39 protein-coding genes and 4 pseudogenes are annotated in these 50430 nt (G+C 47.2%); 15 read left to right on the top strand and 28 right to left on the bottom strand.

The annotated features are described in order from the left end of the window. Nucleotides 1-208 precede the first annotated feature (208 nt). The 5 genes from H6B30_RS13110 (at nucleotide 209) to H6B30_RS13090 (ending at nucleotide 3688) form a co-directional block, all read left to right on the top strand. On the top strand, nucleotides 209-754 hold the full coding sequence (locus tag H6B30_RS13110) for a topoisomerase C-terminal repeat-containing protein (RefSeq protein ID WP_205111317.1): 546 nt from the start codon (nucleotides 209-211) through the stop codon (nucleotides 752-754). After that, nucleotides 751-1293, top strand: coding sequence for a hypothetical protein (locus H6B30_RS13105; RefSeq protein ID WP_205111315.1), 543 nt, complete (start codon nucleotides 751-753; stop codon nucleotides 1291-1293). Before H6B30_RS13110 ends, H6B30_RS13105 begins: the two co-directional genes overlap by 4 nt. A 348-nt stretch (nucleotides 1294-1641) precedes the next feature. After that, complete coding sequence (locus H6B30_RS13100; protein ID WP_205111313.1) at nucleotides 1642-1947, top strand: hypothetical protein; 306 nt, start codon at nucleotides 1642-1644, stop codon at nucleotides 1945-1947. A gap of 35 nt (nucleotides 1948-1982) precedes the next feature. Further along, nucleotides 1983-2408: a PcfK-like family protein gene (locus H6B30_RS13095; RefSeq protein WP_205111311.1), complete on the top strand. Its 426-nt coding sequence runs from the start codon at nucleotides 1983-1985 to the stop codon at nucleotides 2406-2408. A 2-nt stretch (nucleotides 2409-2410) separates the two neighbouring features. Continuing rightward, nucleotides 2411-3688 (top strand): PcfJ domain-containing protein, encoded by a 1278-nt coding sequence (locus H6B30_RS13090; RefSeq protein WP_205111309.1) that lies wholly within the window; start codon nucleotides 2411-2413, stop codon nucleotides 3686-3688. Between the two features lie 84 nt (nucleotides 3689-3772). Here H6B30_RS13090 and H6B30_RS13085 read toward each other — a convergent pair whose 3' ends face one another. From H6B30_RS13085 to H6B30_RS12980, 23 genes and pseudogenes are all read right to left on the bottom strand, one after another. Next, nucleotides 3773-4576, bottom strand: coding sequence for a hypothetical protein (locus tag H6B30_RS13085; RefSeq protein ID WP_205111307.1), 804 nt, complete (start codon nucleotides 4574-4576; stop codon nucleotides 3773-3775). Between the two features lie 96 nt (nucleotides 4577-4672). After that, nucleotides 4673-5047: a hypothetical protein gene (locus tag H6B30_RS13080; protein ID WP_022384485.1), complete on the bottom strand. Its 375-nt coding sequence runs from the start codon at nucleotides 5045-5047 to the stop codon at nucleotides 4673-4675. Between the two features lie 94 nt (nucleotides 5048-5141). Continuing rightward, nucleotides 5142-5567: a YolD-like family protein gene (locus H6B30_RS13075; RefSeq protein WP_205111305.1), complete on the bottom strand. Its 426-nt coding sequence runs from the start codon at nucleotides 5565-5567 to the stop codon at nucleotides 5142-5144. Beyond that, nucleotides 5560-7048: pseudogene (locus tag H6B30_RS13070) on the bottom strand (Y-family DNA polymerase). The gene H6B30_RS13075 and the pseudogene H6B30_RS13070 overlap by 8 nt, the downstream one beginning before the upstream one ends. A gap of 2 nt (nucleotides 7049-7050) precedes the next feature. After that, entirely contained in the window at nucleotides 7051-9288 is a 2238-nt protein-coding gene (recD2, locus tag H6B30_RS13065; protein ID WP_172774771.1) for an SF1B family DNA helicase RecD2, read from the bottom strand. 5 nt (nucleotides 9289-9293) lie between these two features. Further along, complete coding sequence (locus H6B30_RS13060; RefSeq protein ID WP_239484041.1) at nucleotides 9294-10535, bottom strand: HIRAN domain-containing protein; 1242 nt, start codon at nucleotides 10533-10535, stop codon at nucleotides 9294-9296. A 29-nt stretch (nucleotides 10536-10564) separates the two neighbouring features. Next, nucleotides 10565-11152, bottom strand: a complete 588-nt coding sequence (locus tag H6B30_RS13055) for a radical SAM protein (RefSeq protein ID WP_239484030.1) — start codon at nucleotides 11150-11152, stop codon at nucleotides 10565-10567. 12 nt (nucleotides 11153-11164) lie between these two features. Next, nucleotides 11165-12262, bottom strand: coding sequence for a riboflavin biosynthesis intermediates N-glycosidase (gene ybiA / locus H6B30_RS16830; protein ID WP_439116969.1), 1098 nt, complete (start codon nucleotides 12260-12262; stop codon nucleotides 11165-11167). Nucleotides 12263-12313: 51 nt separating this feature from the next. Next, nucleotides 12314-12703, bottom strand: a pseudogene (locus H6B30_RS16395) (A1S_2505 family phage non-structural protein); the annotation flags it as partial. Between the two features lie 6 nt (nucleotides 12704-12709). Beyond that, nucleotides 12710-14803: a BREX system Lon protease-like protein BrxL gene (brxL, locus tag H6B30_RS13045; protein ID WP_338088996.1), complete on the bottom strand. Its 2094-nt coding sequence runs from the start codon at nucleotides 14801-14803 to the stop codon at nucleotides 12710-12712. Continuing rightward, the gene (pglZ, locus tag H6B30_RS13040; RefSeq protein ID WP_205111299.1) at nucleotides 14800-17364 is read right to left on the bottom strand and encodes a BREX-1 system phosphatase PglZ type A; all 2565 of its coding nucleotides are present in this window, start codon (nucleotides 17362-17364) and stop codon (nucleotides 14800-14802) included. The genes brxL and pglZ overlap by 4 nt, the downstream gene beginning before the upstream one ends. Next, entirely contained in the window at nucleotides 17361-18962 is a 1602-nt protein-coding gene (locus tag H6B30_RS13035) for an RNA/DNA-binding domain-containing protein (protein WP_205111297.1), read from the bottom strand. Before H6B30_RS13035 ends, pglZ begins: the two co-directional genes overlap by 4 nt. Nucleotides 18963-18974: 12 nt before the next feature. Further along, on the bottom strand, nucleotides 18975-21785 hold the full coding sequence (locus tag H6B30_RS13030) for an SIR2 family protein (RefSeq protein WP_205111295.1): 2811 nt from the start codon (nucleotides 21783-21785) through the stop codon (nucleotides 18975-18977). A 16-nt stretch (nucleotides 21786-21801) separates the two neighbouring features. After that, a complete protein-coding gene (locus H6B30_RS13025; protein WP_205111293.1) occupies nucleotides 21802-22542 on the bottom strand; it encodes a hypothetical protein in 741 nt (246 codons plus the stop codon). A 211-nt stretch (nucleotides 22543-22753) separates the two neighbouring features. Then, nucleotides 22754-23230, bottom strand: coding sequence for a DUF6078 family protein (locus H6B30_RS13020; RefSeq protein WP_239484029.1), 477 nt, complete (start codon nucleotides 23228-23230; stop codon nucleotides 22754-22756). A gap of 11 nt (nucleotides 23231-23241) precedes the next feature. Further along, complete coding sequence (locus tag H6B30_RS13015; protein WP_205111291.1) at nucleotides 23242-23448, bottom strand: DUF3791 domain-containing protein; 207 nt, start codon at nucleotides 23446-23448, stop codon at nucleotides 23242-23244. A gap of 2 nt (nucleotides 23449-23450) precedes the next feature. Then, nucleotides 23451-23957, bottom strand: coding sequence for a DUF3990 domain-containing protein (locus H6B30_RS13010; RefSeq protein WP_205111289.1), 507 nt, complete (start codon nucleotides 23955-23957; stop codon nucleotides 23451-23453). Then, nucleotides 23954-24193, bottom strand: a complete 240-nt coding sequence (locus H6B30_RS13005; protein ID WP_205111287.1) for a DUF3791 domain-containing protein — start codon at nucleotides 24191-24193, stop codon at nucleotides 23954-23956. Before H6B30_RS13005 ends, H6B30_RS13010 begins: the two co-directional genes overlap by 4 nt. Nucleotides 24194-24213: 20 nt before the next feature. Then, nucleotides 24214-27000, bottom strand: a complete 2787-nt coding sequence (gene pglX, locus H6B30_RS13000; protein ID WP_205111285.1) for a BREX-1 system adenine-specific DNA-methyltransferase PglX — start codon at nucleotides 26998-27000, stop codon at nucleotides 24214-24216. A gap of 2 nt (nucleotides 27001-27002) precedes the next feature. Next, nucleotides 27003-30656, bottom strand: a complete 3654-nt coding sequence (gene brxC, locus H6B30_RS12995) for a BREX system P-loop protein BrxC (protein WP_205111283.1) — start codon at nucleotides 30654-30656, stop codon at nucleotides 27003-27005. A gap of 10 nt (nucleotides 30657-30666) precedes the next feature. Next, nucleotides 30667-31275: a DUF1788 domain-containing protein gene (locus H6B30_RS12990; RefSeq protein ID WP_022384499.1), complete on the bottom strand. Its 609-nt coding sequence runs from the start codon at nucleotides 31273-31275 to the stop codon at nucleotides 30667-30669. Beyond that, a complete protein-coding gene (locus H6B30_RS12985; protein ID WP_205111281.1) occupies nucleotides 31272-31904 on the bottom strand; it encodes a BrxA family protein in 633 nt (210 codons plus the stop codon). Before H6B30_RS12985 ends, H6B30_RS12990 begins: the two co-directional genes overlap by 4 nt. A gap of 5 nt (nucleotides 31905-31909) precedes the next feature. Beyond that, nucleotides 31910-32113, bottom strand: coding sequence for a helix-turn-helix transcriptional regulator (locus H6B30_RS12980; RefSeq protein ID WP_022384501.1), 204 nt, complete (start codon nucleotides 32111-32113; stop codon nucleotides 31910-31912). A gap of 725 nt (nucleotides 32114-32838) precedes the next feature. On the opposite strand from H6B30_RS12980, the gene H6B30_RS12975 reads away from it, so the two are divergent. The 4 genes from H6B30_RS12975 (at nucleotide 32839) to H6B30_RS12960 (ending at nucleotide 33993) form a co-directional block, all read left to right on the top strand. Further along, nucleotides 32839-33018, top strand: coding sequence for a hypothetical protein (locus H6B30_RS12975; RefSeq protein ID WP_205111279.1), 180 nt, complete (start codon nucleotides 32839-32841; stop codon nucleotides 33016-33018). A gap of 12 nt (nucleotides 33019-33030) precedes the next feature. Further along, nucleotides 33031-33198 (top strand): hypothetical protein, encoded by a 168-nt coding sequence (locus H6B30_RS12970; RefSeq protein WP_022384503.1) that lies wholly within the window; start codon nucleotides 33031-33033, stop codon nucleotides 33196-33198. Between the two features lies 1 nt (nucleotide 33199). After that, nucleotides 33200-33562, top strand: coding sequence for a DUF2958 domain-containing protein (locus H6B30_RS12965; protein WP_205111277.1), 363 nt, complete (start codon nucleotides 33200-33202; stop codon nucleotides 33560-33562). Nucleotides 33563-33624: 62 nt separating this feature from the next. Then, entirely contained in the window at nucleotides 33625-33993 is a 369-nt protein-coding gene (locus H6B30_RS12960) for a hypothetical protein (protein ID WP_205111275.1), read from the top strand. 62 nt (nucleotides 33994-34055) lie between these two features. On the opposite strand, the gene H6B30_RS12955 is transcribed toward H6B30_RS12960, so the two are convergent. The 4 genes and pseudogenes from H6B30_RS12955 to H6B30_RS12940 form a co-directional block, all read right to left on the bottom strand. Further along, nucleotides 34056-34289, bottom strand: a complete 234-nt coding sequence (locus tag H6B30_RS12955) for a helix-turn-helix domain-containing protein (protein ID WP_205111273.1) — start codon at nucleotides 34287-34289, stop codon at nucleotides 34056-34058. A gap of 520 nt (nucleotides 34290-34809) precedes the next feature. Next, a pseudogene (locus tag H6B30_RS12950) lies at nucleotides 34810-35300 on the bottom strand (RloB family protein). Nucleotides 35301-35437: 137 nt separating this feature from the next. Then, nucleotides 35438-36652, bottom strand: a complete 1215-nt coding sequence (locus H6B30_RS12945) for an AAA family ATPase (protein ID WP_205111319.1) — start codon at nucleotides 36650-36652, stop codon at nucleotides 35438-35440. Nucleotides 36653-37061: 409 nt separating this feature from the next. After that, a pseudogene (locus H6B30_RS12940) lies at nucleotides 37062-38066 on the bottom strand (DNA primase); the annotation flags it as partial. Nucleotides 38067-38070: 4 nt separating this feature from the next. On the opposite strand from H6B30_RS12940, the gene H6B30_RS12935 reads away from it, so the two are divergent. The 3 genes from H6B30_RS12935 (at nucleotide 38071) to H6B30_RS12925 (ending at nucleotide 45531) form a co-directional block, all read left to right on the top strand. Continuing rightward, nucleotides 38071-40482: a PD-(D/E)XK nuclease family protein gene (locus H6B30_RS12935; RefSeq protein ID WP_205111271.1), complete on the top strand. Its 2412-nt coding sequence runs from the start codon at nucleotides 38071-38073 to the stop codon at nucleotides 40480-40482. A 163-nt stretch (nucleotides 40483-40645) separates the two neighbouring features. Next, nucleotides 40646-45079, top strand: a complete 4434-nt coding sequence (locus H6B30_RS12930; protein ID WP_205111269.1) for a UvrD-helicase domain-containing protein — start codon at nucleotides 40646-40648, stop codon at nucleotides 45077-45079. Beyond that, nucleotides 45052-45531 carry a hypothetical protein gene (locus H6B30_RS12925; protein ID WP_205111267.1) on the top strand — a complete coding sequence of 160 codons (480 nt, stop codon included), beginning with the start codon at nucleotides 45052-45054 and terminating at the stop codon, nucleotides 45529-45531. Before H6B30_RS12930 ends, H6B30_RS12925 begins: the two co-directional genes overlap by 28 nt. On the opposite strand, the gene H6B30_RS12920 is transcribed toward H6B30_RS12925, so the two are convergent. Then, nucleotides 45461-47047, bottom strand: a complete 1587-nt coding sequence (locus H6B30_RS12920; protein ID WP_205111265.1) for a helix-turn-helix domain-containing protein — start codon at nucleotides 47045-47047, stop codon at nucleotides 45461-45463. The two genes, H6B30_RS12925 and H6B30_RS12920, sit on opposite strands and share 71 nt — an antisense overlap. Nucleotides 47048-47873: 826 nt before the next feature. On the opposite strand from H6B30_RS12920, the gene H6B30_RS12915 reads away from it, so the two are divergent. From H6B30_RS12915 to H6B30_RS12905, 3 genes are all read left to right on the top strand, one after another. Next, a complete protein-coding gene (locus H6B30_RS12915) occupies nucleotides 47874-48500 on the top strand; it encodes a type IV toxin-antitoxin system AbiEi family antitoxin domain-containing protein (protein ID WP_072545611.1) in 627 nt (208 codons plus the stop codon). Next, entirely contained in the window at nucleotides 48497-49324 is an 828-nt protein-coding gene (locus H6B30_RS12910) for a nucleotidyl transferase AbiEii/AbiGii toxin family protein (RefSeq protein WP_205111264.1), read from the top strand. The genes H6B30_RS12915 and H6B30_RS12910 overlap by 4 nt, the downstream gene beginning before the upstream one ends. Before the next feature lie 74 nt (nucleotides 49325-49398). Beyond that, nucleotides 49399-50298 (top strand): AbiH family protein, encoded by a 900-nt coding sequence (locus H6B30_RS12905; RefSeq protein WP_205111262.1) that lies wholly within the window; start codon nucleotides 49399-49401, stop codon nucleotides 50296-50298. The last annotated feature ends 132 nt before the right edge of the window (nucleotides 50299-50430 follow it).

The raw sequence follows: 50430 nt of genomic DNA, 5'->3' as shown, positions 1-50430 counted from the left end.
GAAGCCATCAACACCGACCTGTTCATCCTGGCATGGCAGGTGCGCACGCTCTCGTGGAACGACCTCTGGTTCTCGCTCGACCCGGAAGGATGGGCAAACGTGATGTCCGGAAAGAACATCATCGGCGGCATCGTGGCCGACTGGAAGCGTGGCTTCAATTAGAAAAACATAAATGATTCAATCGGTAATACAATCAATTCATACAGCAATGGAAACAGAAAAGAAAATCATCGGCCGCTGCCCCTTGTGCGGCGGCAACGTGGTCAAGACCTGCAAAGGGTACCGCTGTGAGCATAACATCGGCGACAGCCCCTCTTGCGTACTGAACATCAACGCCATCATCGGCAACCGCAAGATGGCGGACGCGGAGGTGGCGGAACTTTTGGAGAAACGCCGCATCCTGCTGGACGGTTTCGCCTCCAAGGAGGGAAAGGCATTTCCAACCGTGCTGGAGCTGGCCGACGACGGCAACATCCTGATGCAGCCGGTCATCGGCAGGTGTCCGCATTGCGGAGGGGAAATCCGTGTGGGAAGCCGGGCGTTCAACTGCTCCAACTATGCCAATCAGAATGCGCCCTGCTCCTTCGCCATCTGGCGCAACATCGGTGGGCACCAGCTCACCCTGGAGGAAGCCAAGGAAATCTGCGAGAAGGGCATCACTTCTTCGGAACTGGAGATGTACCGTGAGGACGGCAGCATCTACCGCAAACGGCTCGGCGTGTCGCCGGACAAACTTCAAATTGTGAAGATATGAGACCGGGGATGAAGATTGGGATAATACTCGCCTCCATCGTGCTGTTCTGGAGCGGCGTGTTTTGTCTTGTCTGCTGTTCGGACAATCTGAATGACCGTGCGGCGGACATGGCCGAAAAGGCATTGAGGGCATCGGTGGACAATCCCGAATCCATACGGATATTGGCTGTCAGCAAGCCGGATTCCGTGTTCGGGCATACCTACATCACGCAGGAGGAGAAGATGGCCCTTTCCATGGCCATGGTGGAAATCAACAGGAAGGTGATGGAGGCTACGGACGGGCTTGAGGACTTCGACCCGGACGACAAGGAAACGGCCGCCCTGATGGAGCGGCAGATGTCGGCCATGTCGAGCCTGAGGCGGCTGATGGACTTCGGCGGCCCGCTTGACGGGAGTCCGCAACCGTTCAGCGGCTGGAAGGTCAAGGTTGACTTCGAGGGCGTGGACGCGGACGGACAGGGCTATCATTCTGAATACTGGTTCATTCTGGACAAGGAGGCGCAATGCGTGGTGAAGTCGTTTGAGATACCCTTGCCGTAGAAGGCTAAGAATTTTATTCCTGGATATATTGAAATCTCGGTGTCATCGGTTATGGCATCGAGATTTCCTGTTCTTGAACCTATGGGCGTTCTGCTCCGGCAGATTTTCCGCTACAAAGCAACGGAAGGCCGTGGCGGCGGCGAACGACGCTCCTCTTGCCTGCGTGGAAAGCGTCCGGCAGCCTTCCGCGATTTGTGCCAAATCGGGTATTCCGGCCTCTTTCCACTGGTCACGTCCGCCTTTTGCCCCTTGCGCCTTCCGTCATGCCGTACCGTAAAATCCCGGAGCGGAAGCCGCAAGGCTTCAAACAAAAGGGAAAAAGATTAGAACTTCAAAAAATCAGACGTTATGGCAATAAAACTCATAGACAGAAAGGAAAATATCAGCTACAAGGGCAGTATCTACGAGCTTACCCTGTTGTGGGACAGGGAGAGCGTCCGCAAGTGCTTCTGCGGTATGCCGCCCTTCTTTGCTCACATCCGTAAGGACGGGGCAAACTTCGCCACTATCGACTGCTATTCAAACGACAATGAACGGTTTGTCGTAAAGAAGTTCATGCCGTCCCTACTGGCAAGGCCGGACTGGCAGGTGCGCTTCGACAGAGACATCAACACCATACCGCTTTTGGAACTGCTGGCAGGACTGCCGATTTAACCTGTATGGATTTTATAACGTAAAAACAAGGACATATGAAAGGAACAGAACATTTCAAGGAGATTATCAAGGGTTATCTTGACCAAAGGGCAAAGGAAGATGAGCTTTTCCGTGCCAAGTATGAAACCACGACACGCACTATGGACGATGTGATAACATTCATTCTTAATGAAGTGCAGAAGTCAGGCTGTTGCGGATTTGCCGACGATGAAATCTATTTACTGGCTGTCCATTGCATAGACGAGCCGGAACTTGAAATAGGCAAGCCATTGCAGTGCAACGTGGTGGTCAACCATCATATTGAACTGACGGAGGAGGAAAAGGCAGAACAGAGGGCACTCGCGCTCAAACGCTATCAGGACGAGGAGCTGCGCAAGATACAGGCACGCAATGCAAGGCCGAAAGCCCACAAGCCGCAACCGGAGAGCCAACCGACATTATCACTCTTTGACAACTTTTGAGCATGAAACCGAGGAACAGATTTGAAAAGGCGGTGGCGGCTTCCAATGGGAAGCTGACCGCCCTCAGCCCCAAAGCTGTTGAATGGGCTGTAAGTAATGTTATTGTACATATCGCATTCCGCACGTCCGGCCATAACTGCACGTGCGGTGACTGCGGAGCGAAGTTTGACCATAAAGGGAAAGGCAAGACGGTATGTTGCCCTCATTGCGGACACCGCTTGCAGGTAAGGGACACGTTGAAGCGCAAGGAAGTGCAGTCCGCCTATTTCTCTTCCCTTGAAGTGGTGGACGGCTTGCAAGTTCAGCGTGTGTTCCTGCTGAGAGCCGTATGCCGGAAAGGAATGATGTTGAAAACGTCCTGCATGGAGGTGTGCCGCCTGTGGCTCAATGCCGAGGGCAAAATGGCGGTGACATCAAGGGCGAGGACTTTGGGCTGGTATGTGGACAGCTTTAATTGGTGTACAGGGATTGACTTGAAGATTTTGTCCGAAGTGCATTGGGTGATTTCCGATACATACGTTTACCCACGTTATAAGGTGCTTCCTGAATTGAGGCGCAACGGCATGAGAGGCAGGCTTCCCGATGATTGCCATCCGGCAAGGCTGATGAAGGCGTTGCTGACGGACAGCCGGATAGAGACGATGATGAAGTCCAAGGACTTGCAGGCCGTGGCTTACTTTGTGAGCCGTCCGCTGGATTTGGACACGTGCTGGCAGTCGTACAAGGTGGCCGCACGACATCATTACCGCCCGTCCGACTACGGCCTGTGGTGCGATACCGTCCGCTTGTTGGAGCAATGCGAAAAGGACATCCATAATGCTAAGTATGTCTGCCCTATAGACCTCAAAGCCGCCCATGACAATTGGCTGGACAAAAGGAACAAGGCGGCGGAGAAGCGCAGGAGTCAGGAGCAGATGTTGAGAGCCAAGGCGAAAGAGACGGACTTCTATAGGGAAAAGTCCCGCTACTTCGGGATTGTCATCAGCGACGACGACATTGAAATATCTGTGCTTGATTCCATAGAGGCTTTCCAAGCAGAGGGAAGCAGCCTTCACCATTGCGTGTTCCAATGCGAGTATTACGCCAAGGTGGACAGCGTTATCCTGTCGGCACACGACCGCCAGGGCAACCGCATCGAGACCGTGGAATTCTCGTTGAGCCAGGGCAAGGTCATACAGAGCCGGGGGCTGTGCAACTCCAACACGGAATACCACGACCGAATTGTAGGACTTGTAAACGCCAACGCCTACCGCTTCCTGGAGGCGAGGACACCGGCATAATTCCTTGAAATGTTCAGACCCCGACCTGCGCCGTGAGGTGTGGGTCGGGGTAATGTATTCCTTTGAGGTAAGAATTGTGCCGTTCTACTCCTTACTATTGTTTTCCTCCTCTATCAGGGCATTGCGATGATAACCGTGCCGCACAAAAGAGTCCACAAAAATCAATTCCTTGTACCATTCCCCTTTTTCATCCTTTTTATTTTGGAAGCGGAAAAATCCTCTGACGAATATTTCATTGTCATTCACAATCTTGCGGAACCACCTCGAATCCATTACAATTACTTCCTGACCGCTCTCATTCCTGACCTTTTCTTTGCTTTTGTACCCCAAAATCTTATCATCCAATTTAGCGGTTGTTCCAACGGGTACGATGATTGTTTCTACCTTTACATATTTTTTAACGGCAAGATATACCATCAATTTGTTAGCCAACCTCTCATAAATTTGTTCCCGTTCCTCCTTATTCCCGGCAAAAAGCTGGTCATCTGCCGTCAATGTCGGCCACGTGTATATATGCCGTACATTGTCCTTGGTTGATTCTATGTAAAAATACATATACAGGTTGCTAATGCCGCCATCCTCCCTGAACAGCCACACATGCAATGTGTCTTCTCCAAATCCATAAACAATCGTCCCGCAGTCTCTGGAAAGGAGTATGCCACAGACATTATCCTTGTAGAACTCTTGGAAAAGCTGATGGTCAATGCCGTAAAATGATTTTGCGCTTTTCTTCATGACTACCTCAAAAGAGGGCATGAGAAGTTCGGGTATGCCCCAATCCGGTTGTGTCTGGCGGACATCAGACAGGAATTTCAGGCCATTGGCCAAATATCCAAAATGTTGCTTGTTGCTCAGCATGGGCACGCCGAATTTTCCTTCATCTTCCACGTTGTCAATATTGAGCAGCCAAGATATGATAGGTCGTTTGCGGATTATCATAAGCTATTTATATTATAGGTTCAACTTGCAATGGCAGGAATAGGTTTAATCTTTCCTGTAAGAGTTCGCCACGGTTTCTTCTAATTCTTCGTCAGGAACTTCCTTGCAAAAAATGTAATATACTGTTGTGCTGGTTGAGCTTGCTCCTCCATATGCGCCTACAAATCCGCCCCCAGTGGTAACAGATTTCGTATCGACTAATTCCCATCCTTGAAGAGACATATAATTCAATGCCCCTATCAGGGAGTTGAATTTCAAATCTTTGCCATCAGTTCCCTTGACAGTTTGCGGCTTTCTGTCTGTGCCATCATCAAGTTTTATGGAATTTTTCTTGTATTCCATCTCTACATACAGTTTTTTAGCACATGCAAGCTGTGCTGTCAAAAGTAACACTGCCAATAACACGAAAACCTTTCTCATAATGAATTTAATTTAATGGTACATTTATAATTGAATGTTGTTTTACTCATATATCTTTGATTTTCAATGGTAAGTATAATTTGTAGAGAACACGTTATTCTTGTTGTAGCTTTTCTATCATCCCTCCTGAGATTGATAAGATATTGTCAATCAATAGGATTTCATTTGTCTCTAAAATGACAGTTCTTTCCAACTCATCGTACCTCCGTATTACTCCGGTAATTGTGATATTTCTGCCGCCGTCTTTTAACGTGTCAGGAATAAAATAGATGAATGTAAGATTGGAACGCTCACCGATGTGGTCAATGGCATAGGTCAGACGCCTGGACAGTATCTCCTGTTCGTCCGATGACAGTATCTGCCTCGGTGTGGTCTGCCGTGCGGTCTCAGCTATCGCCTCGTCATGGCCGGTCAGAGCGGCGAAGGGCGCAAACTGGGCAGCACGGTTTATCATCGGCATCGGCTTCCGGATCTTGGAGACATGGTGCGGCAAGTGGATGATGTCGTCATATCTACTCATGGTGTCCTCCTATCTGCTGGTTGCGTTCCCGCTGGGTGGCTCCGTCCGCATAGTTCAACCCTTTGAGGATGGCGTTCTTGCCGAACTTCTTCTTTATCTGCAGCACGGCTTCCTGGCGGCGGTGTTCCCTAGCCAGCATCTCTTCTTCAGCTTTCTGTTCCTTTTCCTGCTTTTCGTAGTCGGTGAAAAGGTCGAGCTGCACCGCTTTATTGTCTGGCTGTATATCCGCCTCGTGCATAAGATGGTTTGCCGACAGGGTGATGCGGCGTACCAGCAGGTCGGGGTTTACGATGCGGTCGAACAGTCCGCCGGACTTCTCCATGAGGATTGTTTCGGAAGAGGTCGGACGCTCCATGTTTACTGTTCCGTGTGCATGAACCGGGACTTGTCTGCCATAGCGGTCGGTCGCCACTTTGCCCTGATACTTTTCCCTGATATTCCTGTCCGTCAGCGGATTCAGTGTCGTAACCGATAGTCAGCACAAGCTGGTCGGTCACCAGTCTCTTGTCAACCAGGTCCAGAGAGAGACTGTCCGCCATTTCCAGTACCACATTCCGTGCCTTGACTGCCGTATAGGGCGACTGGAGCACCTGTCCGCTGCTGACTGAGTTTGTTTCCGGACGGTATGCCTTTATCAAGTCCATAGTCACAGGTTCCCATCCCCAGGCATGGTCTATCAGCAGTTCCGCATTGACCCCGAACAGCTTATACAGCAAGTCCTCACGCTCAATGGAACAGCGGGCGATGTCGCCCATTGTCAGGATGCCGTAGGCCGCCAGCCGTGCGGCAATTCCACGGCCCACGCGCCAGAAGTCCGTAAGCGGTGTATGTTCCCACAACAGACGGCGGTAAGTCATCTCGTCCAGTTCCGCGATGCGCACGCCGTCCTTATCGGCAGGCATTTTCTTGGCCACAATGTCCATCGCTACCTTGCAGAGATAAAGGTTCGTGCCAATGCCAGCGGTGGCGGTGATGCCTGTCTCGGCCAGCACCTCCCGGATGATTTTCATGGCCAGCTCGTGAGCCGTCATCCGGTAATTCTTCAGGTAGGATGTCACGTCCATAAAAACCTCGTCGATGGAATAGACATGGATGTCCTCCGGGGCGATGTGGCGGAGATATATTTCATAAATGCGTGTGCTGTATTGGATGTAATGCGCCATGCGTGGCTGTGCCACCAGATAGTCCACGGCCAGCTCCCTGTGTGCGTCCAGTTCCTTTTTCGAGTGCGATTTCCCGGAGCGTCCCCGCTGCCGGTTCACCTCACGCACCCTCTGCACCACCTCGAACAGCCGTGGCCTGCCGCCGATTCCATAGCTTTTCAGCGCAGGCGATACGGCCAGACAGATGGTCTTTTCCGTCCGCGACGGGTCGGCCACGACCAGGCACGTGTTGAGCGGGTCAAGTCCCCGTTCCACACATTCTACCGAGGCGTAGAATGACTTCAGGTCAATGGCTATGTATTGGCATTCGGTATTCATGTTTATTTGTCTCCTTTGTCATAACCTACCGTAGGTTCGGCGGCAATGGCTGTTTCATCCTCCGGATTTCCCAAGATGTAGGGGCGTATCTGTTTGGGTGATACGGATTGCCCCAATGCCGGGTTCAACCGTTCTTTCAGCCTCGTGTTGCGTTTCAGCACCGTCATGTTGCGGATGGCAAATGCGAGTGCTTTCTTCGTGCCGATGAGCACGCATATCTTCTTGGCACGGGTGATGCCCGTGTAAATCAGGTTGCGTTGCAGCATCACATAGTGGGTCATCAGGACGGGCATCACCACGATGGGATATTCCGAACCTTGCGACTTGTGGATGGTGGTGGCATAGGCCAGTGTCAGCTCGTCCAGTTCGGAAACATCGTATTCCACGATGCGCCCTTCAAAGTTGATGTATAAGGTGCGCTCTTCTAGATCGACTGATTCTACGAAGCCCAAGTCCCCGTTGAAGACGTCCTTGTCATAATTGTTCCGCAGCTGCATCACCCTGTCGCCCTGACGGAACGAATAGCCGCTGCGGTTTAGCGACACGCCCGAAGGGTTCAACGCCTGCTGCAAGGCCATGTTCAGATTGGCCGCGCCTACTATTCCCCGTTGCATGGGTGTCAGCACCTGGATGTCGGCTGTTTTCCGGTGATAGGCTTTGGGCAGGCGGTTCTTCACGAGGTTCACGATTTCCTCGGCTACCTTCTCCGGGGCTTCCTGTTGCATGAAGAAGAAGTCGGTGTCCTTGCCGTTGCTGGTATCGGGGAAACGGCCCTGGTTGATGGCGTGGGCACTCATCACAATGCGGCTGGACTGTGCCTGCCGGAAGATGCGCGTCAGGCGGATGACGGGTATCTTTTTACTGTCGATAATATCGCGGAGTACGTTGCCGGCTCCTACGCTGGGTAATTGGTCGATGTCGCCCACCATGACGAGGCGCATGGAAGTGGAGACCGCCTTCATCAGATTGTTCATCAGAATGATGTCTATCATGGAACATTCGTCCACGATGAGCGCGTCGCCTTCCAGCGGATTCTCTTCGTTGCGTTTGTAGCCGTCCTTCGGATTGTACTCCAGCAGGCGGTGGATGGTTTTAGCCTCCATGCCCGTAGCCTCGCTCATCCGCTTGGCAGCCCGTCCGGTGGGAGCGGCCAGCAGGATGCGTAGCCCCAGATGTTTCAGTGCGGCGATGATACCTTGGGTCGTAGTGGTCTTGCCTGTGCCGGGCCCGCCAGTCAGCACCATAACCTTGGAGCGAAGGGCTTCCCCGATGGCCTGCAACTGCACCTCGTCATACGTGATGCCAGTTTCCTTGGACAGTTCCGCAGCATTGAACCGGGTCGCAAAGAGATTGCTTTCCGACTCACGGAGCAGGGCAAGCAGACGGTTGGCCGTGCCCACCTCGGCAAAGTAGAACGGAGGCAGGTAGATGGCTTCATCCTCTGTCTTCAGGTCTTCCGTCCGTGCCATGTCGGTCAGGGTTTTGCGGATGGAGTCCTCATCCGCTTCCAGCAGACAGATGGCGGCTTTCACCAGCTGCTCCTCCTCGGCATACACGTGTCCCTCATTGGCCAGTTGGTTCAAGGTATAGATGATGCCGCTCTTGCAGCGACGCAGGTCGTTCTTCTCATATCCCATCTTCCCTGCGATTCCGTCAGCTGTCTTGAAGCCGATGCCCCAGATATCATCCGCCAGGCGGTAAGGGTTCTCTTTCACTTTGTCGATGCTCTCCTTGCCGTATTGGCGGTATATCTTGGCTGCATAGGCCGTGCTTACCCCATAGCCTTGCAGGAAAAGCATCACGTTCTTGATGTCCTTCTGCTTCTCCCAGCTCTCGCGGATTTTCTCCACACGCTTCCTGCCGATGCCCGGCACTTCATACAGCCGTTCGATGTCGGTCTCTATCACCTCGATGGTATCCAGCCCGAACTGCTTCACAATGAGTTGGGCGAACTTCGGCCCGATTCCTTTCACCAGACCGCTTCCCAGATATTTCTCAATGCCATAGACAGTGGCAGGCATCACTTCCTCCCAAGTCTGACAGACGAACTGGCTGCCATAACGCTTGTCCACCTTCCAGTCACCTTCGCACAGCAGCACGCTTCCGGCAGGCACCTCCAACAGGTTGCCCACCAAGGTCACAAGGTCGTCATAACCTTTCACCTTGACTTTCATGACAGAATATCCGTTCTCCGGATTCTGATAGGTGATGCGTTCCACTACACAGCGAAGTTTGGGCATAGGCGTTATTTTTTGAAGAATAAATCTTTTAATTTGGCAATACAATCTTCAGACAGTTTTTCTTCCGGTTGGCAAGAACCGATTTTACAGTTGCTCAAGAAGTTTAGTTCCTGCAAGTCAACTATAATCGGCCCTTTGACCAACGTCAGTACATACGGGGCGCAATCATCAACCATGTTCAGTTCCTCCTCCGGATTCTCCAAGAAAAGCATGGCATCCTCGCCTATGGCAATTGTGTGCATCAGGTAGAGTTCAGCATCCGCTCCACATTGGTGAATGAATACCACCTTGTCACCTTTTCGGGGTAAATCTCTTTCCCAAGGAGGGAAACCACCCCAACGGAAATGTGTGATACCATCTTGATAAAGAAATTCCAAAAGGTTTTGGCAGGAACTGTTATCCATCTTTTGTACATACCAACTTTCCGTACTTTCTATCTTGCTTTTAATATAGATGGTCATACGTAAGCGTTCATCGTAAGTTCCATTATCCTTGACAGTGGTAAGTTCCGCAGTAAAGGCGTCACCCCATCCCATATCCATCATTTTCGCCACCATTTCGTTTTCCTTTCGTGGTACATAGCCGATGATGCAATCAAAGTCAAAATTTTCCGTATCACCTTCCATATCATCGGCTAATGCCACGGCCACCGCATTGCGGTCATGCTTATTGGCGCGCTCGCGAATCAAGACTAGCTCCGCACCTTCATACAGCTCATCCCAAAAGTCTTCCGGATGATGGAAGTTCCAGCCGGCAACAGCACATTCCTTGAAAAACGCCCTTTTCTTTTTGGGTTCGGGAAAATTGGACATTCCTTCAGGAAGCGGTACAGGCATACCTTCTGTAATTTCTATTTTGTCATTGTATTCGGGTGGGGCAACATCACCTTGTAGGGCAATGAGGTCATTGTCCGTATCACCGCCCGGATTGAAGGTGTCAACCATCTCCTTCATCTGTCGGTCAAGTTCAATATTTTCAATACCTTTCTCCTTTAATTGCCTTTGCAGGTCTTGCAGTTCAGTGTCACATTTGGGGCATGTGCCAGCGCAATCCCCTTCGTGGCGGCATTCTGCTGGCTGATAGGTCAATCCATACTGCGTGGCTATCCGCTTTCGGATTTCTCTGAGCAAATTGCATTTATCCTTTCCGTTCATGTTGCAGTCCTTTTGTTTGAGGGTGATATTTTGATTCTCTTTGAAGGTAGCGTACACATTCAAAATTCGTAAACCCCATTCTTTCCAGTTCATCAAGGCTGTAGTCCACATCCTTATCCGTATTATATATAACCAGGAATAAGGGGGACTTTCACGGTGATATCCTTCACCCGGCAGGTCTGGAGCAGTACGCTCAGTGAGTGGTCACGGATACAGCTCGGTTGCCCGGTATATCGTTCGTAGATGACATGGTTGATGTCCTTTATATCCACTATCCAATGGTCTACTATCGGTGCGAGTTGTCGGATGGTGTCTTCAGGACAGTAAAGTGAGGTTTCCAATGTGATTTTCCAGACATTACCGCATATCCGACGAAATTCCTCTATGAAACTGGCGTATCGGGTCGGCTCGCCGCCCCCAAAACAGATGCCACCTCCCGTTGCCTGAAAGTAAAGGTCGTCTACCTTCACACGGTCATAGAGTTCATTGACATCCAATTGTATGATTTCTTTTTTCAACGAAAGGCCATTGTTGCCATACGAATAGATTTCCTCATGACAGCGGTCGTTCAGACAGTAGGCACACCGAAGCGGACAACCCATGAAACAAACCAACGTAGTGATTCCATGGCCGTCCGTTCCCATCCGTAGACGGTCTATGGCAAAGATGTGAGCCAGACGAAACGCTTGATGCTTGTCCGATGATTTCATAGTGAATGCTACTTATTTTATCTTATTGAGTTTTTCTCTCACATCCATCAATGCGAACCCAAGCAGGTTTTCTCCTTTCCATAAACGGGGGTTCCTGCAGTCTGGGTCATCTTCTTTCATGCCAATCCCCCAAACTGTATCGTAGGGGCTGGCTTCCACCAATATCTTATCTCTTGTGCCAAGCAGAAAGACTTTCAGCTCTTCATTATCCATGAATTTGTGCAGATTGCCGGTAATGACAATTTCCATACGATGCTTTTGCCATTTGTATTCGTCAAAATTCCGCACTTCTCTACCTAATGCCTTAATCTCTTTCGGATCTGTAGATGCCAAGATTCTTTTTCTTGTATCTTCATCGCCCATGATTCGTGCCTTTTCTGCCATCATGAACTGTTCCGCACAGTTGTAATGGATACCATTTACGGTAAACCTGCAAGGGAACCATTGGCTGAGACAGGCTTTGGTCGTTTCACCCGGATTGCCGTGATGTCCCCAAAAGAACAAGAAATCCGGATTGGAAATATCATAGAGGTCTTCTTTCCTTAATCCTCCATTCACATTCGTATAGTCTAAAGTGCGGTACCATTCCCTGAAACTATCCAAATTCGCGAAATCACCTCCCCAATAAAGCCAGCGGTTAAGCAACAAGGCTTTCATCGACATGGGCACACCGTCATCCGGGCATAAGTCGGCAAGTCCGCAATGTTTGTAATAATCCAAATCCTCTTCTATGTGAGGATGGTCTTGTGGAAATAGATTGAACTTCACCCAGCATCTTTCATAATTAAACAACATGCCCTTCATCTGTGAACGAAAAGGACATAATCGCTCTCCTTTATAATAATGGCACTGTTCCAGCAGCATCAGCTTCTGTGGTGGAAACTCGGCCGACATATACATTCCGAACACCCATTCTTTATTGACCGGTTGGTGCATGAGGTCATCAGTAAGTACCACTCCTCTTTCAAAGTCTTCGCACAGACCATACTTTTCAAAGTGTTCGTGCCAATCATAATGGTCATAACTGCCCCACAACAGTTCAAAATAGTGCTGATGTTCCCAGATACCGTGAGAAAGCGTACCTGCGGAATAGGGATTCTTTGCTTGCATCCGCTTTGCCAACACGTCAATAGCGGCCTTGCTTAACGGACGGCTTTGCATGATTACCTCCTCAAACGATTCCGGCAACACAATGTTTTCTTCCACTATCGCTTCTTTGAACAAGGGAGCGATGTCCTCCGCCTTGAATCCGGCTATTCCGCAACCAATGGGAGTCACCAGAAAAGTCAGTTCCTTGCGTTCCTTGGCAAAAGCAATGAACTCATCCACATAGGGGCGAATGGTTTCCACGCCACCTTGCATGGTCGGTATGGCATAGCATTGACCTTGCAACCCTACACCATTGCCCCAGATGGCACCGAACTTTTCGTATGCCATACGTGCCGCTCCTCCACCGTGCATTCCTTGCAGATTGCTTCCGAATACAAAAATCTCATTCGCCCTTAGGTTCGTGATTCTTTCTGGTGTATATGTGGGTCTGAAGTATTCCATATTTGTTCAATTATTGGTTTCGTTTTGGGTATGGTTGATGGACACATTGAATGCCTTGCAACGGCGGTTCTGCTGGTTGGCCCGACTTAGGGAGAAACGGCCGAACTTTTCATAGATGTCCAGTCCGCGCCCCAAAGTGATGGTCCATCCCGTGTCGGTCTGTATCATGCGGTCGTGGTCGGCCTTGAAGTCGTAGGTGAACTCAATGCCCAGGGGCAGCAGTTCATCGGCCAGGTCGTTGAAGCTGTCTATTACTTCCGCCACCTTCTCATCGTCCTCGTTCTGTGTACTTAGGTGAATCTTGATGGTGTCCTGCACGGATGTCACGTCACGCACCATCTGGATAAAGTCTACCAAGTTGTCTATCTGGTAGGGTTGACGGATAAACGGGTCGGTCAGCCTGATTTCCTTGGCCGTGCGCAGATAGTCGCCAAAGAGCCCCTTATAGGTGATGCCGCCCTGGTTTTCGCGGATGGTGATGACCTTGGAAGTCAAAGCAGGAATACGGGGACGTTTTCCCTTGGTGGTAGAGGATGATGTTTCGGATGTGGTTCCCTCCATGCCTGCCTTTTGCTCTTGCTCCGAAGACGGATGGGCATTGTCTTGATTTTGGCTCGTGGCATTTTGAGAATCAAACTCCAAGCCTTCCAGCGTTTCCACTTTCACGCTTTCTCCCGTGGGCAACCAGGTGTAGACAAACTTTGCAGGCTCTGCATTGAAAGTCTCGTCAATGGCATACAGCTGGTCCTTCACACGCTTGCGCCCCTCGGTGGCAAAGTCGATGATTTCCCGTGCTTCCTCATCGGTCATCCGACCGTCTGGATAGAGCAACTTGCTGAATCCGGAGAAAGTCTTGCGGATGGCCAGATGGTCGCGTTCAGACAGCGAGCCGTCAAACCGCGCATATTCTTTCAACGCCGATGTACGGTCGTCATTCCGCAACTCGTGCAGCACGGCGGCTATGTAGTCCGTTATCAGCCCGTATCCGGTTGAGAAGCTGTTCTTCTTCAGAATCCTGATTTCCCATCCGGGATTATACAGGTGGATGCGGTCGAGGAAGGCTCCTTTGATGAAAGACGTGGGAATGGACTCAAACAGGTGTGAGTTTTTCAGCATATACGGCACGGTGTGCTTGGTGTTTCCCACGAACACCATCGATGCGCTGGCTTCATGCGTTCCCTTGCCACGGTTGAACGACTTGTTTGCCAGGTAGTTCTGCATGGTGTCTATCAGCACGGCATCCACGTTGCGGCCTTTCTGCTGCTCAAATTCGTCCCATGCTACCACGTCCCAGTAGCCCACCAGTCCCAATATCTCCTTGTTGCCCTGCATCTTGACAAACAGCCGGGCAGAGGTTACATCACCTCCGCTGACCAGCACACCGTAGGGCGACAGTTCCTGGAACACGTGGCTCTTACCCGTGCCTTTAGGCCCCAGCTCCACAAAATTGTAATTGTTTTCCACATGAGGCAACAGCCGTGCCAGCGTGATGAATTTCTCGCGGCGGTTCATCACCTCCGGGTTCAGGCCGACCGTGTGCATCAGGAAGTCCAGCCATTCCTCCGTGGTGAAGTTCCGGCGTTGCTCGATGTATTCTTCCAGGTCGATGTGGGAAATCTGTATGGGTTTCAGGTTCTGTATCTCCCAACGTACCTTGACCTCTTCGCCTGACACATAGCCGATGGTGACAATGCACCACACGCCGTTGCCCGACAGCAGTTTGGGATTCTTGCGGACATACTCCGTCCCGATGGGCACTCCCGACAGGCCGAGATTGGCAAAGGTAGCGTTGTACTCGTCGCTCCGCTCGTTGAGGGTGACGGTTACTTTGTCTATTACCCTGTGCTTGCCATGCTCGCGGATGACGCCTTTGATGCTTTCCGCCTCCGCCCGGTGTACATAATTGTTTCGTATCACCTGCTTGACTTTCTCCAGTCCGTCGTTGATGATTTCTTCATCATCGCTGGCGCAATACTGTCCCAGCAGATACTCCAACACGTAGGTGGGTACCGGTAGTCCGCCTTTCACGAGGAAAGCCAGGTCCTTCCGCACCACCTTGCCGATGAAGGCATCCAATATCTTTTGCTGTAGTTCCATCATTCAAAGTCAAAATCGTTTTCAATCAAGGTATTGTTCGTCACGTTCTCTTTGATGAGCGGATTCAGGTCGTCCGCTGCGTCAAACACTTTCAGTTGGAGTACCTTGGCGTCCACGTTCCGGTTCAAGGTCAGGTCCACCTGAATCTTCCGGTTGTCCAGCGACGGGTCGGTCTTGTCCAGCAGGATATCCTTGACAGGTGTGACCGGCTCGTCGTTGTGATACAAGGCCACGCGGATGTATCTTTCCTTCATGTCCATGGAAACAGCCTCCGTCTGCAACAGCTTGAAGCGCAGCCGGGATGCCTGGATGGACAGTTTGCGGTCGAGCACCATCACCCCCACAGGCTGTTTGTTGTCATCGCGCTCCTGATGACATATTATAATAGGTATGATTAGTTCCTGCATGGAAGCTCCGCCATGCGTGAACATATATCCCCCGGAAGGTGCCGCCAAGCGATTCGTTCCCTGCGGCACGGCCACATACACATCGCTTCCGTTCGAGATACCCGACACTTCACTGAGCGGAAACTTCACCATCCCCGTGGCTTCGGCATCCGAGCGGGTCAGATAGTAACGGGTGCTGCGCTCAATGGTTTCCTCTTCTATCTTGTGCTTGTCTTTTTCCGCAAAGTCGATGTCATTGAACAGGAAACCGTGGTCGCTGGTGACATACACTTCCGTGACGTTGTAGCTTGCGAGGATTTTGGGAATCATCGTGGCCAGTTCGTTGATGGCTTCCCGGCATGCCTGCGTCACTTGCTTGGCCGTACCGTCGTGTCCGGCCTTGTCTATCGTGTCGTGGAAGATATACACCAACGGATGTTTGAATATCTCGCGGTTCTTCTGTTGGTTGTATTCCGCTACGGTTTCAAACGGAACACAGATGGCTCCGTCCTTGTATCTTTGCAAGTGTTCCGAGCGTTTTTCGGTGGTGCTCAGTATATGGTCGTCTACTGACATATTCTGACTGTCCTCTTGTCCATAGAGTTTCAGCTCCCGGTGGGGTAAAAGCGCCGGTTTGCCGTATTTGGTCTCCGTGGGCAGCATGGCCAGCATGGCTTTCAGCGTGGCGACATGCTTGGACCGGGCCAGTTCGCCTATCAGTTCTTGCGCCACCTCGTAGCGCAGGGCGTCGCTCACGATGACGGCCACTTTCTTCTGCATGGGCCGGATGCGCTTCTCATAGAAATCTTGCTGACGAGACAGGTGTACTCCGCCCATGCCTCCGGTTTCCTGAATGCAGCGAGTCCATTCCTGATTCATGCGGTTGTTGAGCTTGCTGTAATGCAGGTCAAGACTGTGCTTGGCCTGCTGGATGTCGGGGAACAATCCGCACGAAGGGTCCACCTTGAAATACTGTTCGGTGGCCTGCCGGTAAAGCTGGTCCAACACGTAATAATCCTCCTGATAGCGCATCACGTATTCGTTGGGCGTGTTGAGCGTGAGCGAGCCGAGTGCCAATGCTTTCTGGTAGTATTGCGCCACGGTCAGGCAATAGTCCATGGCCGCTGCCGTCATGCCGCGTCCGTTCAGCTTCAGCATCAGGTCTTCTATCCGTCTGATGACCGCCTCCGGCTCGGTTTCCATCTTATCCTTGAGCAGTCCGGCCACGATGGGCTGGCAGAGGCGTGGCGGCACGAAATAGTAGTTGGCGTCCGTTCCGTACCAGCGTATCAGTTCATCATCGCGGACGGCATCGCCCAGTTCGTCCATCACCTCCAACAGCGCGTCCGCCGTCTTTTCCTGACTGAGTGCCAGTTCCAAGAGGCGGTTCATCTGTTGCAGGGCAAGGGTGTTGTCTATGCGCCATTGCTTATAGTTATCCGCTGCCACGGGGGCAAGATTCTGCACGATAGCGTTGTATTTCAACACCTTCACCACATCAGCCACTTTTTCTTCCGTATTGTCATCGATGGTTGTGCCGAAAATGTCTGTCAGCTTCCGTCCTAAGGCTTCGACTGTATCCTTGCATTTGCGCAGCTTCACGAAGAAGTCCGTCCGCTTCTGTTGCTCCGCGTCCCGTCCCAACAAGATGACGCGCAAAAGGATAGCATCCCATTCCAGGATGCGCTGCACGCCCATGTAGCTGCTGATGAATCCTCGGACCAGCTTGTCGGTCGTGATGCTCCGGTCCTGGTAATAGGGGGCGAACAGGCGCAGCATCCTTTCCGACTGCAACGCCATGATGTTCCTTTCCACAAAGCGCATCATCGGCTTGTCCGTGTCGGGTAATCCGTACTGTTGCATAAAGGCGGTATAATCTTGGCTTTTGTATTCCATATTGGCCGTCAGCACGTCGAGCAGCGGAAAATTCTCCCTCAACGATTTCTTTTGCAAAGGGGACTCCTGATGGAAGTATAACACCACCCGGTCATCGGCCCAGGCGTTGTCCAGATTGTACTTCACAGTGAACCAATCCCCCTGGAAGTCCACAAAGCGGTAGCCTTCCTTCCACTGCACCTCGCGAAGCTCGTCGGCCAGGAACTCGTCATTAAAGATAAAGAGGACTTTCAAGTCAGGCTCTCTATCGAAGTAATTGTATATTTTGTCTATCGCGCTCATTTCTTCCGGTATTTTTGGTTCATGTCGGAAGGTCTTTCTGGTATTGTTCTTTCCAAATACCCTGCTTCAACCAAGTCCGTAATATAAGTTTGGATATTCTTGCTATGATAACTTACCCCGGCTCTTTCAAGTATTTCACGACTACTACGAGGTACGTTGCAATAATTGACCACATCCTTTTGCTTGGGAGTGAGTTTCATCCGGCGAGTGTCAGGGGTCACACCAAAAGTGTCAGGGGTAGCCTCATTTTTGCCAGGGCGAGTGTCAGGGGTCACATCAAAAGTGTCAGGGGTAGTCTCGTTTTTGCCGGGAATAGTGTCAGGGGTAGCCTCGTTTCTGCTAAGGATAGTGTCAGAGTCCGCCTCTAAATTAGGATTCCTTTTTATCGTAATCAAAAACTCATGTGTCCTTTCGTCATTCTTGAACTCTACTTGCAGCCCATCTTCCAAGGCACGCTGGATACCCGTTCCTGCTCCCGTATAAGGCAGAAGATAGATGGCATTGCTGAAAAGGAAATTGTTACGGGGCATGGAGGTGCCATTGGTAATGTCTTCCACTTGCAAGCCGTTGGGCAGGATGCCGGGACTGTGTATTTCCACCCGGTTGTCAAAAATGAAGATACGGATAGGTGCATTCCAGTTCAGAGAGCGGTGAACAAGAGCATTGACCACAAACTCAACCAAACTGCTATAAGGGATTTCGAGCTTGCCCAACGAATTAAATTCTTTCTCTACCTGTACGTTTTTAAGATTCCGGGTAAAGAAAGCCATGATGGTTTCAAACTGATGCAGCAGGTTTCCTTCCATATCCGCATCGTTCACTTTGTCTCGGAATTGCTTGCCGCCTATATGGTTCCCGACAAAACTGATGCATTTGGCCGTCATGACTGGTAGCCAACGCTGGGTGTATTTGCCGAACAGCAGCATGGCGGCTACGGTCAGACCTCCGTCCGGTCGGATAAAGCGCAGATTGCGCATCAGCTTGTTCAAGTCATGTCCCTTGGCAATGGCATTGGCGATATCGTCAAGAGAAGCTTCACGGAGAGCGTCGCCGACCAGACCTTTCTTCTCCAATACGATGGAGAAGCGGTTTTGCAGGAAAACCTTGAGGGTGTCTTCATCCAGGTCATCCAGCGTAGCATCTTTCACCACTGCTTCGTCCGGGGCGAAACTGCCGCATTCGGACATCATCTCCGCCAACTCGGCATTGTCGAACACCTTGCGCTTGTCGGCACCGTTCTTTATCCAGACAATGCCTTTGTTGTCGTGGTAAGGCTTATTGTTTCCCTCTTTGATGGTTGCCACCACCACGCTGCCGCCTTCCACTTGGGCTGTATCAATGTCGAGCAAGATGCTTGGAACGACATTCTCCGAAGCGATATTGCCGAGCAAGTTGGTCGTTTCCTGCACCTCGGCATACGACAAGGGGTTAAATTCTCCTGTCTTGTCATGGATGCCAATCACAAGCTGACCTCCGCGATAGTTACTCATGGCAACCAGTTCGCAGCCTATGTCATATTTGTCCAAGATGCGTTCCTTGAACTGCACCTTGCTTACTTCGCCGAGGTCTCTGAGCCGTAGTATATCTTCTGTTGTCATAATATATCTAATTTATAAAAGACTTATAAGATATTTCATATCACTTTTACTTAGCCAATGAGAATTGATGTATTCTTTAAGCTTTGTTTTATAAACCTCATTCTTAAAAAATTCTTCTCTTTCTTCTTGACTAAATTTGAAAATCCATTCAACATTTACATTATCAAAATCCTTATATTCCTTCGGTGATAAGAAGAATTTTAAACATTCATTGGAAATAGCTATTTCATCAATAAAGCTATGGAGAGCTGCAAATGCTAAATCATTTTTTATTTTGGCAAGAATATAACAATCATGCTCATCTAAGTTCTTGTTATATTTATTGTATAATTCCTTAATTCTGGCATCTGATTGTTGAATAATATGATTATGAAAAATAAAACGAATATAACACCAAAAATCTTCAATATTATCCAAGCAATAAGTTAGAAGCATTGGTTTTTGTTCATCTGGACATGCAGGATATATAACCAGCAAATTTCTTATAGCTTCATGTTCCTTAAAAGAATCCATACGAATGTCTGTAAATTCAGTAGTACGAGATATAAGTTTTTCTATGCAACCTGTATAATTCAAAGAACTATGAGTTGCATACAGCATTTTACTGATTAACTCATTAACATAACTTTGAGGTAGCTCAAATCGACTAATGATATTCTCTATTACTCCGTGACCAATATGAAATTCATAATTCCAATATTTTAGTAATACCTTATATAATAATTCATTGTTAATCGCATCCGCTTGAGATTTGGAAATTAAAAGCAATATGTTACATAATGAAGGATGAAACGCATCATTACTTTTATATAAAAAACGATTGGAATCTGCGAGACCCTGTAGGCACAAATTTATATATTCAATTCCTGAATCATGAAATTTTAATGTTTCAATATCATATCCTTTCAAAATAGATTCTAGATTTTTCCTGTCTATATCGAAAATTAAAATTTTAAGCATAGACTGGTCTAATGATTCTATCCTTGTTGATACTAAAAGACCTCCAAACATACTATTTGCAGGAGTTGAGAAACTATTCAAAATACCAGATACCGTATTATAACAGAGAGATTTAAAATAACTGCTATTATTACATATAATATGATTGGCTACACAAAATAGATACTCACGCTGATATGCACCAAGCAATAAAAGAATGTTGCTGTTAATGGAGCAACCTCCTTTTTCTGTCATTTTTTTCTGTTTAAAAATCTCCTCCCTAAAGTGTTCTGTTTTTACTAAACGGCCTCCAATGGATCTATAAGAAATTAAATCCTGAAATATCTTTTTTATCTCCCAATCAAGAGGCAATTTATTCAAAATTTCTTCTAAGTTAGTGTCTAAAGCAAGTTGTAATTCCCGTTCGACATCAGTTGTTATGTCCCAATCTTTTTGCCATTTAACATTGTATCGTATTGACCACATGTTATATCTACAAATAAAATACAATATGTATTTTTGTCTATTCCAATACATTGGCAGTAACTTAGCATATTGCTTAATAGCTCCAGCATAGTCGCCCAAAAGATATAAAGTGAAAGGATATTCCAAGTCGTCAATACTATATTGTAACGCTGTTGAGCGCAGTTGTAATATTCGTTTTTCCATTGCTGAAAAATCGAACTGACGCAAATAATCTATTGTTGTTTTGGGAATATACTTGCTTATGTTGTTTTCAAATCTGTCATCAAGAATTTTTATTCCATCAATTTCATTCAAATAATTATAATAGGCAAGTTTAAGCAAAGTGCTTAAATCTATATCAGGATGCTTATGTAAAAATAGTCTTTTCCCTTGATCGTCTTTTGTAATTTTCTCTAATTCTGTGAAATCCGGTAAGAATGTTTGTACTCCTGATGAATGAGTATGCCATCTCATACTGGAATAATTTGGGAAAAAATATTTTAAGCCATCGCCAAATGATCGCATCTCCTTATAATAGGATTTAATGCGATTATATACATAACTTGCTATGTCTTTCTTAGATGTATTACTGTAATTCTGGATAGCAAATAGTACCTTATCCATCAACAAGCCCTTACCGTTAAGAGAAGTTATCGAATAATCAGAACCATTTATCGAATCAATCTCATTCTCGCTAAAATATACAACATTAACACCCTTATTCTCAAAATAATTTCGGACGACTTGATTAGGTTCATCACAAGATAACAAATAAGCCCTTTGCATGTGATCCGACAATATACCTTTCAATTCTTCAAGAATTATCTTGAGGTTTAAATCTGCAAATGAAAAGCCTACAAATAAGACAAGTTTACTTGCAAATAAGGATTGCACGAAAGCGCGAACAAGTGGAAAATTATTCTTATAGTTATAATAATCTGTTTCTGTAAGTACGATATTATTGGTCACATAATCCCCGTGCATTTTAATTAAAGAATTAGGATATACCATCTGGGGAATATCCTTATCCTCCCTAATTATAGTATATTGACTGTATTCATTTTGTATTTCCTGTTCTATTAAATCGTCATAATTGGTTGTGACAATATGGCTTGGATTTAAAGACAGTATTCTTTTATGCAAAGGATTAGGGGTGGTTTTATTATAAAGTAAAATATCCTTTACCTTATCCATATATTCCTTATAGCCTCTTGCATCTTTATAGAGTTGTGCTATTTTCAAAGCGTCATTCTCAAATCTTAAATCAGCAGGCAATTCAGACTTCATTGCAGCAATAAGTTCATCCCATGTTGGAACACCAGAGTTCCGTGAAACTCCAGCACCAACAAAGATGACTAAACGGTTACTTCGATAAGCCTGATGTATGTGTGACAAATTTGATAATTGCAGTTCGTCCATTGTTCTATGCTTTGTCTTATTTCAACTTCATTAAAACATCTCCAAACTTCCCATAGTTCACCACTACACCATCATCCAGGTCGAAGGCTATTTGCTCATCGGCCACGGTGTGCAGGCGGTCGTGGTATTCGCGGCACTCGGCTATCTGCCGCGTGATGCTGTCCAGCTGCTTGCGCTCACGGGCATTGAGGTTGGCGGCGTTGGCCTCCATCTCGGTTTGCCGCTGCACCAGCCACTCGATGTGGGGCAGGAGGTATTTCGTGCGGATGCGCTCTGCCGTGTAGGCGTTCATGCGGTGCATATAGGCCAGGCATTGGAAAGCCCCTTTCTTCGAGGAGAACAGCCAATAGATGGGGCGGTTCTGGTACATCTTCTTATGGTCTTTCCAGAAGTCTTTCACGAAGTAATCGTCCAGGCTCTTACCCAAGGCGGCTTCCACACAGTTGAGATTGTCCACCAAGGTGTCTTCGCCGAAGGCCACGGCGAGCCACCGCTTGACCACCGTCGTGGCATTGTCGCTGAAGTCCGTGTCGCTGGGCATCAGCGGCAGCAGGCCGTCGTCGTCCGGCTCGAAGCGGCTGCCGGGCACCAGCGCGTGGTATTGTTCCGGCCCGTCGCCTTGATTGGCCAGTATGAGTCCCTTGCGGTCGAGGCTGTAGCGTCCCATGACGCAGCCGATGGCGTAGGAGAGGAGTTGCTTCACCACCACGTCCGTGTGCCACACCATACGCCTTTTTATATCTTCGTTCTCAGTCATCGTTCTGTTCTTTTTATATTCTTCTTTATTGATAATCAAATGTTTTCACTACCTATATATCGTCTTCGCCCATTACCAGGTGGGTTGCCCTGCTTTGGTAGTCTGGCTTCCATGCCTTGGTAATGTCGTTACCATGCTTTGGAAGCGACGCTCCCACACTTTGGTAATCACGCTACCAAACCTTGGGAACCTGGCTGCCCTTGTCAGGTAGTCAGGTCGGGCTAAAGTCATACAGCTCCCGATACCCATCGAAGTGTAGCTCCTCCGTATATCCCGCTCGGCGGAAGAGGTTGATAATCCAATCCTGTTGCTCGGGCGTAAGCAGTTTCTCGCCGTGATGATAGCGGTAGTACGTGGTGTTTCCGCCCAAATACGCCTTGATGCGGTTGCGCAGGGGCGTGTCGTCTTTCTGCTTCACCTCGGCAAAGAGGGCCTTGAAACCGTAGGCGGCGCGGATGACGCGCGTCTGCTTGTACATCGTGCAGGTATTGCCCTGCCGCGCCGTGGGATAAACGGCATCGCCCCACACCTTACCCGTCGGGATGTACTTGCCGGCCAGGAAACGTGCGCAGGTGTCCGCCTTCGGGCAGTCCGCCTGGAAGCATCGGGCATACGAAGGCGGTATCTGGTCGGAGGTCAGAGCCGGAGCGTTCGTCATTTCTTGATTGTATGTTGTCTTTTCTACCATATTTTCTTGCTTCAATGCGGTTCTCTTAACTCTTCTATCAGTTCTTCCAAGATATAGTCGTCGCTCATCAGTTGCAAACCATATTTCGGGTCTGCCAACTGCTGATAGACCTTAGTAGAATAAAAAAGGTCAAGCGCCCGCTCCGCGTCAATTTGCAAAGCATCGGCTAACTTCATGATGATACGGCTCTGTTTGCGCCAAAGTACGGTGTCTCTCATAATCAATCCTCCATTTTTAGTATTTCAAACGAAGTAAATGAAAGATACTTATCCACGATGTCTTGGTTCAAGATGCAAATCTGATGATTCACCTTCTTGTATCTCAACTGTCCCAACGCTTGTTCTGCTGTAATGATGCCGTTTTCATAGTCTTCAACCGTGTCGATGACATTGTCATTAGCTACGCCGCCTTCGACTACATCATACTGTTGCTGTTCCATACCGCCTTTACGGCAATCCACCACATATTCCAACCATTCAAGGTTGTAACTCTCGAATGTCTTTATCCTATATCCGCCAGACTTTACCGCATCGTAGTCGAACGAAAATGCAGAGACGGTTGGTTGGGCATTACGCCCCTTCCTTTCCGCTATCGTCTTTGCCCATGACTCTGCCTGCGTGCGCAGGTTGGTAAGGTAAAATCCTTGTCCGAAATCCACTTTCTTCCTGCCCAGTTTTACCAACGGTACTTGTACGGGTGTATATGACCCATGGAATAGAGTAATCATACTTCTGCCTCCCAATTTAATAGCGTTTCACTGATGTCGTCTGCCACCCAGTCAAGACTTTGGGTATGAAGGTCTTCGTACCGCTTGATAAGACGACGGTGTATCAATCCCTGTTTCCGCAGCCTGTCATGCATCTCCTTGCCGGAAATACCCAACTTGCGCGCTCCGCTTTCTATCGCCATTACAGCGAAATGAATGCGCCTATATGTTTCATTGTCTGCATAGTTCGTGTCCATATCTTTCGCTTTGTAGTTTTTTAGTTAAACGATAGTTCTCCCTGTTGCAGGATGGTGATTTCCTCCGGCGGCACGTCGGGCGTCAGTTCGTCCTCCAGGCCGTATATCTCGATAAACTGGCGGTTCAGTTCCTCTTCGTTGGCATGAAGCTGGAGGAATTGCTCCGTCCAATGCTCCTTGTAGGCTTCCATCAGGTCGGAGAGGCGGTGCGGGCCTTCTCCCTGCTCCTTGCTGAGGCGGACGAGTTCGTTCTCCTCGAAGTCCCAGGAGGTCTCGTGGGTGTCCCAGTCGGATTTGGAGATGGAGATGTTTTGGGAGACGAAGGAGGATATATGTATTGTGTCGGATAAAATAATGCTGATTTTACTGATGTCTCCTACTTGCGCATTTAAAGTTGGAGCATATATCCTCAATAATGAGGGCATAGTTTTTGAATTGAGACAAGCAAGAATTCCTAATATAGAATTATTGTTTTGAGTATAAAAAGCAGGACTGGCATCACCTGGTATAATTCCTTTTTCTTGAATTCGGAAAGATAAAGCATTCGAAGAAATTTTATTCCATACAATAGCCTCTTTAAAATATAGTTCTTCATTAGGAATAATGGCTTTATTTGTCCTCTTTATATCTGCACCATTATTCTCCCATAGAACCACACTACATAAGTTACCATACCATTTTCTAAATGAACCGCCACTATTAATGACGAACCATTTAAAACTATTACATAATGGATTAATTTCTTTCTCTAATATAGGTATAAAGAAATCCTTATAATTAATCTCAAACCATTCTCTGATAAATCGAAGTGAATTTCCTGTTTGTAATCCTCTTCTTGTTATCCCTAATTCAGACAAAGACTTATTATTTTGAATAAGCTTTATCATCTTTTCACTCACCCAATACCCAATCGGGCATCCCGGAATCTTCTTGAAGTTCTGTTGGGAGATGTGGGGATAATAGATGCGGTTGCCCTTTTCGGAGTAAGGCAAGGAGGTAACGTCTTTATTATATTCCTTAAAGTTATACTTGAAGTCGTGGTTGGCCAATGTCTGTTCAAAGAGCATACGCAGATGCTTCTGGTCGAACTCTTGGAAAGTGCGTTCCACCAATCGGAAGTATGTGCCGTAAGACTCTTGGCTCTCCCCATGGATGATGACTGCCGACGATGCGCCAAAGTCCGCCCCGAAGACACCGCGACTAAGGTGCAGGAGCGAATCAATCGTTTCGTGTTCGATCATCTGTTTTCTCAAACCTTCGAAGGTGCTAAGGAACATCCACGAGGGCGGAATGATAAAACTGTATCGTCCGTTCTTCTGCAAGAGTTGCGGCATCCTTTCCACAAAGACGGTTGCTAAATCGGCTTTTCCTTCGGGATAATTCTTCTTTACATAGTTAGACAACACAGCATTCATATTCCCGCTACCCATATAAGGAGGATTCATCACCAATGCCGCGTACTTTTCCGTCAGTGCCAGCACCAACTGCGCCGCTTCGTTCTCTTCTCCCAATGAAGCTACCCATTCACGGGCTGCCGGAGAAAGGCTAAACTTCATGATGCTGCCCAAAGTGTCGGCATCGACCAGCGTCTTGTTGATAGCTTCAATCTCGTTTGCCAAACGGGTATCTGCCGGCAAGGGCAGTCCGGCTTTGGGCATATCCAGCACACGCGGCATGCAGTGGCAGTCGGCGAAGGAGGCATCACGCTGGCAAGCCTTCAACAGCAGGGCGAACTGTGCCAACTGCTTGGCGCGGGTGTCAATGTCGATGCCCGTCAGGTTGCGGCGGAAGATGTGTTCGATGGCCTCGCGGCGGCTGTAGCCCTCATTGATATATAAGGTATAAAGCATGTCGAACATCTCACCCAGGATGTGGCCGGAGCCGCAGGCCAGGTCGGCCAGACGCAGGTCGGTCAGGTCATCGTAACGAAAGATAAGGTCGTTCGGGGTAGGCTCAGAGGGATTCACCAGATATTTCCAGTCTTGCGCCACTTCCGTCTCATAGGGATTGTTATTGAGGTAAATGCGACCCACGGTGTTCTGCACCATGTACTTCACAATCCAGCCCGGCGTGAATATCTGCGTGGCGGCAGGAATCTCGCTGGCGGTGAACTTCCCTTTCTGGGCAAACACCTCGTCTTTACGCTCGGCGATGTAAAACTGGTAGAGCCAGCCGATGAGTTCGCTGGATAGGTAGTCCTCCTCCGCGATGAAGTCCGTGTGGTTGATGAGATCTACAAAGCCACCCTCGGCCAGGATGTTGGCCGGCAGCAGTAGTTCGGTGTAGTCGGCGATGTGTCCAAAGCAGCGATGGATGACGGGCGTGGCATGACAGAAGGCCACGATGAGCAGGCTGAACTGCTCCGCCGTCCGACTGTCGTCGTCGAGCAGCGGCATCAACTTGCTTCTCTCTTCCTCGCTCATCTGCGGCAAGCGTCCCTGCCGCGCCTCGCTCACGATGAGCGGCACGTAGACACCGGGACTTTCGTACTGGAGCACGGGCGGTATCAGTCCGTTCTTGGTCATGATGCGGATGGCCATCAGGCGGTTGAACCACGTGTAGGCGGCTTCTTCTGCCACGTCTTTCAGTCCATGCCGACGGATGGCAGCGGCCAGTGACTGCCACTTGTGGTAGAAATCTTCCGTCACAGTGTCGCCCATGAAGGTGGCACCGCCGCCCAGCAGTTGCGGCTCTTCCACGGGCGTGCCGTCCGCTCGGAAGCCGAGGGCGGTGAAGCGGTGCGCAACGCCCTGCATCAATATATTGCGTGCTTCGGTTGCGAAGCGTTTCAGTTTGTTCGTTTCCATGCTTAGCTTACTATAATGTCGTTGTCTTCATTGATATACCGCATCAGTTGCACCTTGAGCGACTGCAAGTAGCGGTCTACATCGGCCTCGGTGTGCATCGGTTCGGTGGTGTGCGTGTTCAAACGGACAATCTTCCGCACACGCGGCCTGGGCTGTGGAGGTGCTGGCTGTCCGCCGTCATCGTGTACCGAGCCGCCTCCATTGGCAGGCGGTGTCGGAGGCGTATAGGGCTTCGAAGGAATGGCGGCATTGATGCGGTGCATCTGTTCCTCGTAGAAAGCCGAGGTGTCGGCATTTGCCTGCAGGGCGTAAAAGTTGTTCGTCCGGGTATTCAGGGCAATGGTACTGTCACGACGGGCAAACTTGTCGCGGGCCACGTGCATCTCTCCGGCATACTTCTCCAGTTCGTCGAACACGGCGTTGTAGCGGGCGGTGACGGTTTCCACCAGTTCCTTGCGTTTCTGCTGCAGCTGTGTCTCTATGGCCTTCCTCATCTTAATGTAGGCAGGCATCTTCGTCCAAGGTTCTTCATCTGTGTGGATGGCACGCAGGGCGGCGACAGTTTCCTGGCCCTCCGCCGGAAGGAAGTCGAAGTTGTCGCGGTTGTCATCAATGAATTTGCACACCCCGTTGTAGCGGTCGTACTGTTCGCCGTAGAACATGTTGATGCTCTTGCAGCGGTCGAACAGACAGGCGGCTTCGTCACGGGCGGCAATGATGGTCTCGAAGAACTTCTGAGGATCGCGCACCGTGAGCCATTGCTCCATCAGGGTGATGGCCTCGTCGATGGTATGCGCGAAGGGGCATCCGTTGATTTTACGTGAAAGGTCGCGATAGTTCTTCAATAGCTGGTTGAGCGCACTGTCATCGGTCTCCTTGCAAGCCCGGAACAGCTCCGTGCTGTCGTTGCTGCCCTTCACGGAGACCACGTTGAAGATGTGCTTCCACGCCTCGATGAATGCGTTGAGCAGTTCCTGCGAGATGGCCTTGGCCCGTTCGACGGTGAACTTCGCGGCATCGCGCACAATGTTCCGGGCCGTGTCCTCACGGCTCACGTTGGGGTTGCCCATGTAGTTGTAGGCATAGAGATGGCGGCGCACCAACTCGTTCAGGAAATAGATGGTGGCGAAATCGCTCCAACCGTAAGGTACACGGGCAAACTGTCGCAAGGCATCGGCCACGGTGACATCGTGCGGCTGGCGGTCAAGCCAGTTCTTCACCTTCTCCTCTGCCGCAGTGGGAGTCACAAGCAGACCCGGATCTATCGGGCGGAGTATCTTGGCTGACAGTTCGGGGTTGGTGCGTGGCACTTCCCGATTGTCTGCGAGCTTGGCGAATGGATAAAGCGTCTCCATGTGTCGAGCCAGGAGGGTTTTGTAACGCTCAGCCTTCCGTGCCGTTCCCGTCTCGGAAGGCGAGAGGGCGTTGGCGCAGGAGATGACGGGACAGGTGTCGAGCATCTGCTGGAACTGGGGCTTGATTTCCTTTTCGTAAAGTTCCTTGGCACGTTGCTTGAAGATTTCCTTGGTGCGCTGGCGTTCCTCGCTGATGGCAGGCTCCTGGGCGAACCGCTGCACCCGGCAATAGTAAAGAAAGTTGGCGCGGAGTTCCTGGTTCTCCTTGAGCAACGGGTAAAGGAAGAACACCAAGTGAGTGCCTTGCGGACTGTTGTTCAGGCTGAAGGCATACTGGTCGGGGTTGTCCGTGCTGGCCGTTGTCACGAAGTCCACTTGGATGTCCGCATTATTACTGAGGTAATTCCGTCCGTCGATGCTGATGCCCACCGTGAAGGAACGGGTGGCGAACTGCTCCTTGTTGGACGGATTGCCGAAATGAGCGAAGAAGATATTGCGCAGCTCGTCGCTGTAGGTGTTGCTGTCCACCTGCTGGTTCTTGATAATCTGGGCCACCTTCGACTCTTCCTCGGTAAAGAACTCGTAGATTTCGCTGCCTGCGTCGGTCTTCACCTTCCGGATGACGGCCTTGTCGATGAGATAGGCCAGGACGGCAGACACTTCCTGCTTGATGGCCGCCTTGCTGGCATCCACTTTCGACATGAGCAGGGTGACCACATTGTCGATGGTGGCGGAGAACTGCTGCTTGTCTTCCTCCTTCAAGTTACATATCATAAAGAGGATATGGACCACGCGGCGGTAGAACGCCTGTTTCTTCTCGTCCTCGATGACATCGAGTGCCTGGCGTGCGTTCTCGAAAGCCCGCTGCCCCAGGTGCTGCATGGAGCCTTGTACCATCGCGCCAAAGAACTTATCGAACGGGATGAACTCACCCACCTCCATGTCCTGCGTCTCACGGGCGATGGAATAGGTAATGTTGATGAGCGAACGCTCGTTGCCCTTCACCTGCTTGTCCACATAGTTCATGGTCTCGAAGGAGTCGAGCACTTTCTTGATGAGCTGGAACTGGTAGGGCACAAACGGATAGTAGGCCACGAAGTTGTCCTTGTCGCGATAGGTCTTGTAGGTGCTGGGCAGGACAAACTGCGCGTCGAGCTTGGCCTTGTCCTTCGCATACATGTCGGCCAGCATCACTTCCGCTTCGCCTTTCTTGTCGAGGATACGCTTCTGCGTGATATACTCCGGCGAAGTGCCTTGCAGGGAAGCGCGTACCTCGAAACGTCCGAGAATCTTTCCGACCTCATCCTCCGGGTTGGTGGTGCTGCCGCCCACGTGGCTCACCACCTCTTCCAGTGTCTGTTGGGCGGTGCAGGCTATCCATACCCGCGACTCGCAGACTTCTTCCAACCGCTTGACAAGCGATTGGAGTTGTAGCAGGAGGTCGCGGTGCTCGCCAATGAACTGGCTCACCTCATCGACAAAGAAGAGCAAGCGGAAGTTGCGGTTGTGCTTGGCGTCAATATATTCCTTCATCTCCGCCGCAAACGATTCCACAGATACGTTGATGTCGTTGTTTAGAATTTTGGTACGAATAACATCTGTAGCCAGCGTGGGGTCTACCTCCTTGGCCATCTGCAAGGCCAGGTCTAACCGCCCGGCGGCAAAACGTGAGATGTTACGTTCCCAATCATAACCTTTGGATTTCAGATAATCCTTGAACTCGCCGAACTTGCCGTCATCGTCCAACGCCTTTTCCAGATACTGCGCCAAAGCGAGGTTGAACGAATTGTAGCCACGCTGCGCGTTGAACTGGTTCCAGAAGATGGTGGTGAATGCCTGGGCCTGGTTGGCGTTGGCATCGTGTACGTCGCCGATGTTGAACATCACCATCTGCACATCGGCCTGCGTGGAATACCATTTCTTCAACGCTTGGATTTCAGAAAGGGAAACGCCGTGGTCGTCGAGCTTGGTCATGCCATTGGAATTGCGCATGATTTCCTCGATGGCTTCTTCCAGACGCATGAAAGCCATTTCGCTGTAATGGGCATTGAGGCAGTAGCTGACATATTTCAGGAAGTGGGACTTACCCGTACCGAAATAGCCGTTAATCCAAATGCCTACGTGGCTGCCTTGGTTCTGGCGGATATTGACCAGGATGTCATAGAGGTTGATGACGATTTCTTCGGTGAACACGTATTCCACGATTTCAGTCATCACGGTATCTTCACTGAGGTCGGATGCCGACACAGCCGGATTCACTTTGCGGTCGAGACCTTTTGAATATAGTTCTTTGAATTTCATATCGGAAGCGTTATTTGTTGACTAATAAGATGGCACGGTAGGTATGGGAATCCTCCAGTATGTCGAACAGACTGAAGGAATTTCCCTCCTGATGTCCCGGATAGAAGAGGATAATCTTATACCGCGAGGTATCATTGTATTTCTCGTACCGGGTGAGAAACACGTTGGTACGCAGGTAAGGGAACATCTTGCCGATGCCGTGGATGAACACGTAAGGCTTGTTGTAGCCGTCGTTCAGAGCCATGTGGGCTTCAATCTTATCGCGCACAAAGCGGATGAAGTTGTCGGAGTTCGCCTCCGAAGTCAGTTCCGTGGTCACCATGTCGGGATGGAGCCTGTCGCCCTCGAACGTGTCTTCCAGCAACGACGTGTCGCCGAACTTCTCATTCTGGAGATACTCGCAGAACACACGGAACAAATCCAACACCAGGGCGTTGACAAAGTTGGTGGGACGTTCCAGCTTCTGCTTGAACTCCTGTATCTGCCGGCGCATCTCGTATTCCTGGCTGGCAGGATACTGGTATATGTAATAGTTGTAGAAGATGTTGCCGCTCTTCTCGTCGAGGAACAGCGGCGAACAAAGATACTCATACAACTCGTCTACGGTCATTCTCTTCATGGCAAATGGGATTTGATTTCGTTAATCTCATACGGATAAAGGAAACAGGCTTCCAGAAACCATTCCTCGCCCGTATGGATGTAATAAGCCGATTCTTCCGGATCGGGCTTGACCGGAGTCAGCTCGTCCGTTTTCTCCTGCAGCAATCCGGTCTGCCGCAGGATGGTCAGATAGCAGCTGGCACATTTCTTTTTCGTGGCAGCCGACCAGCCGTCCACAAAAGCATCGTGCGCGGAGATTTCGTTGAACTCCATCTGTATGTCGTCAGCCGTGAGCTTATGGTCAATGGAGTTCCACTTCTTCATGGCCACATTGACATGAAAGTCAAATACGAGCTTATAAGCTTTCAGGATGGCATAAAACAGGCCAGCCCTTTGCCCTGCTTCGCTCCAATGCAGCCATTCTCTCCAGAATTGTGCTGGTACGGCTGCATAACGCCGCTTGAACTCCACGGCAAAACGCTGGCGTGAGGTGCGGGAATTGACTTGAAGGATCTGGTTGTTTTCAACCTCTTCCTTCAACAGCTTTTCAGCATCCGCACTCATCAAGACGGGAAGGATGCGTTTGAACTCATAATAGAGAAACGTGCATCCCGTCAGGGAAGTATATGGACTATTGTTCTTTTGCATACAAATCATTCCTGGCGTATTAAATCATTTACTGTCACACCGAGGCATTTGGCAATCTCGATGAGGGTTTCCAAGTTGGGTTGTGCACTGTTGGTACACCACTTTGAAATGGTTGCCGGGTCTTTGCCTAACTGCTCTGCCAGCCATTTATTGGTACGTTTTTTTTCGGCAAGCACCACCTTCAACCGATTTAAGTCTTTATTTTCCATATTGCATCAGTATGTATATGGCTACAAAGATAATAAAATTACTACAAGAACATTCTAATATTGGAAAGAAACATCTGAATCAATCAAGAAAATGCTAATTTCGTCAATTATCTGCCACTCTCTACTTCTTGTTTCTTTTCCCGAAACTACATTCAATAACATTTTGCGGACTTCTTCTGTCTTATGCATAAAGCCATCCGACTTATTCCGTGTCAATGACACCAAGTAAGTTCGTCTGATAGGAATTTACAACGGTTTGGGTGTCCCAATCCGTTGCTATAGAGAGAGCCTGCAAGACTCCACTACATTCCATTTCGCAGGCTCTCACAATGGCAACGGTATTTGGAAAACAGATTGGACAGGGATGCTATCCTATGAATAGGACTTGCTTTATGGAGTTTTTCTTAGCCACCTTTGGGCATCTTGGCCGGGTACGTTTTACCGTGCAAAACTACTGCGGACGGGAGAAATGTCAAGCACCGCCATGGGCTTTCGGCTGGAGGGCTTGACGGAAGCCTTCCGCAAATTTTCTCATTCCTCCAAAATTGGGGTATTCCGTCCGCACTCTCCGGCCTCATGCTTGCCTTATTCTCCCTTGTGTCCGCAGTGGCTGTTTGCACGTAAAAACGATCTTCCCGACCAAGAAGCTCAAAAGAGTTTCACAAAAGGGAAAAGTATCAGATTTCACCAATTCTTAAAACACAAGGAATTATGCGGACAAAAGAATGACTATCGAGCAAGGCCGGAGTGTGGGCATAGACCGCTTTCCCAACTTCCACAAGAGCGGAAGCGTCAGGGGCATGAAACGGCTGTACTACGGCAAGGACTGCCTGTTGGTACGTTGTGGCAGCTACATCTACAATGTTTCCGCTGAACTGAGAATTTACTATCAAGCAACCATCTAAAACTTTTCAATTATGTATGAAACAGATTTTCCCGAATACGGGCAGCAATGCGAACTGGTCACACCGTGGCGTGGCTACCATCGCGGAACGATTGTGGGCAGGACTGCAAAAGGCTTTATCGTGCAGTTCAGCAGCGGAGCGGAAATAGAAGTGTATGACGACGAAATAGAATTTGACTGATATGAGCAGACTGATGACACCACAGTTGGAGGAAACCTTGGAAGGCTATCCCCTTTATTCCCAGGACGGCAAGGGAAAAGAAGCGGTTTGCCGTGCTACCTTCGCTCTTGGAGCGGTACGCTGGTTCATCCTTGAAGGTGAGAGAGAAGAGAACGACACTATCCTCTTTGGCATCGTGGTAGGACTTGCGGAGGACGAATACGGCTATATCTCTCTTAACGAATTGTCGGAAGTGGAGCTTGACCTTACGGCACAAGGCTTGGGTAAGCTACAAGTAAGGCTACAGGAGAATTTTACTCCTACGCCGTTAAAGAACTTGCAGGACTTCCGTCTGCAACAGTTCTTAGCCAGATTTGAACATTAAAATAACCCGTCAGCCGTGGTGCAATCAACCGAGTGCCACGGCTGACATAAACATCAATAACCATGCGAACGAGAAACAAGATTATAAAGGAAGTCATCCAATGTGCAGAGGCAAACGGATGGCATGTGGATGCAGAAAAGCAGCAAGACAAGAATATCGTCATTTTTGAGTTTTCCCAATTCACTCCTGCCGGACAGGATTTCTTCTTTTCTGCCACGATGCAAGGACGCAGCCTTGAAAGTCTGGTAAGCGATATGGAAGAGTATTACGAGGGTTTTGACGCAGATTCGGAAGCCTATCTATGGCTGGACGGTAACGGACACGGCAAAAATGGCGCACCTTACCGAATGAAGGATGTACTGGCCGACATGGAAGCGGCGGAGGGTATGGTCTGTAAGCTGCTTGAAGCGGTCAGGGGGCTGGCAGATTGACCACGAATACAAACATGGCCTGCTATATCTCTATTGGTGTGGCAGGCTATGAAATTTTCATCCTATCTCCGTTTGCGTCCTTTCTTCGGGAGGCCGGCAGTCTTGTAGGCAATCAGGTCATCACCACGGAATTGTATTCTCTGGTTGTCCTGCATCCGGAAGAACGGCAACGGCCTTTCCGTATGGGTAATGTAATCATAGATGGTACACCGGTGTATGCCGAGGAAACGCGCCGCATCGCTTACCGAATACGACTGTTCCGGCTTTATCTCTGAAGAATGTTTGCATATATCCATATCCACTTTGTTTTGGCATTAAAGATACAATGCCGAAAATCAAAATGAAACAGGTTAAACATGGGAATACCACGTAGTTTGTAGGATTTTCAGGGAATATGTGTCCGTCTGTTCAGAAAGGTAATCATCTTTACATGAAATGGCAACGGGACAAAAATCTAAAAAACAGATAGGCATATATATTTCAGCGTTGACAAGGTTGACAAGAAAGCCAATGTACAAACTTGATTATACAGCTTACCAGAAATGCTTATTATTCAATACTTTATCTTTTTTCTTATAGAAATAAGAATAAATATAGATACGTGTGTTTTTGTCAACCATTGGCTACAAAATTCATAGGATTTTCAAAAGCGTCAACGCTTGTCAACGTTTGTCAACGCATCGTTTTTGATGCAAGTAACTGATACGATGCAACTTGTATCTTGTCAACAACGTCAATCCTGAAATGTGTGCAGATTATATTTTGAAATATGCCATAAAATAAAGGCCATCCATAGGATGACCTTAACGAGCATAATCAGATAAACTTGTTCAATTCTTCTACCAACAGATGTACGGTAGTGGGAGATTCTTCCATAGCCGGATTACCATGTGAGACATCGGCAAGAACGGCAGAGGCATTCTTAATGGCCTGCGACTGCAAGTGGAGCAATCGGTTATACATAATAGCCCCGAATCCTTCCGTCTTGGAATAGGGTATTCCTGAAAGCCTTGACAGCATGTCGGCATAACTGTTCCTGTGCAACGCCCCTTTGTAGAGATTGAAGTGCAGCAGGAACCAATATTCAAACGCCTGGTTGCTATAGGCCACCTTGAAACCGTTTTTTCGGCCAGTGTAATGGCTTCATTGAAGTCCTTTGCAGGAAAATCGTCCTTGTCGAACACTACCCAGCACTGGTCATAAGTCCGCTTCTTCTTTTGGTCGGCGTCACGGATACTAATGGCCTTGCTCACAAGACTGGTCGTGTTCATTGCCTGGCCTACCGCCTTTACCGTGGCGGCGGTCATTCTGAAGGCCTTGAAATAATCCGGTTCCGTGCGGACACCTTCACATACGATGAGAAACGACTGCTTTACTTCTCTCGTGCTTTGGCGGCGTGTCAATGAAGCGGAACGATGGTCTTTCTTTTTTGTCTTTCCCATGGTCATCCCTCCGCCGTAAATATTGTTTCCATATCACCTATAATGGGCGTGGCACCGAACTTACCTTGCAGGTAATCCCGCTCGAAAGGTGAACTGCCACGCACTTTATACTCGGCCAGCGAATAGGCTTCTGTCGCGCCGAAACTATCCTTTTGAGTGAACCATACCTGGTCTCTGCGGAACAGACCTGCACTGAGCAGGAACGTGTCATGAGTGGTAAACAGCAGTTGCGCTCCTTTGGGATTTGTCTCCGCCGAGTTGAAAAGCGTGATAATCTTGCGCACAAGCAACGGATGGAGTTTGGAGTCAAGCTCATCCACCACCAGACGTTTGCCATTGTCCAGCGCATCTATGATAGGATATGCCAAGGAGAAATATTTGATGGTTCCCTCGGATTCGTTTCCGTTAAACGAAAAGGCTACATTATGGGTCGCTTTTCCTTCATCATCGTACTGACGATGGCTGCTTACGATGCGGTTGTCAATCTTGGCTATGTTGTCTATGCCCAAATCCGCATATTTGGCGAAACGAACTATACGCTCACGCATCTTTTCATCGTCCAGATGCTTGATGGCTTGCGACCACATTTTCTCGTCCTCGCTACAGAACAGGACTTGTGTGTCGCCAAGCCAATGCAGGATATTGACGGCGGTCGTTTCGTTGAACTGGGCGGCAGTGGAGAGAAGAAGCGCGTTGCCGCGAACCATTTTCTTGTTGACCAAATCCTGTATCAACGGGCTTTTAGCATGAACGGTGGTTGTTTCCCCTTCGCGGTAGAATATCTCTACCTCTTTGGCACGTTTCCTGTTCATACGGCGGTAAAGCCATTCGGCATGTATAGCTTTGGGGGCTACCTCAAAGCCGTAACGGTAGATGTATTCACCGACGGCGAAGGTGGCCTCCATCGTGGTCGGCTCATGGGCGGTGGAAATGTTCAGGCGGAAGTTCTCCACGTCTATGCTTTCGCCAGCCTGGCTGTTCTTGAACGAATCCATGATGAAACGCTTGTAAAAAGCGATGGCCTTCAATACATTCGTTTTTCCTGAAGCGTTCGCCCCGTAAATCACCGCACTGCGCACGAGTGACAATCCCATGTCGGAAAGCGGAATGACATCATTAGGTTCCGAAAGGGATTCCTTTAGGGTAGTGGCCACGAAGGATAGTTTAAGTTCATCCTTTATGGACAGGAAATTGCTGACACAAAATTCGAGAATCATATATTTAACCTTGTTATTTGCTGATTTTTTGCAAATATACAAGTTTTCTTCCGTACTTGGTAAAGATAGCTGGATTTTCATATCTACTAAATTGATTTATTTCCTTAGTTTGAACTATTCAGCATTGGGCCAACCGGGTATTTTGCAGTAAAAGAGCCTGAACTTATAATAGTAAAACTTGTCTTACATATTAGAGGACAAAAGCATGTCACGAAAGAAATAGCTGAACGTCAGATGATTGCGTTAGGTTTAATCCGTGAGAATAAAGGCCTAACCATATCTGAAATGTCCCTAAAGACAAATGTGACATTACAACTTTTCAAGAATTAGGCATCATATCAAGGGAAGGCGGTCGCAAAGACGGTTCATGGATTATAAAGCAAGATGAGGAATAATGAACTGTTTCATTTCATGAGACCTCATTTGCTAAATCCATCTCGTCTTGAACCATTTCAGTTTCAAGGTCAAGCCCAAACATATCCTTCAACTGTAAGTAGTCGAAACACAACGCTTTCGGACGGTTGACCTTGACTTTCTTAAGCTGTTGGCCGCCTGACACCTCTATCGTGTAATCCGGCAGACCATTTGGCAATAGTATGGTGAACCTGTCCTGCTTCAGTCCAAGGAATGACGGATGCGATTTGAGGTAGGACATGATGGTTGACCAGTTGGAGCGGTTGGCCGTGGCATTTTGGTTACGGCTGTTGAACAGGGAAGCCACGGCTGCCATATTCAGGTAAAGAATGGGACGTGCTTCCATGAACTCGATTTCTTCCTTGGCAGCCAACGGACGGAAGCTCTTCAGGTAACGGATGCGGTAATGCGCTTTCTCTACGCACTTACCCATCGTCTGGAAGCCTTGCAGCATGTTCCAGAAATCGGCAACTTCGGAACTTTCTTGGGCAAGCTCGTTCTGGACACGTATTCCTTTGACGGCGGTATCGAACAGGCCGGTATAGCTGAAAGGCACATCCAGCACGGTTTCCAACGTGCGGAACGTGGCCAAAGGAATCACCCAGTTACCGAAAATGCGGTCATGTATCGTCTCGTCTTCCATCTTGGCGGCCAACTCATGCTTCACGATGGAGTAGGTATCCGAAAAGTTCTTCTCGAACAACTCCCGGTGATTCAGTATCTCTATGGTCAGGTGTGTCAGTCCCAAGTTGCACAAGGCTACCAAATCTTCATAGTGGCTTTTCTCCTTTGGGCTGAACGAGGTCTTGGAAAAGGCAAGGAACAGGACACGGGTGTAGAGTGCCATGTCCTGCGTGGGCTTATCCTGTCCGCAAAGCACCACACCCGTACTGACAATGGTCTGCGCCGCCATGCCGTCCGTACCCGTGTTTTTCTTTGTCTGACCGCCACCACCCCAAAGCCCTTTCAGATAGGCTATCTTACGGATGTCAAGGTCGGAATACATGAAACGGAATCCAGACAATGCTTTGGCAGCATCCTTCAGGTTGTCCTCTCTGGGTACAGCTGAGCAAGCACTTAGATGGCGTGATAACCTTGTGCTTGACAAGTGGCAGGCCAATAAGGACGACGATGCCAGTGATCGTCTTAATGTCCTTGCTGGTACGGAAGAGTTTTTCAACTCTCCAGGGATGTCTGACAGATTGAATGATGTCCTATTATATATAAATAGGGTAGAGGACGGTTTCTTCAAGGATTTTGATGTTGAACTGCCTTGTGAATTAGCCATGCTCCATCCGGCTATTCAGGAATTGCTGACAACCTTGCAAAGCCACGGAGCAAGGATTTCATCCAAAGATTTCCAAGGCTTCCGTGGAAATAATCTTTCCCATATCGCGCACTTGCTTAACTCTTCGTCTGATGTCAAGCTGACCTTGAATAAGGATGACCGTTCATTCCAGATATACAAGTTTGCAGATGAAAAGACTGCCAATGAATACCTTGCCTTGAAAGGTGATGAACTACAAGCAGATGTATGGATTAACAATGCAAACAAGACCATGGACAACTGGCTCCGTATGATGGGTAAGCCTACAATGGGGAGCAGTATGGCCGAAGCTGCCCCACAGCTGATACAGCTCTTTGTCCTCGGTATTGACATGTTGAAAGAACCGCTGAATATCCAAAGCTTAATCAGCTGGCTCTATTCACCCATGCTGCCCTTTGGTACATTCTTTGGAGGCATACTTGCCGAAACTGTTATAGGCGAAGGCGGCTACAGGAATGACAAGTGTCGCAAAGTTGTTGAAGACTATATCTCGGGTAAATTCACCTATCATGATAAGGAAGAGGAGGAGAAACTCTCAGAAGAAGCGAAAGCCAAACGGGATGAGAATGAGAAGAAAGAACGCCAACTCTTAGTAAATACTTATCTCCCTTCATTCGATGTTCCTTCAGACAACAAGATTGACTGTACAAGACTGATGACCTACCTAAATAGTATTTCTGGTTGGTCAAGGAGTAGGTCACACTTCCTTAGTGAGAAGCCAGGGAACGAAGGTTGGTGCAGCCAGCTGGAAAGCCTGGCGCAAATGTGCGATACCTTTGTCCTCCTGCTTGAATCATCAGACATGGGCGAATATGTTGATTTTAAACAGGTGGAATCATGGATCAGCACGTTGTATAAAGGAGAGTCATTCATGCAATATGCTGCACAGAGAGGTTGCAGGGAACTCATCGACAGCCCTTCTAAAATGGCTGCGGACAGCGGACGAACAGTTTGGATGAATTTTGTAGCCGGTGACGTGCCAACACTCGATTGTGCCTTCCTCTATCCTACAGAGAGAGCCAAGGTCAAGGACTCCCTTATGCTTTGGGACGAACGAAAGGAGTTGGACTATCATCATCAGATGCAACTTTTGCCATTCTTTATGACGGAAGAACAGCTGATATTAGTTGTGACTGATTATGTGGGAGGTGAACCTGCTCCCAAGCATCCCATCATGGTAAGACTGGAGAGTCAGGTTGAAAACTTGAACGACTTTATTACAGAACCGAACCTATACCAAGAAGAAACAGAAAAGGTAAAGCTCGTAAGGAACAATAATATCCAGTCGCTGATCCCATTCGATCATGCCGACTTGCTCAAATGGCCACAGCATCTTAGTCCTACCACTATCAGTACGCTTGTTGAATATCCATTTGATTACCTGATGGAGCGTATGCTCAACATCGTCAGTACTGGTCCCAGTAGCATCAAAGATGTCAAGACCACTATGGGTACTGTTGCACATGCTGTGATTGAAAGTCTTTTCGCACCTCGTGATGGCAAATCATGTAGCAGGGTAGATGAGATAGAGCAGCGTATTAATAACGAGTTTGAAGAGCAGGTTCGTAAACAGATAGAATCCTGCGGTGCGATACTGTATCTGCCAGAGAACCGTTTAGATGCAGAACTGTTGAAAGAGCAATTACGCAGATGCCTTGGCATACTCCTGGAAATAATACGTGACAACCGTCTTACCGTTACCGGTTGTGAACAAATGGTCAAGAAAGATATGGGACTGTTGAAGAATGACAAGGACTGGGATATGGTGGGATATATTGATATGACACTTGAAGATGCAAATCATCATCCTGTAGTCTTTGACTTCAAATGGACATCCTCAAAGTCCTATTACCGTGACTTGTTGACTGCCAATCGTTCGATTCAGCTAGAGCTATACCGCACCATGCTCAGTGCAGAGAAACAGGATAGTGTAGAACGTACAGCGTATTTCCTGATGCCGGAGGGTCATCTTTATAGCAAGGAACATTTTGATGGAATCCATTGCACACAACTTCAGGCAGAGAACAATGCCAATATAGTTGAACAACTCAGACAATCATTCTTCTATCGGAAAAAAACAGCTGGATGAGGGCAGAGTGGAGGTAGGCGAAGCCTTCCCCGTGTCGATGCTCGATTATTTCAATGACACGGCTGATAAAAACCTCTTTCCGTTGAGCACGGATGATACGGGAGCCGAAAAAGAGAATATCTTCAGCAACTACAAACTTTTCAAACAGTAAGGAGGCTATAAGATGAAGAATGTAACATATATCAACGCCAGTGCCGGTAGTGGCAAGACCTATACACTTACCCATAAACTGGCAGAACTCATCAAGTCAGGTCTTGTCAGACCAGAACAGGTGATTATGACCACGTTCACCGTGAAGGCTGCCAACGAAATGAAGGAGGAGGCCAAGAAGGTCCTTTATGAGAACGGACTATTCGAGGCTGCCACTCAGCTTGATCAGGCAATGATTGGCACTATCCATAGCGTTGCGAACTCGCTCATCAAGAAATACTGGTTCTTTCTCGGACTTTCGCCAGATATGGGTGTTATGGCAGAGGAAGATACGCAGTTCTATATTTCACAGTCATTGTCAGAACTTCCTACACATGATGAACTGAACCAGCTTCATGCATTCTGTGAAAGTGTTGGAATCCAATTTGGATATTTCTCTGGGAAGAATGGGCTAAACTATGATTTCTGGAAAAGTGACATAGAAAAGGTCATCGCACTTACCACCAACTATGAAATAGAGAGTTATGACAGGAGTGTGAGGGAATCTTTGGATTTTATCCACGGTTTTGTGCATCCTTCCGTCAAGCTTGACTATTCTCCGGAAACACTTATGGCTATACTCGATGAGCATGTGTCGTTTGCTGGAACCCAACGTGAGAGCAAGAAGAAACAAGATGTTTTAACTGAAATCCGCAGATTAAAGCGTGGTGTCAATGCACCAACTATCTCATGGTACAAGCGATTGTCTTCTGTGCTTAACTCATGGACGAAATGTGGTGCACGGGGTACTCAGATGCGCGAAGAACTTGCTGATTTGTGGCATTCTGAATTGGTGTATAAAGAGCAGGAGCGATACATTCGACTGTTGTTCCAGCTTGCAGAGCGTTGGAAAGAACGCTTCCGCACCTTCAAGAAAGAGAGGAATCTCCTGGACTATAATGACATGGAGAAATATCTTCGTGACCTTCTGGCCAATAAAGAATTGGCAGAGGAGATTCGGATGGGCTATCGTTTTCTTTTCGTTGACGAATACCAGGACTGCTCGCCCATACAAGTGAAGATATTCGACCGACTTTCAGAATTGATGGAGCACAGTTACTGGGTAGGAGACTATAAGCAAGCCATCTATGGTTTCCGTGGCAGTGACATTACCTTGACAAAGGCGGTGGTTGACAGGATTGCGACGGGGGAGAATGGCTGTGATACCGAGACTCTTGATACATCTTACCGTTCGCTCCCAGGTATAGTAGAGGTCTGCAATGAGACGTTCAAACGTACCTTTAAGGGCGTGTTGGATGAAGGATCCATTGTATTGAAGACGCATCGCACCAACGACGAAAAGATACGTTCTGTACGACTTTGGGATATGGAAGACCCAGAGAGTGTCGGAATTGCCGATCACATAGCTTATCTGCTGAAGCAGGGAGTGAAGCCGTCGGATATCGCGGTCTTAGGTAGGACCAACGCTCCGTTGGATGCTTTGGCCGGTATTTTAACTGGAACATACGGAATACCCGCTAACAGGCAGGAAGTCAGAGTGTCTGAAATAAAATGTACGCCATTGGTGTTAGCCTTACTTGCTCTTGTAGAAAGTGAGAAAGATTCTTTGGCCAAGGCACAAATAGCCGTGTTGACTGAGGAAGGTTATGGCACCAACAAAATCATTGAGGAGAAACTACTCGTTGATGCTAATGAAGAAATCAAGGAGTCGTCTTATTTGAATGATGTTCCTTTGGTTAGGAGGCTATTGGAACTCCGACCGATGTTAAAACAGCAGTCAGTGGGCGCTCTCATTGAGACGATGGTTATTGAATTTGACTTGTATAACGAAATAAAGAAAACAGGTCAGGTCGATGAGTCCGTTTCCTGCCTCGACACCATCGTTCAGTCTGGATATGCTTATGAGCAGCATTGCTTGCAAATGAGCCTCCCAGCCACTGTGAAGGGATTTGTGGACTACCTTGCGGTGATGGATCCTGTCGGCAAAGGTAATGCAAATGGCATACAACTGCATACTTATCATTCCAGCAAAGGTCTGGAATGGAAATATGTCATCCTCACTCAGCTCTATGAGAAGAAGAATGACCCGAAGAAATGTGTCAAGCAGGACATCTACGGCATCCATTTCAGTTATTCGGAACAGCCTTCTGCATCGACACCATACCCAGAAGTCTTCATACGTGTCATTCCGTTCATATATGGAGCAGGAAATACCAATGTACCTGCAGACATCCAGCAACAGATAGAAGAAAGTTCCCTGTATAAGGAGGTCATTAAGGATTCATTGGCTGAAGCCAACCGCCTGCTGTATGTTGGTATGACCCGCCCACGAGATGTGCTGATAGTTGCTTTGGAACCTCATAAAAAGGATGTTCATACTCTGCAATGGCTGGAAGATGTCGGTTTGGATTGTGTCCGGCCTGATGCGCAGCATGATATCTTTGGTGTGGGTTGCTGTTTCGAAGATGACACCATGACACAAGATCAGTTTGATAGTCTGTCGGGCTATCGCTATCTGGCAGAAAATGAGAATATGAAGACAAGACGTATTCCATATCATCAAGAACCATGCGATGAAGGTGTAAAATGTCTCTCACCAAGTAAATTGCATGTGAAAGGTATGGTAGATACGTCCTATCAGATATGTGAGCATATGCAACAGGGAACGCTTGTCGGAAAGACAATGGCCGATGTGGGTAACTGCATCCACCAGATTTTCTGTGGCATTGAACAGCATATAAACAGTGAGAGCTATTATACCAATCTTATCGAGAGCTATGGTCTGAAGACCTATTTGACTGACTATGCTGCTATTCGAAAAGCATGGGAAATGCTTGTAAATTGGCTGACGGAGCAATTTGGTGCTGCCATTAATATCTATCATGAACGTCCGTTCACACTGTTAAAGGATGGCAACGTCTATTCTGGCAGCATCGACCTTGTTTGGCAGACTTCAGACGGAGACATCCTGATAGATTTCAAGACTTGTCCGTTGGGTCAGAAGTATATTCTTGATAGTGACTCAGAACATTATGCAGGTTGGTATGCTGGACAACTTGACGCATACACCGACGCATTGGAGGAAGCTGGGGAGAAAATGCTTAAACGCTTCATCTATTATCCCGTCAGCGGTATGATGTGCGAGATAGGCAGGGCTTTGAAAGCGCCAGAGTTGACGATGTATGCCAATGTTTATTGCTTTGATGCGAGTGACAGCTTCGACATCAACAAGATGATAGAGAATGCCGCTAAGGTTCTTGATGCAGCTATCATGTGTGCTGAGATAGATCCCGATGAGGAAGAAATACTGCGAACGACCATGTATATCAAAGGTGGTTCAACACAGGGTATTGAGACCATCTTATTAAAGACAGGCCTGTTCACTATCAACCTCCCGTATCTTGCATCCCGGACAGATGTGGCACTGGCTTTCACATTGATGCGGGAAGCTAAGAAGTTACGTCCTGAGTTGGTCATCTATGATGGTGATGATAAGACTTTCGCTGACCTTTCAGAAGAAAACGAAGTGGATACCTATTATTATCGTCTTGATAATATGGCCAATATCATTGAGAAGCAGGATGACCATATCGGAGTAAATGGCCTTGTACATGAGTTCCATATCTTCCCTGAATACATCAAGGCACAGATGCCAGATGCAAGTCCACAAGAATGGACATACAAGGCATTTGAAGACTTCATTGACATTCAGTGGAATTACGGTGACTATGAGAACTTCAGTCGAGCGACAGTAGGTAGCCCGAATGGGGAAGAATTTGTTGCCCGCATATTGGGAAACAACAAGGGCTTTGCGTGTGTATGCCAGAAAGTAATTCTCTATAATGAGAAGGAAACAAAGATCGTTCCGATTGATGATTTCTTTACTGCTACTAAAAACAACAAGTACATCAAACGATTGGACTATGCTCAGTTCGTTATCGACAAGATGCCGGATGATGTATGGACGGATTTCTATGATTCATTTGACGTGGAGCCTTTACGCTCACCAAAAACATATCTGTTACGTTGGAATCCTACCATCAGTAGCTTCAAGCTGGATGACTACCGTGATGTCCTGTCAAAATACCCAGGTGGATTCAGTGGCTTGAACTGGAGCGTCTATGAGTGGGAGAAAGCCCATAAGGGCGACCACTATTATATGCTTAGGACAGGTGATGACAAGGCTGGCATTGTATTCCGTGGCGTATTCACCAGTGACCCATATCCAGGTGAAGACTGGGCTGGGAATGGGAAACAAAGGTATTACATGGATATGGACAGCTATGACTGTGTGCCGGCAGATGTACAATCTCCCATCTGCATCGAAGAGCTTGAAAAAGTCGTACCAGGCATAGATTGGCGACGTGGCCACTCTGGAGAGCTTCTTTCAAGTGAGGATGCGGATAGGTTAAATGAATTGTGGAACAATATAATGGAACAGGATTAGTCATGAATAAGATTATTAAGTTACATTGGAATAACTATTTGAATAGTGATTCAGGAAGAGAAGTGGTAGCTGCGTTTGATAAGCTAACAGACCCTAATGCCACCATGGAAGAATTATTGCAGTTAGCTTTCAGGTTTGATCCCGAGTTCTTCAGAAATACAAGTTCAAATGAAAGAAATCAGGAACTCGGCTTCCTTGATTTCTTTAATAATGAGATTCAGAATATACGTTTGGAGATTGATAAACTTGAACAAGAAGGTTCATATATTGACTATAAAACTCTATCAAGTATATTTTTCTGTGAAAATGAAGAGATGGAATTTGAAGATATTCCTCAATCTACATTTAAATCAGAATTAGGATTCAATCTTTTATGGTCCATTATTCTTCATGGACTTTTCTTACATTGCTGTATCTTAGCATCCCGTAAACTTTGCCCCTGTCCATGTTGAACTTCTCACATATCTGTTCTACAGTATAGTATTGGTCGCTGTATTTAGCTAAGGTATTGTTTACGTCTTCAATGGCAGACCTGAGATAATAGGCTATACCATGTTCTTTCTTGGATGGAATCTTATGCCTTGATACGAATGACCTTCTTGCACAAGTTGTAATACCAAGCATTTCTTCTACATCTGTGCCAGATAGCCATTCTGCACTTTCGTTCTTTTGCAGTTCTTCGCTTGCCTCATTTTTGGCAAACAGAGCTTCAACGGCTTTCAGTTCATAGAAGTTGACATGCTTCACCGTTATCTTTGGAATGTTGGCCTCTCTTGTTCGCCCATGAACGTGATGAACCGTGACCTTGAAGCGTTTGGCAATCTCCTGTGCCGTGATATAGTCCTTTGGAACTTCAAACTTCTCCGGGTCTCTGTTGAATAGCTGCTCAATAGCAGCCTCGTTATAGTAGTTCAAATGCTTTATAACAAACTTTGGCGTTTTTGCTTCACGAGTCTTAGCCTGGACGTGTTTGGGCGTGACTCCATATTTTTCTGCTATTTGAGCAACAGAAATATAACCTTCTGGAATAGCATTGAGTTTCGGCAGTTTTGCTCTCCGCTCTTTTTCTTTCTCCAGAGAATTTGTTTCCATGCGCTCTTTGATAATGCGGTCAAACTCCTTTCTGTTGATGACAGTAAAACGTCCCTGTTTATGATTGTCTATTTCATAGTTATGGACGTAGTAAGAGATCTGGTCTTTTGAGAAATGGTACTTCTCCATGACTTCTGCGTATGTGTAATAGTTCGGATCGATGGATTCACGCTCACCTTTCAGCGTATCAATATGTGCCCTGGAGTAATAGACAGTTCTTCCTTGTGTAATACGTGGTATCTTATTTCTGGTCACAAATGATAATACAGCTGCATGGCTCATCTTGTATTTCTCCTCCAGTTGCGGAATAGTATAATAGTCACGTAAGTCAATATCCGCAATAAGTTGAGCAAAATGGACATCAACCAGAGCACGGTCAAAGAAACAGTTACGACCTTGGTAAACTTTGGGGATGTTGTATTTCTCAACTCTGGTCATAATAGCCTTCTTTGAGCATTTGAACTTCTCCATGATTTGCCTGAAAGTGTAGTATTCTCGCTTCTCCTGCTTCTTCTCCGAATGGGACTGATAAGTTGGAGGATTGTCAAACAATCTCTCGATGTCCTTCCTGCGAACAATAGTCTTTCCTCGCAATTGTACTGCTTTTATGGTGCCATTAAGCATATAGCGATAGAATGTAGCGCGGCTTAGACCAAGAAGTAATGCACCTTCGGTTGGGGTGAGGAATTCCTTGCCCCCAAGAATATCTACCTTGGGAGTCTTCTGTTTTTCTTCCTCCATGTACTCGGCAATCTGCTTTTGCCGGATTGCTCTTTTGTAGTCCTTATTATTGCACGAAGGTGAGCAATAGATGGTGGTCATCTTATGCGCAATAAAGGATCTTCCACAGTACTTACAGCGTTTCTGAATCTCCATAATTGTTGCACTCGTTTGTTAATTTTCGCCTGCTAAAGTGTCTCACATTGTCTCATCACGTCTCATGGTGTCTCACGTTGTACCCTCAATGTCATTTTTGCCTTTTCTCATAGCGTCTCACGCTTGTTCCTACGATGTCATTTAGGTGTGAATCTGACTTTCTGTTTTACACTCGCGGTAGAAATACGGTGCAAAAATAACTGGAAAAACTGTAACTAACAAATATGCAACTTGAAGTGTTAAAATACAAAAAGTCCCTCATTTAGAGGGACTTAGTTCAAATTACTCCAAGTTGCTTAGAGTTGTTTATAAGGGGTCATTTCCACGATGCAGTATGTGTATATCGTTGATTATCAATAGTATAGCGCTCTAAAAGGTACAACCAGCAGGTTGGCAAGTATCTGAGAATGTGTAAGTTAGTGATTTTTAGCACCATTCTCGGCTTGTACCTCCATTTTGGAAAGTAAAAGTAAGTGTAATTTCTTGAATATCAAAATATGCGGTACAAAAACTTGTGAAAAATGGCGTTTTTTGATGAGGAAAGGTACAAAAATAGCTCTGAAACCGATGGGACATTATGATTATTTTGAGAAGTATTCAGTCTTCATTTAATAGGCATAAATCGGGTCCTGAAACGAGATTTCACCGACCATAAAAGCCTAGAGGTAGTTCAGTTGCTGTGTGGTCAATGTTTCGGTAATTGTTACAAACAACAGACTTATGTGACAGAAATCGCTATTTCTTAAGATTGTATAAGCAGTAATAATTTGAACAGAAAAAGAAGTATTATTTCTTTTATTGTTCAAAATATCACTATATTTGCAGTATGGACAGGCAATTAAATGAAATAGGAACCATTCCAGTAACGACTTCAATCATTGAATCGTTATATCCGGAACTTAAGTCTGCTAATAAGAAAGTAACCTGGCTCGAAAAGCAAGGGGTTATCATCAGACTTAAGCGAGGACTTTATGTGATCAACCCCGAATATTCAGGAAAGACTCTATCGAGTGAGTTGATAGCCAATCATCTCTATACACCTTCGTATATTTCAATGTCTACTGCACTACGATATTATGGACTTATCCCCGAGGCTGTATATGTTCATCAATCAATGACAGTAAAACATCCCCGAAGCTTTCAAACTCCAGTCGGCAACTATGACTACAAATATATTTCAAGAAAGGCATTTCCGATAGGAGTAAGGAGTATGAATAAGGGTGATTATGCATTTCTTATTGCATCACCGGAAAAGGCTTTGTGTGATTTGATTGCCAATTCCTCAAAAGTCATTCTTCGTTATATGAAGGATGTAGAGACATATCTTGAGCAGGATATTCGTATGGATATGGATGAGTTCTATAATATGGACGCAACCATATTTGAAGATTATATAAAGGTTGGCAAAAAGGCTGATTCAATTTCGACACTTCTAAAATTCTTAAGACGATGAAAAATGAAATATTCGACAATATGCTCTCCCGTTATGATCTAACAACCGAGCAACATAAGAGAAACGCCATATTTGAAGTGAACCAGCAGATGATACTTGCAGGCCTGTATGCCGGAGGCTTCTTTGAATCGGCTGCGTTTTATGGTGGAACTTGTTTGAGAATCTTTCATGGCTTGCAGCGTTTCAGTGAGGATATGGATTTCTCACTGCTCGCGCAAGATGATAAGTTTGATTTTACGAAATACTTCCCTGCTATCATTGATGCTTTTGCAATGGTAGGCCGTGAGGTTGAAATAAAGAAAAAAGACAAGAAGAATTTCGGAAAGGTCGAATCAGCTTTCCTTAAAGATAATACCGATGTGTATGATGTGACTTTCCAGACGGAGAAGTCAATAAAGATAAAGATTGAAGTAGATACTTGTCCACCGTTGAACTTCAAGACGGAACAAAAACTATTGCTTCAGCCACATTCATTTATGACCCGTTGTTTCACACTTCCGGACCTATTTGCAGGCAAGATGCATGCACTGGTCTATCGTGCGTGGAAGAATAGAGTCAAAGGTCGTGATTGGTACGACTTTGAATGGTATGTACGCCATAATGTTCCGTTGGATTTTACTCATTTGACAGAACGATGCAAGCAGTTTAACAATGAGAATACTACTCCAGAGCTATTCAAGGAGAAACTCATTGAGCGTCTTTCTACAGCTGATATTAAACAAGTGAAAGAAGATGTATTGCCTTTCGTGCGCAATTCAAAAGAACTTGATATTTGGTCAAATGATTATTTCGTGCAGTTGGCCGGGATGGTAAGAATAGAATAATACAACCTTAAGCTTTAAAGACTAAGATATTTTTCTAATATGTTCAATCTTGGATTGTAATAAAACGAAATGCAATGAAACATCTATACATAATCGGAAATGGTTTTGATATTCATACAGGGCTTGCTACACGATATGTTGATTTTCAACTATGGTTAGAGAATAACTATCCTTTCATTTATGAAAATATGCAGGCGGTTTATGATATAGATGCAGAATGGTGGAATGATTTTGAAGTGCAACTTGGGAATCTAGATATCAATAAATTTGTATCAAAATTTACTCCACCAGCCAAGCCCATTGATGAAATTATAGCAGAGGCAAAACGGAAAAGGAAATTTGAGGAAAGGTACAACATACCACCCAGTTTGCATTTTGATTCTTATTGTGCAAAACGACTTAAAGGTTTGCTTGATGTGTTGCAATTTTGTTTTGAAAAATGGGTGGATAACTGCCAGAGGTTGATTACTGACCCTAAATATATCCATATTGAGAAAGAAGATTCATTCTTTATTAATTTTAATTATACGGATGTATTAGAAATGTTATATAAAATTCCAGAAGAAAGAGTCCTTCATATTCATGGTCGATCTTCAAAACACGAGCGTCTTATATATGGACACAATAAGTTTCTTCTGGGAAGTTCAACGAGTGACGACAAAGAACAAGTATCTTTTGAATTAAATAAATATCATAAGAATCCATATGAACTTATTTTCAAACATCAAGAATTACAAAAGATACTCAAAGATGTGGAGTATGTGCATATATATGGCTTTTCATTTTCTGCAGTAGATGAAGATTATATGGATTGGTTTTTCAACAATGTTCCCGCTACATCTCAATGGGAAGTTAGTTGGTTTTCTAATGAAGATAAAAACAGAATAGATAAATTCATATTGGATCACTGGAGTTTGAAGGATAGACTAAAGACTATCAAATTAGAAGAAATAAGCCAAACAGGAAAACCTTAGCATATACAATCATAAACATTAATCATAGACAATAGTCATATAAAAGGACCTATAATAATTTAACGTGAGTTCGATGAATTATAACTATTTGTAAATTTGGTGATTAGCGAAAATTGTTGTAACTTTATAGTG

Source organism: Marseilla massiliensis (genome assembly GCF_016899955.1).
Lineage (GTDB): Bacteria > Bacteroidota > Bacteroidia > Bacteroidales > Bacteroidaceae > Prevotella > Prevotella intestinigallinarum.
The sequence above is the reverse complement of the archived record's forward strand: the minus strand, read 5'-3'. Positions and strand labels throughout refer to the sequence as shown.

Excerpts from the sequence above, each read along its gene's own strand:
- brxL (WP_338088996.1), bottom strand. The coding sequence starts at position 14,803 with ATGATGGAACTACAGCAAAAGATATTGGATGCCTTCATCGGCAAGGTG.
- H6B30_RS13100 (WP_205111313.1), top strand. The coding sequence starts at position 1,642 with ATGGCAATAAAACTCATAGACAGAAAGGAAAATATCAGCTACAAGGGC.
- ybiA (WP_439116969.1), bottom strand. The coding sequence starts at position 12,262 with ATGCAAGCAAAGAATCCCTATTCCGCAGGTACGCTTTCTCACGGTATC.
- H6B30_RS13030 (WP_205111295.1), bottom strand. The coding sequence starts at position 21,785 with ATGGACGAACTGCAATTATCAAATTTGTCACACATACATCAGGCTTAT.
- H6B30_RS12990 (WP_022384499.1), bottom strand. The coding sequence starts at position 31,275 with ATGAAGAGAATGACCGTAGACGAGTTGTATGAGTATCTTTGTTCGCCG.
- H6B30_RS12985 (WP_205111281.1), bottom strand. The coding sequence starts at position 31,904 with ATGCAAAAGAACAATAGTCCATATACTTCCCTGACGGGATGCACGTTT.
- H6B30_RS13090 (WP_205111309.1), top strand. The coding sequence starts at position 2,411 with ATGAAACCGAGGAACAGATTTGAAAAGGCGGTGGCGGCTTCCAATGGG.
- H6B30_RS12945 (WP_205111319.1), bottom strand. The coding sequence starts at position 36,652 with ATGATTCTCGAATTTTGTGTCAGCAATTTCCTGTCCATAAAGGATGAA.
- H6B30_RS13060 (WP_239484041.1), bottom strand. The coding sequence starts at position 10,535 with ATGAACTGGAAAGAATGGGGTTTACGAATTTTGAATGTGTACGCTACC.
- H6B30_RS13005 (WP_205111287.1), bottom strand. The coding sequence starts at position 24,193 with ATGGACACGAACTATGCAGACAATGAAACATATAGGCGCATTCATTTC.
- recD2 (WP_172774771.1), bottom strand. The coding sequence starts at position 9,288 with ATGCCCAAACTTCGCTGTGTAGTGGAACGCATCACCTATCAGAATCCG.
- pglX (WP_205111285.1), bottom strand. The coding sequence starts at position 27,000 with ATGGAAACGAACAAACTGAAACGCTTCGCAACCGAAGCACGCAATATA.
- H6B30_RS12965 (WP_205111277.1), top strand. The coding sequence starts at position 33,200 with ATGAGCAGACTGATGACACCACAGTTGGAGGAAACCTTGGAAGGCTAT.
- H6B30_RS12910 (WP_205111264.1), top strand. The coding sequence starts at position 48,497 with ATGAAAAATGAAATATTCGACAATATGCTCTCCCGTTATGATCTAACA.
- H6B30_RS13020 (WP_239484029.1), bottom strand. The coding sequence starts at position 23,230 with ATGGTAGAAAAGACAACATACAATCAAGAAATGACGAACGCTCCGGCT.
- H6B30_RS12930 (WP_205111269.1), top strand. The coding sequence starts at position 40,646 with ATGAAGAATGTAACATATATCAACGCCAGTGCCGGTAGTGGCAAGACC.
- H6B30_RS13025 (WP_205111293.1), bottom strand. The coding sequence starts at position 22,542 with ATGACTGAGAACGAAGATATAAAAAGGCGTATGGTGTGGCACACGGAC.
- H6B30_RS13010 (WP_205111289.1), bottom strand. The coding sequence starts at position 23,957 with ATGATTACTCTATTCCATGGGTCATATACACCCGTACAAGTACCGTTG.
- H6B30_RS12920 (WP_205111265.1), bottom strand. The coding sequence starts at position 47,047 with ATGGAGATTCAGAAACGCTGTAAGTACTGTGGAAGATCCTTTATTGCG.
- H6B30_RS12970 (WP_022384503.1), top strand. The coding sequence starts at position 33,031 with ATGTATGAAACAGATTTTCCCGAATACGGGCAGCAATGCGAACTGGTC.
- H6B30_RS12975 (WP_205111279.1), top strand. The coding sequence starts at position 32,839 with ATGACTATCGAGCAAGGCCGGAGTGTGGGCATAGACCGCTTTCCCAAC.
- H6B30_RS13035 (WP_205111297.1), bottom strand. The coding sequence starts at position 18,962 with ATGACAACAGAAGATATACTACGGCTCAGAGACCTCGGCGAAGTAAGC.
- H6B30_RS13015 (WP_205111291.1), bottom strand. The coding sequence starts at position 23,448 with ATGAGAGACACCGTACTTTGGCGCAAACAGAGCCGTATCATCATGAAG.
- H6B30_RS13105 (WP_205111315.1), top strand. The coding sequence starts at position 751 with ATGAGACCGGGGATGAAGATTGGGATAATACTCGCCTCCATCGTGCTG.
- H6B30_RS12915 (WP_072545611.1), top strand. The coding sequence starts at position 47,874 with ATGGACAGGCAATTAAATGAAATAGGAACCATTCCAGTAACGACTTCA.
- H6B30_RS13055 (WP_239484030.1), bottom strand. The coding sequence starts at position 11,152 with ATGAAATCATCGGACAAGCATCAAGCGTTTCGTCTGGCTCACATCTTT.
- H6B30_RS12980 (WP_022384501.1), bottom strand. The coding sequence starts at position 32,113 with ATGGAAAATAAAGACTTAAATCGGTTGAAGGTGGTGCTTGCCGAAAAA.
- H6B30_RS13110 (WP_205111317.1), top strand. The coding sequence starts at position 209 with ATGGAAACAGAAAAGAAAATCATCGGCCGCTGCCCCTTGTGCGGCGGC.
- H6B30_RS12955 (WP_205111273.1), bottom strand. The coding sequence starts at position 34,289 with ATGGATATATGCAAACATTCTTCAGAGATAAAGCCGGAACAGTCGTAT.
- H6B30_RS13075 (WP_205111305.1), bottom strand. The coding sequence starts at position 5,567 with ATGAGTAGATATGACGACATCATCCACTTGCCGCACCATGTCTCCAAG.
- H6B30_RS12960 (WP_205111275.1), top strand. The coding sequence starts at position 33,625 with ATGCGAACGAGAAACAAGATTATAAAGGAAGTCATCCAATGTGCAGAG.
- H6B30_RS13080 (WP_022384485.1), bottom strand. The coding sequence starts at position 5,047 with ATGAGAAAGGTTTTCGTGTTATTGGCAGTGTTACTTTTGACAGCACAG.
- H6B30_RS12905 (WP_205111262.1), top strand. The coding sequence starts at position 49,399 with ATGAAACATCTATACATAATCGGAAATGGTTTTGATATTCATACAGGG.
- H6B30_RS13095 (WP_205111311.1), top strand. The coding sequence starts at position 1,983 with ATGAAAGGAACAGAACATTTCAAGGAGATTATCAAGGGTTATCTTGAC.
- pglZ (WP_205111299.1), bottom strand. The coding sequence starts at position 17,364 with ATGAGCGCGATAGACAAAATATACAATTACTTCGATAGAGAGCCTGAC.
- brxC (WP_205111283.1), bottom strand. The coding sequence starts at position 30,656 with ATGAAATTCAAAGAACTATATTCAAAAGGTCTCGACCGCAAAGTGAAT.
- H6B30_RS12935 (WP_205111271.1), top strand. The coding sequence starts at position 38,071 with ATGAAACGGAATCCAGACAATGCTTTGGCAGCATCCTTCAGGTTGTCC.